Raw genomic sequence first — 54,168 nt, 5'->3', positions numbered from 1 at the left:
TGTGATCTTGGCGACGGCTACCGGCGCTCTGGCAGCAGTCGAGGGAGTATCAACCTATGTGGTGATCGACGTTTTGAAACAGCACAATACTGTTGACGGCAACCATGTAAGCCGGGAGCGAGGGGCTATGTACGGTCTTGGGGTCAAAGGGAGCGTGCCGGTCTTCGGCAATCCTGCGAGGATTGATCTATTGGCCGAGGGTAAGGTGGGGGAGACCAATTACCTGGACTATGCAAAGGGAACCACCACTAAAACCACTCATTACAACCTGAAAACGGAGGGTGTAGGGGTATACCCGGTTGAGCTGTTGGGGTATATTTTTGAGCCGTTGGCCGGGGCTGGGTATGTGTTTTCGGGTCATACTAACCAGATTTCAAATTCTAGCACCGGGTACGGTATAACAGGGGTGCGAGTTTCTAACCCGGTTCGCGGGGGGCTTTTGTACGCCGAGGCGGGGGCAGTTGTCCCAATGATACGAGAGGCGAAGATACAGCCCAGGGCAGAGGCCGGAATGGCCTTTTTAAACAGTTTTCTCAACGTCAGATATGAAAGCATCCAATACAGCGACGTTGAAGGGAACCAGGTTGGCGTCAATTTCGGGTTCAGCTTTTAAAATAGCGGGCACTTTTAGGTAGCTGTGGGGATGATTATGAAAATCGGTAAAGTTCTTATTATGATGTCTTTGGTGATTGTAGCAGGTTGCGGTGGAGAACAACATGTCGAGCAGCATGCAGCTATTGACCTTGGTTTTGTCAACTATACGAGTGGTACCTACTTCAATCCTTCGCCCACCTCAGTTGAGCTGAAGGCAGATACTTTTGGTGCTTTGAAAATGGCCGCATTGAATGCTGGTGACACCATAAACGAGCCAATGGTGAGAGCTGACGCTATTACTATTGCCGGATGTCTGCCGACAATTGTCGAAACGCCGGATATATCTGTTTGCTACGAAACTGCAGCCCAGGCCACAGATGCCGAGGCGTTGATTTTTTTCCTGCCGGGGATCGTCGGCACGGTCAACGGGATCATCGGCCCAACTGGTAAACTCGACCTCGTTTTGGCAGCTCCAGGGGGATCACAGTACAACGGGGTATTCGACAACAGCAGACGGGTTGCCGTGGTAATTGATTCAACCTGGAGACAAGTTATTGCCGGTACAGCCCATGAGCTCACCCACGCCGCTTATCAGCAGGCCGGGGGCAACCTAACCCTTTACTGGCTCAATGAGGCACTAGCTACTCTAGCAGAAACAGAAATGGGGTATACACGCGGGATTCCCCAACCAGGCATTTACAGCAATACCCTTTTGGAGTCAAAACCCGTCAGTCAGCTCGACTATTTTCGGGGACAACAGATAGGATTGGCTTTGAAGGCACAGGGTAAATTCCCGGTTGCGGCGGCGCTTAAAACGTCTGATCCTCTCCAGGGGATCACCGGAGGGAATATGGAGAGTTTTGCAAGGGCATTCTGGCAGGATAATTATCAGTACGCACCGGCAAACAGCTCTGCAATACCCCCCTACGGAGCAGTCAAGATCCTATCACCTGTAGTGGGGCCTAAAAGCTTGATAAGGATCGATGGTTAGGGGCTCCGACAGTCGAAAAATTGTATTTTTTAACAAAGACGCTCTCAAATATATTATAAGAGTGGAATAAGAGAATCGGGGGGAGGCCTATGAAACCAACTACAGATCAAATAGAGGCAGCAAAAAGGCTCTGGAAAATTGCAAATGGTAACAGCGGCCAGTGTGAGGTTGTGGCTCGGTTTCTTTTGGGCCTTTACAACGGGTACAGGTTCAAATTCGACCTAACGGATTTTCGGCGGCTCGATACCGCTATTTTTCAAGACTGTCTAAATGTCCTGGTTATGGACTATCAACCGCAAGACGAAATCCATGAAGCTCTAGGCATTCCAGGGGCAGAATTTGAGCGTCTGGCGAAAGAATGGAATGTCAAAGAAGCCCCAACTTCAGATCAGTGACGTATTGTTTTGCACGATGGTCGTAGTGTATATTTATAGTGCTAGTTTGGCCAGTGGATATCTCTCAGCCATTTCACGACCTCAATCAGTAGATAAATGAGTGCTAAAAAAATTTTGCCTTTGCTCATTGCTGCCTCCTTATTTAAAGCGGTTCATTGCTTTATTAGTAATAAGTAGTGCAGCAAGATTTTTATATGATAGCTGGTGAAGTAGGTCAATCAGTTTTTACTTTTAATAAGTATTTAAAGTTTATAAAGTTTATAAGGTTTTATAAAGGTCGAATCGGAGCGAAAACAATACAGGATGGTTTATATGCTTACGCGCTATACATTCATACTCCTTTTGATTTTGTTTAATCTCAGTTCAACCCCAGCCATTTGTGACACGATCAGGATACTTCCAGGGCCTTTGGACGGCTGCAAAATCCAAACTCCATGGGGCGACTATATCGCTGTTCAGCATGGAGACACAGTTTGGGTGGGAACCCAAGAAGAATACGACCATGCGAGATTAGAGCCTATCTTTGAGAAACAAGGTTTTCGAGAGGTAAAACTAGAGGGTATAGCTCCTAACGAGCATGTGCTTATATCACGAGATCGCCCAACGGTTACAATTGGTTCAAAAGACATATATGACATTAATCTAAATGTTTTATTCGGCGTAGGCCCAGATAAAAGGTTACATAGACCTAAAAAACCAAAGAACGCAGAATATGTCGTCTTATCTTGGGTGGCGGGCAAAAAGACGAAAGTTCGGCCTCTGATATATGACCGGGAGACGAAGAAGACCTACACTCCTTTTGATTGTACAGGAAATGACGTTTCCACTTATTGTGAGTTCATGATCCCTAAGGCATCCCTGACCCATAAGGCGGGTATTTTTTTCACGTCAGGCAAAGCGAAGCCTGGTTTTCTTCCTATCCAGTCGATTGCCATGACAGATTACCGAGGTCTGGAAATAACGTACAAGCAGCTAAAAAAAGATGGTATTTCCATGGATCCAGACTCTGCTAAAGAGCTGGGACAGCTTCATCTACTTGATGCTAAAATTCCTGGATCTTTCGAACAGATAGATCTGCAAGAAGGTGAAAACAATGTCACACCTGCAAATTCCAACTGAGCTCCTGAGAAAGATAAAACGGTTACGCCCTGACATTTACATGCTTCTAGAGTCTCTAGATCAAGCCACTAGTGGAGCTGTAAGGGATGAGATTATTGCAAAACTTGATAACGCAGGGTTTCTGTTCTCCCGGTTAGAGGAAGGCAAATCTCCGTTTATCCACAGCTCGTTGCTGAAAGAACCTAAAGACGCTCCAGACAACAATGCGGGTGAGAAAATGACGGAAGATGAGGTTGTCAGAAACCTTTGTCTTTGGCTGGAAGCTGAAGGATGGAAAATAAGGAATAAATGCCTCGGACATCAGCGGGGAGTTGACGTTTTGGCTACGAAGGGCACTGAGACACTCATTGTTGAGGCCAAGGGTAGCATGGGGAATTCGGCTTCACATCTAACTACCAGGCCCTATTTTGACGGAAAGCAGATCAAGTCACATTTCGGCAGGGCTGTGATAAGGGCCTTTGAAGAGAAATACAATAATCCAGATGATATTGTTGCTATTGCACAGCCTGATGATCCGTCGCTCATAAACTGTTTATCTGGTGCCATACCTAGTGTTATTGGGGCAGGGATTAAACTGTTTTGGATCCATCCTGACGGCAATGTAAGAGAACAAGCAAAGTAAGCTGAAGATGTTGCAAAAGGCGTAAAGGATTTTGTGTAATTTAGGTTTGTTTCGAAAGTATGGCATTTTCAACTGGGGTGCCCGGTTCACCGGCCTCAAGGCCGCGTGTAACCGACCACTCCGGTATTTCTGGCAGCACTCTTTGGCCTCCCTTCGGGGTTTGTTATTTGCAAGCATGTTTCATAACAGCTTCGTCGAAGTCTTGGGGTGACATAGGGCCTAACCATCCACCGTTGGAATCAGTTGTGTATGCTTGTTTGCTTTTACAATCGACCCTTACCTTAAAGTAGTTCCAAGCACTAGTTGATGATTTTCCTGGAATATTTACAGGATTGCAAAGTGTAGCTTGATAAATACTGCCATTGACCTTTTTGATAGAATTTTTGTTGAGATGATGAAGATCTGTAACTTTTATCCAATTTTTACCAGTCGGTTTATCGGTTCTCCAATCAAGCCCTAAACTGTTTGGAATTCTTACGGCAAAGGAAACGACAGGAATAAGAGCGATGGCAAAAATGATAAGTATTTTCATAACTATCTCCTTTTGGTTATTGTTCTACTTTCAAATACCATTTACCGCCTTTGTCTAATATTTGGTATTCGTATCTAAATTTATTGCATTTAAGTGTAAACCCTTTGGAAAAAACGTTATCAGATGCAGCACTTACACTGTCACAGGTGTTACCATTAGCCTTAACGAATTTTACCAAAACATCAACAATGTCCATGCGTCCTTTTACCGCGCCAAATATATGCGCATCTGGTTCAATAGTGTAACTTGGTTTCTTTTTACAAAATGCAGTTGATGCAGACAAAAGAAGTAATAAGACAACTGTTGCCGATAGGGTTAATTTATTCATAATTTCCCTCCTTTTATAAATATCATGCTGCGGGAATAGTCAAATTGCACACGGCGCAAAATCTGTTTTTACTGCCTTTTCTGGATGTTTCAATTAGTTTTCCGGTTTTATGCGCACACGCTGGGCAATAGAGTTTAATGCCGTCAAAAGTAATGCAACCCCATTTCATTCTTGAACCGTCAAGGAGATTTTTGTGAGATTCTTCATTTTGAATTAGGTTGTCTCGGCGTTGTATTTCTTGCCGCAAATCTTTATTCTCAGATTCAAGAACCGTTACCTTTTGTTCAAGCTGCGCGTTTTCTCTTTCCATTGCCTCAAGTTCCGACTTGTAGCGAGCCGCACTTGGAATTTCTTTCAGCAAATCCGCAATCCATCCCATAAATCTCCTCCTTTTTAGGCCGTTTTCATAACGTGTGGTTGCTGACTCGCAGAGTCGCCCATCGGAAGTACCATTAACATCTATTTCCGGGCACCGCATTGACGATTTTGAATAGTGGCTAACGGCCTTTTCATACTCCCCTCCTCATTTCATAACTTAGCCAAAACATATTAAAAATAATAGTTAGTGTCAAGCACTCAGCCGGTTGTGACGCATAGTCAACAAAACCCTCTGGGTTATGGGTCACGAAATAGGTGAGGAATGATCCTTAGCCCTCGGATCGAGGTTATTTAAATTTACTTTGTTTACTATGTTTACACTGGAGGTGGCAATGGATCTTGAGCCGGAGAAATTCTATGTCGGTATCATCAATTCATGTTTCGAAGAACTGGCTGAGTATGTTGAGCCTGATTCGACGCTTGTTTATAGATGTGACAAAGCAGGCCATTTAAGCAGCCAGGTGATACAGCCTCAATTGCAAGGAAGAAGTCTTTCTCTGGAGGTAGAAGGCTATGATACTTTTGACGAGCTCCCTCTGCACATTCTTAAAGCCCTTGCCGATGAGTTGGTGGAAGATCTAAAAAGGCGGAGCATTACTGCCGGATCGTGAGGAATAATAATGTCTGGAATTTATAACGGTAGGCAATTCTTCTCAGGTGATGTGCATCGTGACTTTCTTGAATCGGCCCTGCAGGAGCTGCTGACAACTATATCGTATTGCCAGGGCCTCGGGATAACTACGAACTTCTGTTTCACAGAGGCAAGAGAAATTGAACTAGAGGCTGTGGAGAACCATACAGGAGGAGGGCTTATAAACTTCCAAGTAGAAGGTTTCGAGTCCCTTAAACAAACGCCAGTCGATGTTTTGGAGGTAATGGTAGAGAAGCTTCAGCTGCATGCAGATAATGCCGTGGACATTCTGAACAGCAAGGCAAAAAAGCGTTTAGATGAACTGTTCTCTGCCCTCCCCTACACAGATTGTTGTCTCTTGCGAGAAGGCGGGGTCTGGATGCCAAATGTTATTGCTGAAGCGATAACTAAAAATCGTGGGGGGAAAGAGACAGATCGTCGGCTGTATTTTTTTGACCTGGACGAAGACTTCAACCTCGTTTTTGCCGGTGCAGACATTTTGAAATTTCCAATCGAATTTCGATCTTCGTTTGTGAATAATTTTGCCCGGAAGGTGATCGCCTCATGTAAAAAAAAGGAGATCAAATTTTTTACAAAAAAATCTGATTTGATTAGGACTCTCTTAGGTCAATGGGAAAGTCAAAACCAAGAAAAAAGACTGAAACAGTCCTAAATTGTATATTGTTTTTTGAATATATGCCGGGTGGATTCAGTCTTAACTTTTATACTAAAGTTAAGACTCAGATGCCAAATGCAGTAAATACAGGGGTTCACAAATGCCTGATCTTAACCGAGTAAAAATGAGTTTTAAGTATTGATGGAAAAACCATGAAATGTTAAAACTGAGGTGCAATTTTTGAAGGGCATGAAAAATGAGAGATTGCCCCCTGCTTTAGTGTAGAAAACGGAGGTGCAAAATGGAGAGTGAAAAAGTAGTAGATATAAAAAATCGAAATCACCCAGTAAAGGGATCAAGTACAAAAGTTGAACCGATCAAAAAAGAGAAGGACATTAAAAATATTAAAAAATTGCTCTCTGGAAATCCGAGAGACTTTGCTATTTTTACGGTTGGTATCAATACGAACCTTCGTGGGGTCGATCTACTTAAACTTACAGTAGGGAAAGTACGCCACATGGAAATCGGCGATGATTTCACCCTGAAAGAGCAGAAAACCTCCAAGAAGCGAATGGTGACAATGAACCCCACAGTGTATCAAGCTGTCCAAGGGCTGTTGGCAACTATGCCGGGTGCAGAGGATGCAGATTACCTGTTCCAAAGCAGGGAAGGGAAGGGAAAGCCGATCACGACGCCATACCTCAATAACTTAGTGAAGAAGTGGTGTGCTGAGATCAATATGAAAGGGAACTACGGCGCTCATTCTCTACGGAAGACGTGGGGATACCACCAGAGGGTAACTTTTGGTGTCGATATACCAACGCTTATGGTAATGTTCAACCACTCATCCCAACGCCAGACGCTTGATTATCTTTGCATCCAGGATACTGAGATCAAGCAGGCGTACCTCAACGAATTGTAGGAGCAGCAATGGTAACAGAAAATGCAAAACAGCAACTTGAGCCTGTAGCTATGTTCAAATTCAGCAACTGTGAGAAGGAAAACGAGATCACCTTGTCATTGCGGGACGAGGAAGACATGCTCGTTTTCTTCGCGATCCTGGTAGGGGATGGTTATACGAGCTGGTCTTATGATCCGGCTGCAATCAATTCAATGTTTTCAGATGATTTTGCAGCTCGCCGAGGGGAGGGCAGGTATCAAGTAAAAATCCTCGGAAATTCGCTGGAGGAAAAATCAGATCGAATCAAAAAGATATGTTCCTTCCTGCAGAAGAAAGGTTATCTTACTGAAGTAGGGAAGAGGGCGGCATGACGCTCGATGAGGCCCTAGATAAATATGGGGACGTGGTTCTGCTGAATAGGCACAAATTGGGGGAGCATCACTACCTATTTAATTCGAACCGAGACCCTGATGGCCTAGTGTGTTTCCTGGATCTCAAGACAAGAGGAGCAGACAGCCTTATAGACGGGATTGCACTCTCTTCGATTTCTACCCTTACCTACAGAGTCGTGGCTAATGAAATTGCCAATCCAACCAGGCAGTATCTATATTCTTATGTGGAAATAAGAATAGCCAGAGGGTTAGGAGAGGATATGGGGTCGATCTTCAACTACGAGTTCCAGGGGAGCAATATTTTCAGTTTTCCCGGAAAAACAAAGAAAAGCACGAAGGGTAAGGGTAGGGTGTAGAAAAAAAATCCGATTTAAAGCGAAATATGGAGGCTGCTATTTTGGAGATTTGGCAGGAACAAAGTCACCTCCATCATTCGGCCCCCATAGGCGCTCGTCTTTGAGAAGTTTCAACCAATCACTTCTGATCATAGCCTTGGGTAGGAACCAAACCATACCCATTCGTCCAGGCGTATCCACGTCACCTACCATCTCAAAAATTACATGCTTTATTCCTGAAGTTAAGACAATAGCTCTAGACCCATTGTAAGGCCCTTCAGTGAGATTTATTTTGGTGGGATCCTGTGTAACTCCTGGGATGGTGACCTCTTTTGCCCCCATGGCAGCTTTTTTATTGTCCGTCCCCAAAATCAAGGTATCTAGGTAATTTATCCACCCTTGGTCATATGTGTTTCCATGCACGGTAAGGTAACCACTTCCTACTGCATGCCCGGTTTTGTCGTACATCACTAAAATAGTTTCGGAGTCACTGCATGTCCCAACAGTATTACCTTGTAAGGGTTGAGGAGCTTCTTCAACATAATGCCCTTCATGGTCATAAATATACGGTTTATAGCTACCGTTGACGCAATAAAGGTAAACAGTAGGCTTGAGACTTTTAACGGTAGATTTTGGTTTTCCTAACTTAGCTTCAATCGCAGCTCTTTTTAATCCCAAAACTCCTGCAGAAGCATCTTTCTTATTCAACCCATCTGATTGTTTTTTTCTAAAAGCAAAATCAATAATTAGCGAGTTGATTTCAGTTGGGGATAGTTCTTTTTCAGCAACAACCGCTCTGGATAGGACATACTGATTAGATGTTCTTACAAAGGCGAAGCGGATCGTATTGGATTTTTCAGTGAGCCGATCCTGATTCGTAATCTTCAATAGCCACCCGTCTTTTTGCTTTTCCCACTGCCTTTCCCCTTGGTAAAAAGAAGTGAACTCCTCAATAGTTCCTACTTCATCGGTTAGAGGCCCCCTAAGTTTTGCTGCGAGAACCACTGCTGGTGGCTCGACCGAAGTCCAGCCAAGCATCAATATCGAAAGAGAAATTAAACAAAAACATTGAAGAGTTTTCACGTGTTGTTCTCCTGTGGAGGCTAAAAAAACCTTAAGGATTTAAATTTTTTTAGCAATACACACTATTAAATCCTTAGTCAAGCCCAGTTTGGGCTGAATCTCACGAAATAGGTAGGAGACATTTTAGATCTTACCTCGATCATGGCCGAGGTGAGCAGGCGGGAGGTGGTCGGGGGGCCACGCTCCTGCCACTTTTTTAAAGACAAGGAGGGTCTATGGGAAAACTTATCTTCTGTTTCATCTTCGTAGTAGTTACCAGTTCTGCTAACGCCGCTGAAGTTTCCAGTTACATCAATATCGGAGGGCTAAGGCTAAAGGATTTCTCCAATGGGAAGCCTGTGGCTAGGGAGACAGGGCCAGTTGTAGCATTAGGCGTCAGCTCTAGAATCCCTGTCTCGGAACACCTCGATCTGGATCTCAAGGCCGAGGGCCAAGTAGGAGAGACCGATTATTTCAGCTACCAGAAATACTCCACTGAGAAAACCACACATTATGGATTCAAGCTCGAATCCCTTGCAGTTGTGCCGTTGACTCTCGGGGCGGTACATCTAGACCCGGTTGCTGGCGCTGGAGGTATGTTCTGGGGACGTAGTAACGCCGCACGGAATCACGCAGAGGGATACGGTGTCGCTGGCCTTAATATAGGCACTGCTCTTCCGAAAGGCCAGGATCTGTACATGCTGGGATTGGCTGTTATACAGGCGATATCAGGCACTACAGCACAACCTAGGGTGGAAGCAGGCGTTAAGACACCCGGCTATCTCTTCAACATCAATTATGAGAAGGTACGGTTCAAGGATGCGGATGGGAGCCAGTTCGGCATTTGCTTCGGCAAAGCCTTCTAAATTCTGTTTATTTATTTCTGGTTAGAGGAGGATCTATGAAACTTTTAAGAGGAATTATGATGGTAATAGGAGAAATCACGTATGCGCTTCGGGTGATCCGGGATCACTACATGACGGGCTTTTTCTTTATCCTGAATAGGGTGCTTGTCGCTTGGGTCATGCTTTCTGCTGGCAGCGCCTTCGTTTATTATCTAATGTGGCCGACCAGTACAATGAACCCAGTGGTAAGTAAAATTTTGTTTGGGTGGTTTTTTATATTACCCCCTGCTGCTATTTTGCAGGTTTTTTTAGCTATTTTTTGTGGGTTGCATATCGGTCATGTATATCGATATGTCTATATTGTTAATGACAACCGTGATAGAGAGTTCCGTGGCAGGTGGCGTTAGGTATGACCGCAGATGCTGCTAAGGAATCATATCGGCAAATCAGGAAGGCCGTAGAAGAATATTTGCACCCATACCCTATCTTTGACGGGATAGAGATTAGGCATAGGCATAGTCGATTGCAGCTCATTTTCACTGCTTGGGATCTAGTAGAAGACAAAAGGATCAATGATAGATATCTCCTGCAAGGCTGCAAGAATATTTTTCGGTCAAAGGTACCACTTACCAGTGAAAACCTGATTTGGTTATTGTCAAGAAATTAATAACACAAATACATACACTTAGCTTGTTGACAATGTCATCTCTAAGGTAGTATGGTTCTTTAAAGAGCCAGTACGCTTAGGGGGGGTGACTATGACAGGGACAGCTCTAAGAACAGTTGATCTGGTTGCTAACTCTGCAAGACGAGCGAGATACACTCTTACTTTATACGCTATCAGTGACGGCTTTGTTATCGAGAAAAGATCCTCTGCAATAGGCAAAAAGGCATTGCGTGAGGCCTGGTTCAGGGAGAGGTATGTTGAAGCGGAGAAGAAATTTAACCTGATCCTTAAGGACAAAACCAATCAATCGAGAAAATCGCCCAGGAAATATAGAATCGACAATACCGCAGAATCTCAACTCCCCCTCTTCAAAGTTGCGTAAAAGGGTTCAAAACATATTCCCTGTAGCAGTTACCGTTTATGCTGTTACAGGGACATTCCCATCCGTAGCATTCGCTATAGTAGGTTCATGTTTTTCATGTTCAAAGAGTAGTCTAAAAACCAAGCTTATCTTATTACTTAGTTCTCTTATCATTTCAGCTTTCTTTATCGTTTTGTTATACAGTTTCCCATGTTACACATATTACTGCATTGCCTATCCCCTTGCCGGTTTTGCCTTGGCGACATTCCTAACTGGGTTTTGCAATTCTGAGAGATTGCTACTCGCTACGATCACGATTCTGATGTTTGTCGCTGGGATCCGTGGGTATTTAGATGCTGCATATGCTGTTAATGGTTTGCATCATGCCACAAGTTTCTTTTCTGCCCTTTTTCTGCAAATATATTAATTTAAACTCAATTCATCTGGTAAATTTAAGCACGAAATGCTATTTTTTCGACGGTTCTGGCGGAAGTTTTTTCTTAGCCAAATTGGTGCTCGCGGGAGAGCCTATGAATTTCTTCATTTCCTCGGTTTTTTCTTTTCTTGTTGTCTTTGGGGTGCCAGCAATGTGTATGGGTGCCTACGGCAGGGAATATATCGGGAAAAGGTTTTGGATCCAGTGGAGTGACAAGTTTACAGATGGTTTCCGAGAGGGTAAATGCACAGATTATGATGGGACGTTTAGAAAATTTCGTGTATCCGACCAGGACAAGTACATCCCCCAGATAAAAGAGTCCTTTTTAATAACTGACCAGTTTTTACTCAGAAATGGTCAGGATCTTGTAGAAGGTAAATTTGATAACGGCACTCTTGTTTGTATAGATATTACGAACGTTTCTACTTCCGTGATAACATTGGAATCCCCAGAAACAAATAAAAAGTTGATGATGCAAAAACTAGAAGCAACGGGGATTGGTGTTGGTTCTTACCTTTGGGCAAAATCCCCAGTGGGCAAAGTGCCAGGATTAGCAAAGGTAGTAATTAAAGATATTGACATAGGCTATACAGATTGGATGATCTTTACTTTTTCTTCAGAAAAATATGGCACTTTCACCGAAAACCTGAACATATTTTCCGTTTTAGACAAGTTTTACCTTAAACTACCAAATAAGCTAAAGAAATTGGGCAAGAAGTCACTGAACGCCATAGCAAACGGTAAAATTTTTATAGGTATGACAAAAGATGAGGCTGTTGCTAGTTGGGGAAAGCCTCAGGACATTAACCGAAGTGCAGGTTCATGGGGAATAAATGAACAGTGGGTATATGGAGATAGAACCTATCTCTACTTTAAAAACGGACGCCTAACCAGTTGGCAGGATTAATCTTATAAAGGAGAATTACATGTCTACTTTAACTGAACTTGCAGCACAGATCGTATCATCTCATGCATCGACTTCACCGATGACGACTGATGACCTCATCCAGGAACTTCAGAAAGTTCATTCAGCTTTAAAGGGTATGGAAACTGGAGGAACAGCACCTGCAGCTGAAGAAAAACCTGCCCTTACGGTTAAAGAAGCCATAAAGAAAAATGAAATAATTTGCATGGTTTGCGGGAAAGGCGGATTCAAGACGCTTGCTCGTCACCTTAACCAGGCCCATGGCATGAAGCCGGGGGAATACAAGAAACAGTTTGGGATACCGTCGAAACAGCCTTTAGCCGCGAAATCTTTTTCTGATGCACGTCGTAAAATGGCACAGCAGAACAACCTGGCCGCTAACCTAGAAAAGGCCCGAGCTGTCAGGAAGGCCAAGATTGAGGAGAAAAAGAAGCCAGTTAAGGCTGCTGCGAAAAAACCTGCTGCTAAAAGAAGATAACTTGCTTTGATTGAGCAGGGAGGATCTATGAAATATTCTTTTCAGCTACTGCTATTCTTTGTTATCAGTATTGGGCTCTCCAATGGCCTAGATGCTGCTGAAAAGAAACCTAGCAAAAAAGCAATGAAGTCAGTCAAAAAGGTTGCTGAAAAGGAACAGGCTTATCTGCAGATTCCTTTTACGCTGGATGGAAATATAATCCCTAAAAATTTCTTGGGGCATGATTTACGGGCAGTTTACAAAAAGCTTGAAGAGAGAAAGGATCGTAAAAAGGGGGAGTTCGAAACTACAGCACAATACAATTCGCGTATAGAGCTCGAAGATAAATCTCCTCTATTCGGTTCGGTTAAAATCGGGGACAAGCTATCTCTTGTGGCTAATGTTGGGTCGTCATATGATGCTGATAATAGTAAGTTGCGAGTTGATATTCCCTCTGTAGACTCATGGCGCACGAAATATGCTTTTGGTATCACTGGTCAGGAGATCTATAACATTCGGAAGAATTATATTGCTAGTAATTCTTATGGTGCTACTGTTGAAGTATCTGAACACTTACAAGCAAATGCTATTCTAGTAGTTAACAACATTCAAAAGTTTAATGTTGATAGCGGCTATAGCAAGCAACTTGAATTTGTGCTGGATAACTTCCCCAATGAGAAAGCCAGAAAGTTGAAAAATCAGCTTATGGCAATTTGTGTATTCACCTTAACCGATCCTTTTCTGGGGGATGATGGCTACTACCTCAAAGCTACGATGGATTCGCCTATAGAGGCGGTAACCAGTAACAAGCTCGTTTACGGTAACCTTGAAGAGGTCATCTTGTACAACGACGAGACGGGGGAAGTCCTTACTAGAGTGAGGCCTAACCCAAGCTGACTGCCAAGTGCTAATTGACTGGCCCCAACATAATCTGGGCAGTATTGTAGGGCTTCTCTGCATACTGCCCTTTTTTTGCAGCTGCGATCAGCAGCATGCCTATCTGCCAATACAATTTACCGATCCACTTATTAAGAGGCACCTTGTCGGGGCATGGTGGGAAGATGCTTTTTTTCTGGGGATATTTCCGAAGTCCATAGCTCTCGATGACAGACATTGATGCTGGCATTTCATCCATCCCCTTTTTTTCGACGGCGACTCCGATCATGGTAAGTGTTTCTCCCAGGAGCCGTTGTGATTCAATCTCGGCTTTAGTACAAGGCCGAGTGCTGTACTTGTCTGAAAAATACTGAAGCCCCTTTTTCTCCGTTCCCTTTTTATCCATGAATCTCCCTTTACTTGAGTCAGTATTGTAACCACCCTATTTCGTGAACCTGGACTGATCTTCACCAGGCAACATTATTACCCCCCGAGGGGAACCATCTTTGCCTGTCTCCCAATACATATCTAACACCCACACACTTCCGTTTATTGCTGTTTCAAATAATTCTTCGCACTTGCTGGGACTCCCTATGATCTTATAAATCGAGTGGAGCAGTATCTGTGCTACCACTGAATCCATAGCGTTCCCTTGCTCAACGGCTTCGTTTATCGCCGCCCAAACGGGGGGAGTGCACATTATGGGGCAGTTGTAAAAGAAAGAGGTGCTGGAGGAAGCGCTGCTTAGATCCACCAGCACCTCGTCATTCAGTGCAGTTGACTCAAGGTCGTCGGTCATGCCTAGTCTTCGTTGGGGAGCAGGATCGTCAGTACGCCTTCGCCACTATCACCGGCTCCGCAAAGGATCCTGAAACGGTAACGATGCTCGGCAGGATTTCCGACTAGGGCGCTGGAGTGGCCTGCTCCCTGGATGATGACTTCAAAGATATGCTCGGCCTCGTTTATTCGCTCAACGATTACTCTCTGGCTCATATAAAGGAGATCCCAAACCACACCTTTGTAATCGTTATGATACTCCTTATTATGGACAGCCCTTTCAATAAGGTTCCAAACTGCAGCAGTGCAAGCCAACGGGAACTTATAGACCTGTCGGCAGAGGTCTGGGAACATCACTGAAAGATCGCGCAGGGAACCATCTTCAATCGCTTCTTTCCTTGTAAAGACGCTTATCGGCTCACCCCAAAAATCGTTGGTATCGTCCATTTTGTCTCCTTTTTGCGTTTATTTCCCTTCTCCTTTAAGGCGGTATCCTCCAGCAATTGAATTTACTTTTGCGACCAGATCTGGCCTTTTGAACTCGATGTGGAGATTGCCGTTAAGACAGCATCGAAACCTGAAGAAATCAGTTTCGCCGGTACCGTCAGGACTATCATTGATCGCATCGTACAAGGGGCCATGGTGCGTTTTTAACGGCCCTCGCCCATCGAGCATGTGGAACACGTTGTCTAAAGCGGTTATTTCTTTGTCTCGATGGTAATTGACCCTGAATTTTCCACGAGTGAACCCCTTCTCGACAGCGTGGACGATTACCCGCTTTCCAATCTGCCATTTAAGATTCGTTTTCAGGTCTGAGTTGCGGCCACGATGTGGGCGGAGCCAGTCGAAGACTTCATAGACAGCCTCTTTGGCATAATCCTGGGCTTTTGCCATGCCGTCCTGCAGCATAGCCAGGATGTTTTCTTCTGTAATTTCAGGGAGGGGTTTGATGTCGTGGTAGCGGTCGCCGGATAATTGTCTATCCAGCTCCTCGCGGCGTTTTACTGAAAGGATCCTGCGGATTTCAAGGCGATCAACTATACAGCGCCAGGCCTGACGCTGAATTTCTTCACAAACTTTTTTGACTTCATCTGGTGAAACTTCTGTGCTGTTGCGGCGGATCACATCAAAGCTGCCAAAAGTGCCGATAAATGCAGTGCGGAGCTTGCCTCTGGCAGATTCCAGCTTTTGATATGCTTCTGTGATTTCTGCTACAGCTTGCCTGTATGTGCCTACCAGAGCCGTCAAGTTCTCACGACGAGCGAGATTTGTTGATTGGTGCATTCGTACCTCCTGTAACGAAAGTTCTCTTATCTATTTCGTGAGGGGTACGGATGACAAAAAGGCACCTACAGTCATGTGTAGATGCCTTTTGAATAAAGGGCTTTTAGGAGAGGGCAGCTTAATTCGTTTCTTCGAGAGGAGGTAACCCTTTTATGATTTTCATGGTTTCCATACTTACTGTTACGATTCGTTTCACAAGATCGATGATATACCGAGGGTCAGAAGACCAATGGTTCGGATCGTTGATTATCTGGCTGTCTTTGTCTTTGGTTACCTGATATCGCTCCATTATCCATTCAATAGCGGACTTTCCGTTTACAATGTATTCGTAAGCCTCAAGTGGTATACCTGTCAGTACCACGTTGCTGTTGTAGATGATGGTTGATTTATCGACGTCCTTTCCCTTCTTAGTAAAAGTCATCTTAGAAACCTTGAAGTGGTTCTTTGGGTCAAGATCGAGAGCATTGGACGATTCCTGAAGCTTATATGGCTCAACCGTCTCATAATCTAAGTGCCACTTAGCAAGCTTCCGGCCTGCTTCACTGAACGCCCAGAAATCTTTAACCAAGGGAATTCGGGGAAGCATCTTCTTTAAATCGGCCTCGAAGCGACGCTTGTACTCTGGGGAATGAAGAACGCCGTACACATAAAAGAAGATATCCTCTTTGCCAACTTTAGCGCCGTAAACTGTACGAAACTCTTTGAGGATGTAATCAGTTAAATTGTCTTTTCTGATGTATTCACCTGATGTTGCTGTATCGAACAACCCTCCGGCAATTTCGTTTTTCACATAGGCATAGAGTGGGAAGCATTGACCGTTTGCCTGTAATTGAACGTCTGGTAGACAATCAGTTATTATTACGGAAAATTCTTTAGTTACGCCGACGCCACAGATACTGATAATGAGATTCTTGGTATCATTATTTGGGAAAAACTTTGGCATCTGATATACCATATCATTGAAGTATTTATCAAAATATGCCCACTGTTTGAAATATGGTCGGTACATACCGCTCACGACGGAGCTTGGTTTGAAATCTCGGTTGATGAATCGCTCAAGGTCGTTTTTCAACCCCCTAGACCAACTTATTCTTTGAGGGTTATTGTCGATGAATTTTTCGACTTCAAGTCTTTTCCCTTTTTCAACCCTACCGCAATATTCCTGATAAGCCTTTACTTGCTCATTGTAAAATTCAGCCATTCCGCTCATGTTTTGGGTTAAATTTTGTTTTGATGAATTATAAGCCCATGTATCGCGGTTCGTTTTTAGTCCACCAGAATATGTACCGAATATAGTCTGTGCTGTCTTATCTTCCTTGTCTCCAAGAGGGAGAAACCTTTCAAACGCCGGGTCACGTTGATTTATCCAGTCATGGCTTGAATTCGGTTGTAACTGCTTCCAGTGGATACCCTTGATACCGCCGAAGGCGGTAATGATCTTCAACTTTTCTTCCCGACTTAAGTAGTCGCCTATGTCATGGTAGAAAAGTTTACAATTGCCCTGTTTCTCCGGGTTTTTGATTAGTAAGGTTATTGCAATACTGGCACGACTACCTGAACCAAAGATTTTACCACCTTCCATTCGTGAAGTTTCGCCGGATGTGCGCTGATTGCCCCGCAAGTTGAAACAGTAAATCGACGTAAATTCATCCGTGAGGCATTTTCGCAAGCCATCCATTGCGTTGCCGTCAATGAAAGATCCGTTGCTGACATAGCAGACAATGCCCTTGTCTTTGATACGGTCACTTGCCCACCTGAAAGAGCGGATATAGGAATCATACAGGCTGTTCTTGTTTGTCGCTGTTGAATGTTCCGCATAGGTGCCACGTATTCGGGCATCAAGTTGAGGATACTTGAGGTTCTTGTTTGCGTCGTTCTCGCTTGTCTGTCCTGCTGAATACGGCGGATTACCAATGATTACTCGGATGTCGGTTTTGTTCTGTCGATTTGCACGTTCGCTGTTCTCTGGAAAATCCTTGTGCGGAATGGGGTCTCTTTGTTCAGATAGTTGGAAAGTATCGGTAAGAACGATCCCTTCGAAGGGCTGATAATCCCCGCCGGTAATGCTGTGGTATGTCTCTTCGATGTTGATTGCCGCTACGTAATAGGCCAGCAGCACGATTTCGTTTGCGTGGAGTTCATTCTTGTACTTGTACGGCAAATCTTCAGGTTTTATCAGGCCGCTTTGCAGCAACCGCACAATAAATGTCGCCGTGCCAGTGAAGGGGTCAAGGATATGAACTCCTTTGGTGGCAACATTAACGCCAAACTCTTGCCGGAGGGCGTCGTCAACGCTCTTTATGATGAAATCTACAACCTCGACCGGGGTGTAAACGATGCCAAGACGCTCGGCCATGCGCGGGAATGCCGTATTGAAAAACTTGTCGTACAGCTCTTTGATAATGGTCTGCTTCCCTGCTGCATTGTCAATGCCCCTGGCCCGCTCCTTGACGCTGGTGTAAAACTTCTCCAGGGAGGTTGTTTCTTTTTCAAGGGCTTGTCGCTCCAGAAGATCAAGCATCTTCTGCATAGAAAGGGACACAGGGTTTTGCTGGGTGAACTCGTACCCTTCAAACAGGGCATCAAAGACAGGCCTCGTTATCAAGTGCTGTGAAAGCATCTCGATTGCGTCGGCTTCGTCAATACTTGGGTTCAGGTTGGTTCGCAGTCCCGCTAAGAACTCATCAAAAGCCAGTCGGTGCTGATGTCCTGAATCTTCCAGGAGCGCCTTGATCCGGGTAACGTGCCGCTCGGCAATTTCAGCAACATCCTTTGCCCAACTTTCCCAATAACGCCGGTCACCGCACTTAATAACTATCTTGGCAAAAATCGCATCCCGCCATTCTTCAAGATGGGGGAAATTGAAAGCAAATTGAACCGGCTTTGTGGTTCCATCACCCCCTTTGGCATCTTTGCCTGAACCGGGGTCTTCGCCATCATCCTTGCCACCACCGACACCTATCACCCGTATTTGGTCAGGGCGGGACTTATTCAATTCAATTTGATTAATCGTCGCGTTAAATCGGTCATCGTGTGCCCTTAGAGCCTGAAGAACCTGCCAAACCACTTTGTACTTCTGGTTATCCTTTAATGCCTCTTCAGGAGCCATATCAGCCGGGATACCGATAGGCAGGATGATGTAACCGTATTTCTTATTGTCAGCTTTCCTCATCACCCTGCCGACTGACTGAACTACATCGACAACGGAGTTCCGGGGGTTGAGAAACAAGACCGCATCGAGCGCAGGAACATCTACCCCCTCAGAAAGGCAACGGGCATTGGAGAGGATACGGCAGGTATTGCCGGTGGTTTCCTCCTTCAGCCAGTCCAACATCTTGTTCCTGGCTAAAGCGTTGAAAGTCCCATCGACATGATCTACTTCGCACCGAAGTATCTCAATATCGTCGTCTTGGTGCTTCAGGGCGTATTCCTCGATGATCTGGGAGAACATCGCCGTAATCTTTTTGCTGTCCTTGATTGAGCGAGAGAAGGCAACAGCTCTACGCATGGGGGCTGAATCGTTCTCTAGGGCGTGTCCGTCAGCATCGGTCGCCATTTTCTTGCTGAGACCATTCCAGCAGCCTGTAATTTTGACCGCATCATCAAGGTTCAGTTCGTTATCAGAATCGGCGAGCTGTCTCTGAAAGGTTTTGCTGACAAACTTTTCATCGACCGCCAAGACCATAACCTTGTAGTCACTGAGAAGCCCATCACCAACAGCTTTGGAGAAGCCGAGGCGATGGAATTCTTTGCCATATAGCTTCTCATCGTCCATGCTACATAAGGTAGCATCAGCCTCCTCAGCTTTCGTCTTCGTTGCATCCCCATAAATACGGGGGGTAGCCGTCATGTACAGGCGTTTTTTCCCTTTCAGGAAGTTCTGATCATGCACACGGACAAAGGCTGATTCATCATCTCCATCCAGTGTTACCCCTGTTGTTCGGTGAGCCTCGTCGCAAATGATGAGGTCGAATTCAGGCACCCCAAATTTCTGCGACTCAGCTACGGCTTCAATACTTTGATATGTTGAGAAAACAACGGTGAGTTGATCTTTGGCTGGCTTGAAAGATTCCATCAGGCGGGCAAGCTTCCTTGCATCGGTAGTTGCCGGAAACGCAAGGTCACAAGTGCTGATATCCTCAGATTCGCTTTTCTTGCCTACCTTTGTATCCGAGCAGACGGTATAGCAATGGAGGGGGTTTGTAGCTTCAGCTGTCCATTCCCTGAGAGACTGGGATAATAGGGATATTGAGGGAACCAGAAAGAGGATATGCCCTTGCGGAGGAGCCTGTGTTTCGGCAATTTTCAGGGCTGTAAATGTTTTCCCCGTGCCACAAGCCATAATCAGCTTTCCACGGTCATCCGCCTTGAAGCCGTTGATTACATCTGTGAGGGCAAGCTTCTGATGTTCTCGAAGCTGTTTCTTCGCCCTCAGTTTAATATCTTGAGGACGGGAAAGGCTGTACTGGCTCCAATCTATCGGGCTATCCGCAAGGTCTTGTACCCTTAGCCTCGATACGGGAATCTGCTGATGTTCAAGAGCATCTTCAGCATTTTTTGACCACCTATCGGTCGTGGAAACGATGATACGGCTGGTAAAGGGGGATTTGCCACTTGCGGTAAAGAATGAATCAATGTCACTCTTCTGAAGGGTATGGTCAGGAAGGTAGAATTTGCACTGGATAGCGCACCAATCACCAGTCGCCTTTTCACGAGCGACGATATCTATGCCGGTATCTGGCTTGTTACCCCTTAGCTTCCATTCTCCCCACAACCAAACTTCATCGAACCACTCTCGATATATTGGGTCACTGCGAAGGTAAGCTACAATCAGGCGCTCAAATTTGTCGCCCATATCGCGATTGTTCGTAGCTGCTTGTCGGAATTCTTCAAGTAAGGACTGGATGGTGGTCATTGTTTGTACCCCGGCCATAGCTTTAGGTGCCGTTTCTAAATTGATCTGTTTTAGCAGAAACGGACGTTATTAACCATTAAGAACTATTTAATAAGAACAGAAATTGTCCTGGCAGGGGGTAGCATTCTAAATGCGGGGGTGGAGGTAGCTAGGGAGCAAATTACTCGGAGGTGATTCCAAAAAGATAAAGGCTGCCCCCTTTGGAGGAGCAGCCTTTTCTCTTAGTACACCATGGGCTGGATCTTTCGCAGCTTAAATTGGCTACGATTAAGTCTTCCAGCCGCCTTCGACATAAAGTATATTTAGCAACCTTTACGTTGTCAACAAAAATTTAGGACGCTCTAGGAAGCCCTTCTAGATCCCTCTAAATGAGTTTTTATCCCAAAACTGTTGATTACTCTAATGCATTTAAGGTAGGGTTGCAACTCCTAAACCACATAGAAGGGTTATCCAATTAATGAATTTTACGGAACTTGAGAAGTACATATCTAAAGACAGGCTAGCGACTTATTCAACTCTGCTAGGCTGTGCAGATCTAGACAAAACGATAGGAGCATATTATTGGAACAAGGCCCTTGGCGGGGCTGTATATTCATTTCTTCAATGTTTAGAAGTCTCGTTAAGGAATTCTCTTCACATCGAAGGGAATTCTAAATTTGGGATGGAAACTTGGTATGAGCCATTATGCAAAAGAGTAGGACAACAAGTACGCGCTCAGCAAGCAAAGAGATTTGCGAAATTACAGGCTAAGCTAGCCAAAAAAGGGCTCCCTCCTGCAAAGAAAAAGACACCTGCTTTGACGGTGAACGAAATAAAAATAAATAATGCAATTAACGAAGTCAAAAATAGCGGTAAAATCGTTTCTTCTGCAAATGTCATTTCTACACTTAGCTTAGGCTTTTGGGTCAATTTATTTAAAACCGATTACTCATCTGGTAACAAATCATTATTATGGCCCGAGTCCTTGCCAAATGTTTTCCCTAATGCTCCATCAAAAATGGCTCTACCCCAATTTTACAATGAGCTTAAAGACATTAACTTACTGAGAAACCGATTTTCGCATCATGAGCCACTATGGAAGTCAGGAACTGTTCTATCTGTTAATGATGCGATTTCCTTCTTAAATGATGAAGTTGATAAGATCTTTAGATACGTCGGCTATATTAACACTCATCGTGCAACATTATTGCAACAATCTACGGCGTACAAAGAATTCAGGTCTTTGAATAGGCCAGAGACATTTTATAGGTTTATCGGGAATAATAGTAAGAACCTGACGCCTCAGCAATTCAAGGCCGACATGAATCTGTACCTTAAACAGATTTCTGAAGACCATCGGGTCATATTTATTATGCGAAACAACTCTCTTATCAAAATCTCAAGCTATTGAAGTTGTGCCCCGACAGGGAAGAGTTGTTTCCATTATCTTGGTGGTCTCCACCCTTCTCTATGGCTCGACTCTCTTTTCTTTTTCTCGTCCAGGAGAGCGATCTTCGTCGTAAAAACCGAAGAAGCCACCGTGCAGGCCCTGCAGGTTTCCGTGTGCTCTATCTTTTTAGCCAGGGTAGCAACTTCTCCTGAATCTTCGGCCTCAATTTCTCGTTCGACCACATGCCCGCAAAGCAATTTCAAGCTTACCAACATCCTTACTCACTCCTTTTTTCATTATAGGCTGTGCAAACCCCCGGATCCTGCTGGAGGTCAGAATAGTATTCATTGGCGGGGCACCCGCTTTCGACGGGCTTACCGTAGTCGGAATAGTAATCGGTCTTTTTGGAGATCTCTTTCTCTGGCGACTTCACTTCCTTCTTACCTGGAGGCGGAACCTCTTCCACAGGCTTCCTCGCAGGCAGCGCTTTCTGCTCCACAGCTTGAGCAGCTGGGGTTGGAACAGCCTTCGGCAGATTCGTTTTGTTGCCATAATGGCTCAGATACCATAGGACGGCTGCTAAAACGACGATACCGAAAAGCTGCATATGTGATGATTCATTGTGATTTGACATGGCAGACCTCCCATGAGCTACAAGTCGATTCGGAACCTGCTTTGCAGGATCCTCCGAATTTCGATCTTTGTGGCCGCATCAAACCCAGCTAAAGGGTGTGCCTTACCTTTTAAGTGTTGTCGGTATACCTTCGCTGCCAGGTCATTCAATTTCGACTGTTTTACTCGTACTCTTGCTCCAAACTTCTCGGTTAACATAAAACCTCCGGTATCCAGAGGCTTCCTTGCCTTTTTTCAGCTCCTGCGTTCTTACCTATTTCGCGACCACATTCAGGCGGCTTTTTTAAGGTTATTTTCTTTTGCGATAAGGTACGAGAGAACCGTATTTCTCTTGATCTCCAAGATGTTCTTACATGCATGCTCGAAAACATGGCCCATGCCGTAAAGGGCAGTTTTGTTTGCCGCTCTTGTGATAGCTGTGTACAACAGCTTATTGTCCATCATCCGCCAGTGGCTCCTGGTCACCGGCATCAGCACGTACTTGTATTCACTCCCCTGGGCCTTGTGCACGGAAAGGGCATACGCCAGCTTTAGGATGTTTCCTACTTCGAGAAAGTCATAACAGACCACCAGGTCGCCGTACTTTACGAAGGCCTTTTCAGCATCAGGGTCGATTTCCATGATGATTCCGACTGTGCCGTTATAGATCCTGGTCTTTTTGGCAAACTCGGAGTCATAGCCTTCCTTGGCGTACTGGGCGTATGGGATCACCAACATATCCTTATTTTTGATGTGGATGACCTTGTCTCCGGGTGCATAAATAACCTTGAACCGCTCGACCATTTTCGTACCGCGATTGATGAAGTCTCTATTCAATATTGGCTGGAGCAATTCATTCAGCCTGTCCGTTCCAAGCTCCCCTATCCTCTGCGGGGCCAGGATCTGGATGTCAGTGACCAGATTCTTAACGTATGGGCTCACTCTTTTGGTTTCAGCGACGATAGCTCTCACGATCTCTTCATTGTCCCTGCAGGAGTGGAAAGCAAAGTCTTTGTACTTGATGGTTTTGGAACGGTAATCAGCTGGCACCCTACCCTGCCGTATTTCGCTAGCAAACTCAGCCAACACGCTATCGCTCGACTGTCGGTAGATCTGGGTCAATTTCACTACAGGGGTCAGCCCTGAAGAGAGGAAATCAGCAAATACATTTCCTGCACCGATTGGAGCTAGCTGTGCGTCATCTCCTACCAGGATCAGAATTGCATCGTCTGAGAGGGCTTTCAGGAGATGAAGAAATATCGGGGCATTGACCATTGAGGATTCATCGAGCACAACTACTTTATATGGGGCTTTGTTTTTCTGGTTGTAGGTGAATTCATCACCATTCCATTCCAGGGCGCTATGGATCGTTTTAGCGTAGAAGCCTGTTACGCTCCTAATGCGGTCGGCTGCGATTCCGGCAAGGGCCACGCAGATCATTTCTTCTTTTTTGTATTTCGAAGCAAGCAACTCAAGGCACGCCTTCATGCTCGTTGATTTCCCGGTACCAGCGTAACCACAGAGCATAACCAGCTTGTTGCCAAGGCCAATGAGCCGGATGATCGCTTTCTGATTATCGCTGTAGCTGAACTGGTTTAATCTCTCGTGCTCCTGGATATATTTTTCTATCTGTTCATCCTCCAGGATGGGTTTCAAACGTTGTGATCTACGAGCCAAAATGAGGTCAAAAATCGATTCTTCTATGTGGTACATAGTCTTTATTGCAACCTTGTCATCAACAACCGTTTTTAGCTTCTTTTCACATAGCAAATCAGTGACGGTTTTCTCGATTTCGGATACCTCGATATCTATTCCCTTCTCAGGAACATCGAGTAGCTTCTTGGCTTCGCTTATCAGCACCCTCTGCTCTACTACTGTGTCACCCTTATCCTGGGCTATTTGCCACATCACGTGAGAAATACAAGTTGCCAGCCGGAACACAGAGGTCAGGGCTACCCCCAGTTTGATCGCTATCGCGTCGGCAGTACGAAACCCGATACCGGAGACATCGACCATCGCATAGGGGTTAGACTTGATCTTTTTAACCGCTGCATCGCCAAAGTGAGCATATACGGCATTAATGGCGCTGATGGTGGCTCCAGCTGGAGCGAGTAACTCAGTGAGGCTCTTTATCGCCCTATTTTTGTCCCAGGACTCCTTGATACTCCGCATTTTCTTGTGGCCGATGCCTTTGACCTCTAGGAGTCGGGACGGTTCGTTGTCGAGAATGTTTATAAGCTCCTCTTCACCGAAAGTATTGAGGAGTTCGTCAGCAAGTGCTTCACCAATGTTCTTTACGACTCGCGTAAGGAAGTGTTTTGTTTTGCCATCGAGTACGCTGCAGGAGACGAATTTAAAGTTTTTGCCATGCTTAGCGTTGTTCTCCCAGGTGCCAGTGAAGGAGACAACCAGATCTTTCAGGCGCTCATCCTGCGGCAGGTTTCCCAAGGCAGTGAAATCCTCTGTTTTCCCGGTAACTCTGTAGATCCTGAAGTTGTTATTCCCTTTAAAGATCTCTCTGATGATTTTGCCGGTGATCACTTCCAGTTTTCCTGGTGATTGTTCATTCATACTGCCCCCTGCTGCTCTGGTTACAATGTTTACTCAGTAAACGAGCCAAACGCTTATAGCTATTTCGTGAGCTCAGGCAGCTGATTTCAGGCAATAAAAAAGGGAGTAGGCAATTTCCTACTCCCTTAGGTCATCAATATTACAAACTAGTCTTCTTAGTGACCATGGCTATTGTAAACCATTTTTCATTGACCGAAGCCTAAAGCCGTTATAGATTTGATCTTTTGGTGGAGGAATAATTTTGCTTCAGAAACCGCTGGAGGAGCGACCATGAAAAAGTTGATTTCAGTTTTAGCGGCATGTAGCGTTTGCCTAATCCCTATAACAAGCTTTGCAGAGACTACGGATCAACCAGTTCCCTCTGCTGCACCAAAAGCAGAAATGAAACCAGCTAAATATAAGATGATGAAGCCAACCGCCGCTGCACAAAAGAAACTACGTGAAGAAGCAAAAAAGTATACCAGCGCTCAAATTGATACTAGTTTAAAAAAGCTTCCGCCAAAATATTTTGGGAATGATCCAAGGGCAATTTACACTGCTATTGAAAAAAGATTGGAACAAGCTGAAAAAAATGAGTTTGAGACGACAGAGCAATTTCAAAAGAGGCTAGAAAAACAAAACAGTAATCCGATTATTGGTAAGATTAAATCAGAAGGACTTTTCGCGCTTCAAGCAAGCTACGTTGATTCTAAGTATTCCGCAGATACATCAGAAATGAATGTTTATTTACATCTTGGCTACAGTCAAAGGGAAATATCTCTCTCTTCTATAAAAATTGATGCAGGATCATACGAAGGTACAAATGGTTTCGGAGCGAGAACTATCGTTAAAAATGCCGATCACGAAGAATATGCTGCTGTGCCTAGTAACTATACGGATTTCGAGTTCCCATATATAGAAACTACTGGTCAATCTATTGGTGTTAAATTTGCCTTAAACCCTAATGAAGCAAAAATTGCAAAGAATGATATGAGAGTACTTTTAATTGCTAAACTTACTGCTCCACTAATTTCTGAAAACCAACGCTACCATAGTGCTACTTTTTCAAGTCCATACAATGGTGTTTTTAGCGATAGGTACATTCACATAAATCTGAGTGAAATTTGGATCTATAATCAAAAAACAGGACAGATTTATTCTAAAATTGCGAGGAAGGTAGACCCTATCAGTTCAGAGACCACTGAGAAGGTATCATCAGAGAGGTCAATCCAGGGCACTGACAAAAGTAAAGAGCGATGATCGAACCAACAGAGGAGTTCCTTGTCGCACCTCAGGTACGTTAAAGAGGACTGCTGACGGCGGCTGGTGAAACGACTGCTTGTTTTACCACTATCATGGTTTTTGGTTGGCAGCTAGAATGCCCGTTTCCAGCCGTTTTTGCGCCATGTCGCTGTCGGATTTGATTCGTGCCAGCTCCCGTTGTGAAAGTTTTCTCCCAGGTATCCCTTCCCAACCAAAAACTTCAACTTGTACATCAGCGCCATACCTTTTTTGTAACCGTGGCATATATGCCTCTAAAAAGCGCTCGGCCAGCTCCCTGGATTCTAGGTGAGCCATCCGGTTAAAGCCTGCAACAAGCCCATCCGCACTAAGGAAAAGCTCGCCCTTTTCTTGTTGATAGGCCACTTTCACTGGGGCAGCTTGCTGTAGTTTTAGGCGTATCGAGTAGTACAAGATTTCCATTTGGCTTCCTTTTTAGGCGACAAGCGATCAATCGCTAATCTTCTTTTATTACCTCATACCAATCGTTTGGATCTTCGAAGTTAACTATTTCTGTTACATTGGAAGCTGGGATGGACTCATCATGTTTACTGTCAAGATATCTGATAACGAGAAGCCCTAGTACAGCCGAGAATACTGCGGCGGCAGGAGTGGCTACAGCCGAAATCCCGTAACAAAGTACCTCCAAGACAACACCTATTAATACCCAAATTGTAATTATCAAGACTGTTCTAAGTTCCATACCTGCCTCCTATGACAATTCTTCCAGCATTGGGGCGTTACGCGCTATTTCCGAATACTCAAACCCTGAGTTAACCTTTCTGTCTGGGGCAACGGGTGGGAGAATAAAAGTTCTCATTTTGCCTTTAGTACTATTCACCTCAAGGTACGCCACGTACTGAGGTAGATTAGATATAACTGCTTCTGGAATAACCACCGTTTCAGTGTCATACCACTTTTCATTGAAAGAGGTGTCTCCACCTAATTTAAAGCCACTTCCAATGCTCGTTTCGTATTCTTGTACTGAGTATTTGATGGGTTCTGTGAGCTCCGAAAGGGCTTTCAACGTATTTTTATTGTCTTCTCGAAATGAAACGGTCAAATACCTTGAGCTGGTTAGTTGATTTTGTTTTTCCGTATCTGTTGGGAGATACTGCATCCCAGCAAACAGGCAGATCCCCTTACTCCGGCTCATGGTACAGAGGTCATCTTGAACATTCTTATCAAGGTTAAAAGTCAGGAACTCATCCAGGAACCAAAAGGAATATTTGCTGATATCGCCAGTCTTGACGTTTGGTTTAGATAAATATTCCATTACTAAATCAGAAAGAAGGGCATTATTCAACATGAAAAGCGCCTGCTTATGGTTTGGATGGTTTGAAATGAAAATCTTTCTACACTGCATTATCTCCTTTGTTGTCATAAGCCGGTTCTGGCCCTGAGCCGCTATATGGTAGATCTTAAATAGGGTGCTGACGCCAATACTTGCAACAGACAAAGCTGACTGTTCTGTCGTACCTTGAGCACCACCTTCCCCTTTTTGATATTCACCCCATCGGTATGCAATCTCCAGAGCGTAATCTTCGACAGCCACCTCATCATTGATTATCCCAAGGCATAATTTTGCAAGCCATTTGGCGGCTTGAGCAGACCATTCTGGGTCAGATGATTTCTGATCACCTGAATTACGATACCCATTTACAAAGTTTACAAAAAGGGGCATGGCCTTATTTCTATCTTCTCTTATTACACCAAATATGTCCCATATAATCCCATTCTTATCAAAGGGCATAATCAAGGCATCGGTTTCCGGGTTGTGGGAACGCTGATACTCTTCAGTTTTTGGATCATGGATAATCTGTTGGTAATCAGCTAGCCTGTCTTGCAGACCTCTCAGGAAATTCGATTTACCAGAACCCATGCCACCTAAAACAAGTGAAATGCCGTTCATTTTGTCTATGGGGACAGAAAGCCGCATCTTGCCATAAGCATCTTCTTTAGAATAAAGGATATTGTCATTTTTGACGACCTCGATATTTGACGCTGAGCCAAGCAGAACTTGAGGCTTACCCAAGTTTTCCTTCTGCCAATTCTGCCATTCTTCTAGGGTGGTAATTCGTTTACCAGTTTTTAGTTTAATGTTTTTTTTCATACTGCTCTCCTCACTGTAATTCTCTACTATTTCGCGACTTGTTTTTGCATGATAACGAAGGAGATTTTAACATCCGAAGGCCTCATATTAAAAGAGCCCCGTTGGGCAAGGGCTCTTTTGTCTTTCGGGAAAAGTGCTAGTCCTTTATTTTGAACGCCCGCTACCGCCTTTAGGGGCAGGAGAATTGGCTACTTGTCTGTCGTACTTTATGTTGTTAGCCTTTCCCTTATTAAATGAATTTTTACGCTGTTGCTGTTCATAGTGACCCTTCTTAGATGAATTCTTCGCTGCAATAGCTTTTTTGTAATCAGCTACGGCTTTAGGGGCTACTTTAGCATCTTTACCTTGGGTTTGTGTTCTATTGGTTTCTTTTACGTGAGGGGAATGATTCTCTAGTTTACGTTGTGATTTTTCATCAATTTCCTTTTTGTAGTCATCTACGTTTTTTATCCCTTTTAGCCCCTGATCTGTGCCGCGTTCTTGGCTTTTTTTCTCATGCTGCTGTTCAGTCACAATCATTCCATTAGAACGAGCTTTACCATAGTTGTATTGCGACAACTCTTCTTTTCTGTTAGATTCACTGTTATCATTCTTGCTGATTGCATCATTGGCTTGTTTTAGTAATGATGAATTTTTGTTGCTTTCACCAGAAGAGTTATGCAGTGCTTCATTGATTACCCCATTTAAAAAACCACTCATTTTAGACCTCCTTAATTTACACCTATTTAATTACTTTTAGAAAGTTTTTGTTTTTTTGTTGTTCCTTAATGTATTGCATTAGATTGTCCATCTTTACTTCTAGCTCATCCAGCTTATCTTGTGTTTCTTCTAAGCGACCACTAAGTAGCTCCATGGTTTCTTGATAAAGTTCTTCGGCTTTTAAAACTCTGTCTACAATTTCCATATACTGAGCGACAAACATTAGTTGGATATTTCCAGGTATGTCATTGTAATCCTCGGGCTTCATACCTAATTTAACCATATATTCAACAGACTCTGTATTGTGGTCTTCCCAACCAGGAACCGTTTCTTCCTTTTTAATCAAGAAAAGATGTCTTTCATCATGCTCTTGCTCTTCACTCCCGTTTTGTCCAGAATCGGCTAATTTCCCCGACCTCTTGGCATTATCCACCAGGTCTCTAACTGTTTTAGGCTCCATTTCAAAAATTTGCTCGCTTGAAAAACCTAATGCTTTCAGTTTCTGGAAATCGCCATGTTTAGTTCGTGGCGGGGTCACTATTAGTTTTAAATCAGTATATTTAGTATCCATTTTCTTCACCTGCCTTTTAGCATCTTCCCTTCCTTTCATGTTTTATTTAATTACCTATTTCGTGAGATTCTAAGCTTATAACGGTTTTAATATTATTATAGTTTTATTATGATTTGGGGCTTCTTACTGTCAAGCAAATAATATAAAAATAGCCCTGTGTATACAGAGCTATCAATTTTAGTGACTTAGTATATATCAATCTAGAATCATTTTTTACAATTCGCTGCGCCTTTGCCAGAAACTATTGCTTTATCATTATTACTAGTGTTTTTAGCTTTACTTGTTTCTTTTTTATAACATCCCCTATTGTTCATCTTGTCTTTCATATCAGAGACACCTTTTGAAGCGGCGGCTCTTCTCCCTTCGAGTGAAACAGGTTTGATATTAGCCTTTTGTGGTTCTGTTCTCTGATATGAACTCTGTTTACCTCGTTCTACCAATCTTGCCTTATAAGCATCCGCCATTTCTTTGCCGCTCATTTGACTAGCAGGCACATTTTTCAGCTTATCACCGGCAGCAATATCTTTGTATTTGCCCGATGTCTTCAATGAGGAACTGATCTGGCTCAACTTCGAGTTGCTCTGCAATGTCTCCAGGTTGGCCGAGGCCTTCGCTAAAACTTGTTCTTGAACATGAGACGCAACTGGCAGGGCCATAGTAGCTATCGCTGCAGTTGCAGTAGGGGATACAACGTCATTGGTCGCCATAAAAGCCCCTCTTTAACCCTTTTTCCCAATTTTGAGATTGGTTATCTCTCTGCGAAGCTCAGCAACACTTTCCTGGAGCCGCTCATTTTCATCGAGCAGATAGAGGATCTGTTCACCCTGCACTACAGCCAGTTCCTGGAGCTCGATGTATGCATTACTCAGTTCGAGGGCAGTGCCAATTGATGCGACAAGTTTTTCAATAGACTCGGTGGTGGCAGGATTTTTGATTGCAGCGGCCAGGTCGTCGGGATCTAAATTTTCCAACAAATTCCTTGCGGTATTATCGGCCATGTGGCTATCGACTCCTTAGAAATAAATGCAGGCTGTAATGAACCTTTCAGCGGAGAATATTCATTACAGCCTGCATTGTCTACCTAAAATTAACTAATTACTTCAGTCCCAAGGTACCCAAAATAGTCGTCGGATCCTCGTTGTTCGACATCGACTTGATCGCGATATCTGTCTTTGAGCTATTCTTCGCCAGGGAGTTAAAAAAGGCCTTTTTCACCCTAACAGCATCGACCGATTTGCTTTCTGAACGAGCTCTTTTCTCGTACTCGTTTAGGGCTTCAGTATACGCCCTGAACTTTTCATCAGACTGAGCAGCGGTTTCAGCATCACGCAACGAGGCCGAAGTGTTGGCGGTAACCGTGAGCTTGACCCCACCAAAACCTTGGCCTGTAAAAACAGGTCGCCCGGAACAGATTAGTTCCGGCATAGCATTGTTCATTGTCAGATCAAGCTTACATGCTCCACATTGGATCGAGGTATAATCCCCAATGAAACGGCAGGCACCATCCAGGTTGTAATCGACCTTCTGGCTCTCGATTTTTCTTGCGTTCGAAATGACAATGCCATCTATCATCTCGTCCCAATCTTCATATCCGAGAGTGAATTTTAGCTTATCGATCCCTGCAAGCTCCCGCCTACCCCAAGCACCTGTCTTGGCAAGACGTCTCATGAACTCAAGAAGTTTAGGCTTGTCTATATACTCATCTGCAATGCTACGTCCTCTCGCGATTGCAGAGAGACCTTCCTGCATAGACGTGTTTATTGTGCCGTTGGTCTCTACCGGAATAGCCAAAACATCATTGATATTGATTTTGTAGATATCTGGGTAGTGCTTGGCTAGTTTTTCATAGAACAGCGCCGATGGCTGAAATTCTTTTGTCATCCCGTTGGATTCCACTGCTTCCATGACTTTGGAGATTTCTTTTCGGACAGCTGTTCTAGCACCTGACTCCCTACGCCTGGATTTCTCCGCTCCCTTATCCTTAGTAGTGGACACGCCCTCTTTTTTTGTTTTCGACACCTCAGTGCCTTCCCCTGTATCCTCACTCTTTTCTTTGTTCGTGGATGTGTTCGGGCCAGCTTCAGTAGAGTTGGCCAGGACTGTCCCATGAACTGATAAGGCGAACAGGATCACTATAGATGAGATTATTACTTTTTTCATTGTTGGATCCTCCGTGCATTCTTCTTCGGCATGAATTGCATGATCAGTACAGTCGCTGTAATGGAAAGTGCTACCCCGAAGGCAACAAACAGTGCCCAAGGGAAGGGTTTGCCATGAATCGATTTTGCTGCATTTGTAAAAAACATCCTGTTTTGCTCTTCTTGGGTCAAACGTTTGTCGATTCCAGCCATAGCAACTTCCTTAGCCTTTTTGGCTTCAGCAAGCTCTTTTTTGGCCTCGGTGCATGACACTGAGACCGCTTCTTTTTCCTTGGTATCGAACTCACCATCAGCTTTACTCAAGGAAAAATCCCCACAATCCATCTTTACACCGATCTTTGCCTTATCGATCCGTTGGTCAAGGCCGACGAGTTTTTCGGAGACATCGATGTTACGGTTGGTATCGAGAGTCTTCATGTTAATGTCGTAAAGACTGTGGAACAGCTTATACCCCAGGAACAGCGTGATTCCGATCAGCACCATCACCACAAATTTTTTCATTTGCAGGACTGTTATTTCTTTCAAATTTGCTACAGACATATGGTTACCTCCGATAGTCGTATTTTATTTTTCGTCCAAAAAGTAAAAAAATCCGGCAAGCGGCAGCAAAACTATAAATTTTGTGCCGAAAACTCCCATCAGTGTAAATACTCCAGCTGTGTATAGAAACACAGCAAACCAATCAAGAGGTTCAGAACCTTTGGCGGTTCTGGAAATTCCCCTCAGCTGAGGTGTCACCAACAGCAAGTTAGCTATAAATGTCCAAGGGATAACTACAGGTGATAAAGAGATTAAATAGGCTCCTACGAGGCTTGCAGCCGCTATCCAGTAAAATGCCCGGAATGAAATAAATTGAAGACCACTCCCCTTCCACTCATACTCGCCTTTTAGCATAGCCATGTAATCTGACTTGGAGGCTATCAGGGTATCTTCATAAGTTATGACTTCCGGTTTTTCCTCCTTGTTGGCTATGTACACCGACACTATTTGCAGGACGATGAGAGCCCCTATTACCCACAGGATGTAGTCTAAATCGTTAAATGCATAAGTTGCTATCGTCAGGGCTAAAACAACAAATATTCTTCTGTTGCTGCTCCCCTCGGCTTCTTCCTGGGTATCGCTACACAGGGCTTTGCTTCCCTCCTTCAGTAAAGAATTGATTGAAAAAGATATTCGCATCACCAGACCTCCGTTGAAGATTTCATACCTATTTCGTGACGTGACCAGGTCACGAAATAGATGAGACTAATTCAACTGGAGGCAACGTGTATGCTGCGAACGCTATTTGGCAAAGACAAGACAGAACCTGTGGAGACATCATCTCCTTTATCGGTGGTTCCTCCTATCCCTAAAGGAGCTAATTTACCGGCTGAAATTACAACCCTAATTAAAAAAATGGAAGGGGAACTTGGTGAATTTCACCTAATCGAAGACTACTCCCGAGAGATAGTCAATTCCTTTATCTCGATTGCGTACGGCTACCCTGCGAGCGAGAACATGCACCACACTGGACATCTCGGGCTAATCGAGCACTCCCTATCAGTAGCCGTCAGGCTGCTAAGCGAGGTAGGGAAGGAATGCATCCCTTCTGTCCTGCCTCCAGGTGAAAAGAGTTACAAATTTTGGATTGAAAAGGTGCAGTTGCATGCGCTGCTGGTGGCATTAGGGCATGATCTTGGAAAGGTCGTGGAGTGGGAAGTCGAAACAGCTGGGTTCAATTTCAATCCGCTGGTGGACAGCCTTGTTGAGAAAGGGTACTCCCTGAAGGGAAAGAATGGCATCACCTACCTGGAAAGCCCACGTCACTCCGTAATGTTGACTTACCGCCTCATCTCAGGGTGTAGGAAGTATCTCTACAGCCAGTATTTCGATTCGGCTGAGATTGGGCTGGTCGTCGATGCGATCTTTAACCACCACGATAATAGCTCAATGCGGAATAATCTGTACTGGAGGCTCCTGCGGCTTGCTGATGCTGAGGATGTCGAGGATGAGAAAAATGAGGCCTTTTACGAAATAGATGAACCGGCAGAGCCTGCAGTTGAAGGTGAACCCATCCAGGCGGAAGAAGCGAGAATGCAGACGGAAATGGAGAGTTATGATTTCGAGGAATTCGCAGAGCCTACAGACGTTATCAAAGTACCGGATGAATTCCATGGGTATGCTCTGGGGGAATTCACTGACGGAGGTAGCAAACCAACCCCTGAGAAAGTGCTGGAAGATGTGACCGAGGGCGTCGAAACTGACGACCTAATAACAGAGGACGAGGTTGTAACTTCCGAAATAGTCGTAACAGATTCACCAACAATGGTTATCACTGAGGATGAGGAGGACAACGCTGCGGTCTCCGATGATGCCGTTGAGGAAGAAGCTCACCCTACCCCTCCCGTCCCTGATAAGCCAAGCCAGGCGCACGGTGTCTTGGTGACCCAAACCATTCAGGTTCTGCGTGAGCTATTTTTTGTTGTTCCGTACGGATCCGGGATGTTCATTACCGAGGAAGGGTATTTGCTGGTTTTGAACCCACTGTACGTCAACGATACAAGGGGCAATAACCCAGACGCTATCATTCCTAGATTGTCGAAGGCCATGAAAGCGGCTGGAGCTCGCTATGATATCAACGAGAGGTTGTTATACCCCCAGCTCCAAAAAACAGGCCTGATGGTCAAATTTGGGGCAAAGGATTTTTGCAATCTGCATATCCGAAAGGGGAAAGGGAAGATTCTCGACAAATTACGGTTTGTAGTCTTCGATGTGAATCAGATACTGTCAGTTGAGGAAATTGCTGCAAAACAGAAATTTTCTATTACAAATCTGAGTGATTTCGAATAGGCGGTTGCCACAAAAAGGCCTTAAATTTAATCGCAATTTGGGTTATTATATTAATGCATTACGATGAATTGACGGAGGTTACCACGATGCATAATAAAGTTAAAAAAGGACAAAATCGAAGAGTGCATCATGGGCACAGAGATGAGGTAGCTCCTTCTGTTAATCTAAAGGATGCTCGTACCTACATTGCATCGGATTATAATCCCGAATACGATAAGCGGGTGACAGGGGGAAAAGAGAAGAAATTTAAAAGCGCTGGGCTGACAGCTACTTTGAATTTTGGCTCCCTAGGGAACATAGTGATGGTAGCCTCTTTGGTTTGGTTCATTTTGGGTGTTGTGACAATCATGGTCAGATTCTTCCTTGGCCTACCTGACCATACACAATCTTCGGTATTTGTGAAATTTGTTCTTTGTGGTGGTTTCTATTGGATTCTTATTGGGATGCTGATTGGAGGTGTCCTTAGATCCTTTTCTAAACGACCAGGTGGTTTCCGGGAAGAGGAAAGACCTACTGACGATGACGATGATATTTATTTTAATCCTCTTTATGCAGCATATGACTGTAACGTCCATCACCAAAAACTAGAAGATCCAATGTTATCCCACGAAGATACTCATTAGTAGGATGTTTGATTGATCAAATTCAGCCTTACAGCAAACGAAAAACGACCTTATTTTAAAGGTCGTTTTTTTGTAGCCGGATGGGGGAATCAGACTAATCCCTCTCTTCTATGTGCCAGATATTTCCTTTCATATAGCTGTAAGCAGGATCATTAATATAATCAGGAAGACCATCTTCTTCACCGCTTCGAGCGTGTTTGCCTTTATTACGTCTCTTGTCATCCATAGAGGGGAAACGAGAAGCTAATTTTCGGCCTGATTTAGCATGTGCTAAGTAGAAAGTTCCGAAAAGGATTATTAAAGGCAGGAATTTAAAGAACATAACCTTGTGGCTCCCCAGATTAAAAATTGTCAAAGGGGTTATCAATTTTACCTTGCAGTGTCCAGTTAAATAATTCTAAATGTCAACCCCAACATCGTTATATCCTTTGCTTCATCCCCCTTTTTAACCCAGATGAAATATTTTTCAAAGAGGTGTCCGTATATATCAAAACACTACGTGTTATTATGGAGCCTACGAAAAGAAAATGTTAAAAGGTGGCGGTCAGGTTAAATTCTTTCGGCGTTCTCCCAGGCCTGCACTTCGTGGAAAACGAGGAAATAGCGTCAAACATTTCCCTTCGAGTAGAAAGTGGGATCCCCTCCCCCGTCCCCCATGCGTGCCGAGGCCAAGGTACGTCGCCTTCGTTCAACACCCTAGCAGCTTCCCCCTGCATTGCCTTCTCCACTTACGGCTTAACGGCAAGCTACAGCACCCTTTCCCCCGATCTCTCCTTACCACCAATGTGTCCACACCACCCATGGCAGCCCCTGCCGAGGTTCGGCACTTCGATTCAACCACAGAGGTTATTTCACACTCGTGTCACTAGCTCCAGCGAAGTCCTATTTGTGCCAGCTGCATTCGTGGGTTGAGACCGAGTACAAATGTTGCCCCCTACCTTTTATCCCCCTTCATCCTTCTATCAACCTACGGAAAAGGTTCTCTACCGCGTCCTAAAACCCTACGCGGCCCTCCCTGGCCGCTCCGGGACTCCACATGCCACCCTTTCCCTAAGCATCACGATCAGTATCAGGGTCAAAGTTCGGAGACTGCCACGCATCCATGCGTGTCCTTAAGCGGTATGATGCACGGCCCTCCCTCTCGCCTATCGGCGTTACAAAGTCCGGGCCGTGCTGGATACAAGATCTGTTCGCTACCCCCTCACAAACTCCCTTCGGTCGTGGGGGTATCAAACAGATCAGCGAGACTTACAATCTCCCTTCGGTCGTTACAATGTCTCGCAAAACCCTCCTTAGTTTCACAATTTTTGCCCATGGTAAACTGGAGTTATCCAGTCAGAATTGCCGCATACATAAATATCTTTTTGATATAGTCCAAATTTTTGCCCCTGGTCACCTTCGGCCTGGCACTCCGATTCAGCCTCATCCTGGGGGCTAACTTGGCATGTCGGCGCTCCGCATTTCGGCTGATTGCCCAATTCTCCACGGTCTCTGCCGGTGCTTCGCATTTCACACACGTGTCGGGTTTACAATTGTTATATACGCACCCTACTCTGTAAAAAATTTCCACCTTGCCCCTACCCTTTTGCATCTCCCTGTGACTCTCTGCATCTCCCCCCATCTGTCTGCATCTGCATGTGACTCCATGTGACAGCATGCATCTCACACCCCAAAACCATTATAAGGCCGGATGATACCCGTCAGTGCCTCCGTTGGGAGTGTCGAGGCGTTTGCCACGGAGTGCCGCGCTTGCCAAGGGAGGAGTAGTTAAAAGGATCTATGTCGATACCGGGTACGACCATGGTAGGCACTACGGCGCTATCGCTTTCCAGCAGGAGGCGACAGGTGGGAGCGAGGGTGCCTTCGGTTGGATCATGGTGGCAGTGACTGGGATTGTGCCTCTGGTGAGGAGTCGGCTCGGCAAGGGTTTCCTTTTTGATCAGGGGTGGCGGCGTGGTCGGCATTGGCTGTTGCCTTGAAGTAGTAGGCGCAAAAATCAAAATTTGGTGTGAGGGAAAATCAGGCGGAAATTTCAGGTGATGAGGCGACAGGGAGGGGGAAACTACCAGGGCATTTGAAAAGCTGAGAAATGGGGATGATTTGCCCCTTGCATTGAAGAAAAATGAAGAGGTCTGAAGTGCTCAATCTGAATTTTTCACCTGGATCGATGCACAAAATTTTCTCTATCCACCAGCCAAAAAGATGTCCTGATATGTGAAATTTCTATTGACTTAACTATGTCCGAAATTAGTATTAAATATATAACGGTTATAACTAACATTCTAAATAAACAGCATAAATATTTTATATCAAATTAAAGTTTTAAAGAAATTAATCCGATATTAATAGTAAGAGAAAAGAAAATTCCCCCACTCTCGAAGGAGAAATAGCCATGAAATACATACTGCACTCCATAACAATCCTAATTTTAATCGCTCTGACAGTTGGCGTATGGCAACTTGCTGAGAAAAAGTCAACCAACACTGGATATTCAACACCAGATGTTGACTTGGAAAGAGCATCTCAAATAACCGCCAGCTTTAATCGTGCATTGCTGAACTGAACAAGGAGGACTCCAATGACAAGAAAATTAAGAGAACGAAAAATAAATAAGAAAAGACACGAACAAAAGAGGAGAACTCTTCTTAGAAAAAGAGGGCGTTATCTTATGATATGCGATGAGTTTGGCGCTTTTGGGGCTAATGCTGCTTATGATGGGATAGTAGATGTCTTAGAGAAAGTTTTGGGGTTTGGGCCATATCACAAATTTGAGACCTTTGAAGAGTTTGTCGCAGCCATTCAAATGACTGATCAATTTTTACAACATGCAGTTTCAAGCTGCGACGAGGAGAAATACCATGAACAATCACTTTAAAAACATACAGGCAGAGGCTTCAATGGTGGTAGCGCTCGGAATGGGCATTTACTGCAAGCTGGTTCCAGCTCGCCAGGCAATAGGAGCAATACTCGTGGCACTGGGTTTGGCGGGAGCAATTTATACCTTCGGTCAGCTCCTATTCCCTTCGAAGCCTGATTTTACGCGACAGAGAAACTACAGGTAGCCTTGACCACCTGGGCGGCTGGAGGAAGACGATATGGAATCAAAAGTGTACGGCACAGAGGAAGAATTCAACGGACTTACATTCGAAGCGCAGGAGGAGTACTGGGAAGAGTTTCACCAGCACAACCTGCAGGGAACCGCTGACGATCTCTACTTCTACCCAGTAATGATGAGTATCCATTTGCAAGGGTATGTAGGGGACTGAGAAGAACTAACACAAAACCGCACTTGGGAAACGACCATGCGCAGAAGGGAGGGTATCACCATGAAAGACCAAATCAAAAAAAACGGAATGACAGTTAACTTGGAACCGATTGAGGGTAAAGAGGGGATTATCCTTGATTACAAAAGTGATTATATTGCCAATGTCTTTGAAGGGATCACCTGTAAAGAAGATATTGTGAAGACAGTTAATACTATTATTCCTAAAGGGCAGGGGGATAATTGGAATGACGCCGCTAATGCAGTATTTGCAGACATTCTCACTGCCCTTTATGAAAAGGGCAGAATTACCAAGACTGCCGTTAAAGATGTAATCACCGGCTTTACAGCAGGGGAAATTGCTACCCTCGTTAAGGGGGTAGATGGTGGTAAAGGCTATGCCTTTATTCGAGATCACTCAAGCAAACAAACGGGGGTGGTATTAGGGGTACTTGCAGTGTATACAGCCAAGTTTTGGTAATGGAGAACAGGTTAATTTCGTATGTCGCATTGGCAGAATATCGGGGAGAATGTACATCAACTGCCCCAGGGGGTGCAACTTGGACATTACAAAGGATAAATTCAAATTCAGGCTACATCGAGGATCCTTACTTGATTCGATAGCAACCATTGTGGAACTGAATAGCCGAGATGATCTGGTGAAGCATCTCAACAGCTTTTTACTGATGCCTGTGACCTCGGCCCAGGTGAAGATCAACCCATACGGTTACGATGAACGCACTGGATGGGAAACATACATAGTCAAGGTAACATCACAGGGGGTCGTTGGGTTTACCGATGGCCCCGTAGATGAGCAGTAAGGGAGGTGCAACATGAACAAACAAGAACAGATCGGCGACGAATACATCTACATTTCCAGCAATCAACAGCTCTCGGAATCCGTGAAGCTTCATATTCGAAGCGATGCCGACATACTCAAATCATTACAGCCTACTATGAGGAAGGTTGTACTCGACCTGAATAAACAGCTGGCACAGCTAGGCATCAAATAAAAATCTCACCTCTTCACCCTTCCACGCAGACCCTGTAAACACAGCCTTTATAGGGTTTTTCTTTTTTCAGATCACTAGAAAAGCAACAACGATTTTCTTCCTGCTAAAGGGTTTTTCCTGTTGACATAAGTTAGTCCGAAATTAGTATAAAACTTATAACAGTTATAGATAACACATCGAAAATAAATAATATAATTTTTAAATCAAATTAAAGTTTAAAAGCAAATATTCCGATAATATTAATAAAGGCAATGAATTGTTTCTATGCAATGGAGGTACAAACACTATGACAATATCAACTAACAAAATACTCATTGAAGAATTGAACAAATACATTCACCAGGGTGACAGCCTCAAAATCATTGTCACTGTCGTTGAAAATGTTATTCCTGGCGTTGTTGTTAAAGCCATTGATTTCTCAGTCTCTTTTGGCAGTGAATTTATATCAGTTGGCTCAATGGTTGCTGAGCTGCTCGGGACTAAATATGACCAGGGGATCCGGTTCGCAAGGTCAATCGATGATGACGATGCAGAGATGGCAACATACCTGGTTGAAACAATATCAGTAGCATTGTTCGGCGAGAATAAAGCTCTTGGATACATCCAATAGGGGGAACTTATGAACCAGCTTACTCAAACACAGATAAATGAAAATCTAGAAGCAGCCCGAAAATTTCTTGTCCACGCTGGGTTTGCATCGCAAGACCTATATTTCACCAGCGACACTGCAAAAGTGTGGATCGATAAGTATGTCTTCAAGGCCAAATCAGATTATTCGAAAGGTTATATTCGTCAGATTCTTGAGGAAGTTTACATACTTCTCGACAGCAGCAGCTTTTCAGGCAGGTTTTATGTTCATACCAGAGGGGAACAAGTTAAGAAAAGGCCGAGCAGAACTATGCAAGTTTCTCCTGGGAAAAACGGGGCTAGGTTACCTAATTACCGTAGGTTGACAGCCATTTCGATGGTTGAAGCAGGGGTGGGTATTAAAGAAATTGAAAAGGTTACTGGATTAAGCCGCCTTTATTTGTATCGGTTTGGTGCTAGAGCTATCAAGGGGCCAAGTGAGCGGAAGAACGTTGCTATCAAGATGATAGAGGAAGGCAAAACTGCTGAGGAGATCGCTGAGGCTACAGGGTACAGTGTGAATTATCTAAAATATTTAGGAGCTAAGCCCACTAAATCTCCTTTATGTAAATCGCACAGAAAAGTCCTGGCACTTCAGATGATAGAAGCAGGTATCGATATTACAGATATTAAAAAAGCCACTGGGCTAAGCCGGGATTATCTGGTTCGATTAGGTGCCAGATCAATAAAAGCAAAAGCTCGCAAAGTCCTGGCACTTCAGATGATAGCAGATGGTAAAACTGCTGAGGAGATTGCTGAGGCTACAGGGTATGCCATTGGTTACCTACAGAATTTGGGGGCTAAGATGATTAAATCCCCTCCTGCAAGAAAGGTACTGGCAATTCAAATGATTAAAGAGGGTAAAGGGCTTAGAGAAATCGCTGAGGCTACAGGGTACGGAAAATGTACTTTGTACTCATTAGGGGCCAAGGTGACCCCAAACAGTAATCAAAAAGACAATTCGCTGGTTAAAAGGAGAATTACTATGAAGACAAGAACATCATTCGAACAAAGAAACGCAGAGGCAGTTGCCAGACTCTTAACAGCTATGTTCCCAGAAATTCATGCAGCCCTTAGAGCTGACAAGGATATCCAAGCGGCAAGGGAGAAAGGAAACATCGATGAATACCAAAAGGTATTGGCCCTGAAAAGCCCTGCTATCGGTAAAATGCTTGAGGAAAGACTAAAAGCAAGACTGCTCCATTGAGTCGGTACAAACCCTGGCAACGCTTCCTCAGGAAGCACCGCTGGCTGGCTACCCGGCCCAAATCAGTCTGAAGTAGATAAAGCATCTCTTCAACCAAGAGGTGCTTTATCTCTTTAAACGGTTTAAAAAATAATACGGAAAAACAATAAATTAATACTATGATAAATTAAAGTTTTCCCTCTATTAAACCGATAAGTATATTAAAGAGATACAAATTCCCCCACTCTTGAAGGAGAAAAGCCATGAACACATATACCTTTGAAAAAATAGTCATCGTCAGGAACGCCATTACTGGCAAATACCAAGCAGGAGTACAAAGCAATTTTGGTGCATCAGCAATTGTCGTTGAATTTATAGCCACTGTGTGCAAAGGGATCGATCTTTTTGACATCTTCATGGCTAGAGCTCGTGAAAAGGCCGCAAGACTTAATAATGGCGCGAAGTCCTACTAAACGTAGACGAAGGGCACAGATATGAAACCACTACAAAGAGAATCAAAGGGAGTAACCATGATTCAGGCTCGGGGAAGCAATGGCAGATTTGCCGTCGCCACCCTAAGTGGCGTGATCGGCTGCCCCCACTGCCAAAAGTTGATCGTCTACGACGAATTTAAACGAGATGATGAGACAGGGTTCGTCGTTAGAGTGGCAAAACCTCGGTGTTGTGAGCATTGCAATGGGGATCTGGTGTAAAAAAAAGCTTGTATAAACTTAGCGCTGAATTACAATAAAACTATAACGGTTATAGAAATGTAACCGAAATCAAAGAGAAAGGTCACGAAATAGATGTAATGTGATGAGGAATCCGGGGAGGGCCATCATGGAAAATCATGTCGCAAAAATTGAACAAGCATCTGCTGCAGTCACCCGCAAGGTCGAGAACGATATCTTCGCAATAGCAACCCAGTTTGAATCTATCAAGACTGTTGCCGAATATCTGCTGAGGTCGAATTTCCTTCCTTCCACGATAAAAACCCCACAACAGGTGGCCGTAATCATACTGAAGGGTCAAGAGCTCGGATTCAAGCTGATGCAGTCTTTTGAATTCATCAACGTGATCCAAAACAAGCCCTCTCTCAGCCCACAAGGCATGCTGGCACTAATCAACTCATCCCCCGTCTGCGACACAGTTAAGGTCATAGCGAGCGATGAGAAAAAATGCACGGTCATGATGCGGCGTACCAACGGGGTTGAGCACACTGGGTCTTTCACTATCGAAATGGCTTCAAAAATGAAGACCAAGGAAGACGGTAAGGTGATCGCGCTTACGGAGAAATTCAACTGGCGTACAATGCCTGCCACTATGCTCCAATGGAGGGCAGTTGCAGCGGTCGCAAGAATCGTTTTCCCCGATGTTATTGGCGGTATGTATCTGACAGAAGAGCTTGAATCCTCTGTTGACGCTACCCCAGTACAACCTGTTGAACCTTCCACTACTGATACGGCTCCAGTGATTGAAGTGCAGTCGGAAGTGATCACCAAGGGCAAAACCATCGCCCCTGAACTTCCAGCGGAGCTGGCCGAAGCATTCCAATCGTTCACCCAGGTAGCAAGATTCGCAGATCTCGAAGGGGATACTTACTGCATCGCCAAAGGGCGCATATACTCAAAGTCCGAAAAGACGGCTTTCCTGGAGTCCAATGGGTTTGTTGAAAACACTGAACATCGCTGCTGGTACTGCGAACTGCCAAAAGAGGGTGTAAATTCATAGCGCGAAAAAGGAGGATATTAGAATGGAAAAGAAAAATACCAACGAAACTATCATTATCATCAACTGCCCCCACTGTGGGGAGCAAATCGAGCACTCCATAAATGTAGCCAGGATCCATGGTCGGCTCTTAGGCTCTACCCGGAGTGAGAAGAAAACGGCTGCTTTGCAGGTAAATGCAGCGAAAGCAAGGGCTGCTAAAGCGGCAAAAGCTGCTGAGAAGAAAGCTGCAAGTGAAGGCAAAGGCAGCAAATAGCACTTTTTAACCGTTATAAAAATTATTCTGAAATTTCACTTTTTTTTCTTTATGAAATTAAAGAATAAGCTACTGAACATCCGATAATAATAGTAAAGAAGCTAAAAACCTTAAAGCGCAGGAGCGGTCACAGGTAAAGGATTACCTCCCCACAAATGGGAGGTAGAAATGAAATACTATCATGAACAAACCATCACTCACACATGCGGTCACAAACACACCTATTCTCTCTCCTATAATTTCACCAAAAGGGCTGTAGAGCTACATAGGCTGTGGGGGCAAAAATGCCCCGAATGCCAACGCCAGGCCTACATCAAATCTCTTGCTGTTAAGACTGAGAGTTCTAAAGCTGGCCTGCCTGAGCTACAGGGAACCCAAAAACAGGTTTCCTGGGCTATTCAGATCAGGCTACAGCAATTCAGGGCTCTCAGTCGGCAGCATTCGTCTGACGTTCTCATCCCTCTCATCAGCAAACATCCTGATGCCAAATTCTGGATCGATAACCGAAATCAGAACGCACAGGATCTCTTTCAGAGACTGTAAGGGAGGCGACCATGGACTACAAGCAGACACAAACCAAAGAATATAAGCAGGCCCACAGCACATTCCAACTAATTACCCATGAATGCGGCCATAAGCAGGGCTACTACACCCTACCCTCTGACGAAGGCGAAAGACTCAAGTGTGTTCAAAGTCTCCAGTCAGACATTTGCCCTTATTGTCACCTCGGGGCCTGCGGGGAGTCGTGGGATCGAGTGGCAATTAACAGGAGCTCGCTCGCTGGGTTACCCCCACTCCAAGGGACTATAAAGCAGCTGAAATGGGCTGCTCAGATACGGTACCAGTTTTACAAAACCCTCAGTGATCAGTTGAACCAAGACGAAATCATTCCGGCGATGAGCCGTCACCTGGATGCGAAGTTTTGGATAGATAACCGCGAAGCAAGCGACATCCTGAAACATCTGTAGGAGAGGCAAAATGAGCACAAGAACGCATGCAGAGATAACAAAAGAGATCGAGCAGCACCGAGAGGCCCTAAGGAACCTTCAGAGGGAATATTTCCTGGTTGGTACCTGGGAGAGGAACTACAAGGCCACCAGGTGGGGGGAAACTAGATATATCGAGTGGAACCCATATGGAATTCGAATTGTTGATGCAAAAGGGGGATTCATAAAAGGATTTACAACGCATAGCGGCGACCCGGATATGAAGGCACGACAAGCGCTAAGAGGCTGGGAAATTGCTCGCATCTAAGGGTTATGAGCTGGAGGTAACATGGAATCAACTGACAAAACAAATCGAACTCAGACCTTTGCGCAGGTGGGCGTTATTTATTCGGGGCTCATCTTTTACGCTGCCTGGGGTTACTTTTTTTCACAGTATTTTGCAACTCCATATGGGATAGACGGTATTAAAACTGAGAATATGTCCACATTTTTTCACATCTTTTTATTGTGGTTCGCTGTATCTATCATTGCAGCCATTGCGCAGGTTTACGAAAATCTGAAGGCCAAGCAAGATGATGAAGATTATGAGGATGAGGATTAAATCAATCAGGCTGTGTTATTCATTGTCGTTATGAAATACGTTACAATCCAAAAAAAAATACTTAGGATCTGTAGCTATTGCATCGGCACCTTCTGGCATAAAATCGTCATCATCGTTGGCTTTACCGTAAGTCTTGGGCTCTGAAGAAAACAATCTGAGTACACCTCCAATCATCATCCCAATAAAAACCCCAAAAACACCACCACATAGGACATACCTTACAAATGCCGACGATTGGAAGTAGTCAGGCATACCAAGGAAAAATCTAACCACAAGTGTAACGATGCTAAAGATAAACCAGATGAACGAACCTTTCAGCACTATGTTTCCCAACAATCCAAAATCGATTATGCTTGTTATTCCAGTCTTTTTAAATTTCTTTTCCTTATTTTCTTTCGGGCGCACGTCATTGTTAGGATGGTAACTTGATCCAATGTATGAGAGTGGGTCATTGGGGATTATTACAGGGGTTGCCTCGCCCACCTCTTGCTCCCTGTTGAGCCGTCTATTTATCCTGCCTTTAGCTCTATTTCCTTGCATACTCTTTCCTCGCCACTTAAAAACTGTCTCACCAACATTGCCTATGCCATTGTTAACGAAAACTACCCCTTAAATCAAGCTAATATTGATCCCGGATTTCGATCAGCCCCTCACGAAATAGGTATTAACGCGGTAGGGGGTATTGCAGATGAAACCAATGACTATTGACAGAATCAAAAAGGAAATCGAGGGTCATCGCATGGCGCTTTTTGTTTTGAAGCGGGATATGTTCCTGCTTGGAGAATGGAAACGGATGTATCGTGCCACTCAGGGCGACGAAACCAGGTATATTGAATACCGCAAAGGCGGGGATGTCCGAATCGTTGATGAGAGAGGGCGTTTTGTTCAGGGCTTTTCAATTCACCTCGATATACTCTGCAGACCTCGAATCGATGCTGAAGAAGCTCTAAGTGACTGGAAAATTGAATTATGCAGAGATGACGGTAGGTAAATCGGAGCGACCATGGTAACGGTAAATGTATCACGAACAGATCAACATTTAATCTACGGTAGTGGCTGGCCTTTACAGGTAAAGGTCAAATCCAATCGCCGCTATTCCCGTGCATGGCTTGCCAAGGTGAAGGGAACTGATGACCTTTTAAATCTGACCGTAGAGCGAGAATACCTCAAGCCGGTTGAGCAAAAGTACGGCGTCAAAGTTTTTTTAGCTACGGAGCCTGGCATCTATGATTTAAACACCCTGAATGGCCGCAAGGAAGGTGGATTTGGGGAGCACCTCTTTTTGCGCGTTGAATCAGATGGTAGTGTGGATATCATTTTTGAAAAACACGGACTAGCCTTGATTTTTGGATATGACAATTTCCACTCACTCAAAGAGGCTCGCTACCACTCTGTCTTAGCTCATGATTCGATAGCTGGGCTCCCAACCCTCATCGGTAGCACTGACCAGGTGTTATGGGCTGCTCCGTGGCGGATTGCGGCTTTCGCAGAGTTGACCGCGAGGTTTTCTGCTGAATCTGTGGTCGAAGCCTTTAGAAAAGCACCTGATGCTCGTTTCTGGATTGAAAATCGGAGAGGCGGTGAGCTGCTGTTGCAATACCTGCAGGAGCTTTAGGCGGCGATTTTCCCTATTCTTTCTTTAAGGAATTCTTGTTGGCGTGCATGGAAGGTCGTTCTCATACCTTTCCTCTTTCCCCACCATTGGATCTGTGTATAAAGCAGCATCAAAAATGACCCAACGTTTAACCCTTTGAAGAAGAACAGAACTTGTGAGTGCTGTTTTCCCATGATTGCTATCAAACCTGCTAGAATCGATGCAATAATGAAAAACCAGCGTGTGTTCAAGCTGCAGGATTCCTCGACCACCAAAACCAGGCGCTCTTGAGCCAAGAAAATCTCTCTCGCCTGGTGGATGACCGTATCAGTTTCGGCCTCGCTTTCGACCAGGTATTTCATCATCGTTTCCTTCTGCGATACCTCCTGCAGCAAGGCTTTCACTAGGACACGTTGCGTTGGTAATAGGATTTTCCACTCCACGTTGGTCATACCCTCTCCTTGTTTTGCTTCAGCATGTCACGCAATTCGTTCACATAACTCACGCTAAAGCCTGTTTCGGCGCACACTTCACTGACGCTCTTCCCCTCCCCTAACAGCCTGAATGCGTCCTTGCGCAAAGATATCTTGCCCAATTTCAGTCTCGCAGCCGTGAGCTTGGGGACATATACCCCTCCTACGACGCCGTGCTTAGTCAAAATTTCATAGATCTTTCCCAAGGCCTCCCTAGGGTCAACCATTTCTGCCTCGACCGATTTTAAGGCCGGTTTTGCCACTTTTCGTACATAGTGGGTAGTGACCTCACAATCTGCCGCAACCTGGGCTACGGCCATTGCGTTTACTACTGGGTACCCTGCGAGCTCATCGAGCACTTGCCTTTTGAGCCCTGTTTCTGTTTTTGCCTTGTCGGCATCAACCTGAAAAGCTGTTGTTCTGGTTTTGACTTTACCCAAATAGGTCTCTAACCAGCTGGCACCCTTTAAGTGCTTGTGAGGAAGATAGATCTTTCTTGCACCGAAGCCTAGAGCCCACAGCAGCCTGCATGCTTGGTATATTTCTTCATCAACATCCTGGAAATTCCCGGCTGCAATGTCTCTGAATTGTTCGGCTACGTTCTTCATTAGACCCTTCCCTACCCTGTCGGTGCCTATTTCTTTGGCAATTTGCTAATTCCTGTGTTTTCTGCGGTTCTTATCTTTTTTCTCAACTAGTTCCAGTCAAGCCTTTCCACAGGCGGTGTTGATAATTAATCATCCTTCTTCTTTTCCAGAGGGTGTGGAATTGAAATGAAACTGCAATCCGTGGATTCAATGAGGGGTTTCAAAACCCTCCTGGAAAAGTCGTTGGTGTACATCCGCTTGACCTCCAGCAGTTTCCACAGCTTGAACATTACCGTGCTCGCCTGTTTCTTTGTCAGTCGGTTTAGGGCCTCCAGCTGCTTTTTCTCGTTAATTGTTTTCCCGAGGTAGCCCAGGGCCTTCACGATCTGTTCTTTCTGGCTGGCCGTCGCAAGTGTTTTGCCATCGACTTGTTTTAAAAGAGGTGCAGCGCATTTTCGCACATATTCTGCTGAGGTGCCATATTCAGCCGCCAGTTCCTCATAGTCGATCTCATCCCCACTTTGTATCGCTTCCAGGAGATAAAGCGAAATGATCCGCCTTTTTGAGGCCATGGGGGGCTTTTCTTCGCCTTTCAGTGTAAGGAATTGACCACCATGCTTCGCAACATCAGCATCTTCCTTTCCGAAAATTTCCCCGAGCAGCTCCTTGGTCTTCTTGTACTCGGTCAAATCGACGGTCTTTTGCTGGATCTGCCGCACCCTGCGTTCCGTTATCCCGAATTCAGCCGCAACTGTCTTGATGATACCGGCATCTATTGTTTCGAATTGAGCTAGGCGCTCCGATACGCGTTCTGTCTTGAACTCCTTGACGTATATTCGCTTGTTCCCCTGTATTTGTGGGAATTCGATTACCTTACTCATCCCCTATCACCTCCTCATAGATCCTGATACCTTCGGATCGGTCATGTCGAGGAGTGAATCTGGGGTTTGGGCAATCTACGCCCAGCTCGAAGTCAGATGGAGGGGCTAGCAGATGTCCTTGGTAAATTTCCCCCTTCCGTCTCACAACGAGCTCAAAATCTTTCATCCGGGTAATCTCAGTAGGAGAAATCACATAGTTTTCGGTGTCTCGGCTACTAATGCCACCCCCATAATTGACAGTTATGGCATCAGACTCTTTACCCATCAGTTCAGCGAAGTATTTTGCGATCTCGTTGTCTTCGGTCGCCAGTAAGTACTTTGTCCTGGTGTTGCCTATGATGATGTCACGGAACTCCCTTGAATGTTCCTTGTCGATTTGCCTCGGGCTCTGGTGGGACACTACCATTTTCACATCGGCAGAACGGCCTTTGTCGAAAAGGTCTGTTACCCCATCAAAAATGAAGTTTTCAAACTCGTCAATTACCACCAAAAAGGGTTTTCTGTGCAGAGTGGTAACCTGGATATTACCGATCAGGTATCTCAGGTCAGATAGGAGCAGTTTGCCAACAGATTTAGCAGTTGTATCCATCAGGAGAGACGGCAACACCACCCACAGGATCCCACTGTTGTTGTAAACCTGTTTCAATGTCACGTCTGGGTTGTAGCTATTGAGCATACGTCCTAAGGAGCCAGTTGAAAATTTGCGGAAAAACATTTTTGCCCCTTGGACATATTTTTGGAACTCTGCTGAGGTTCGATTATCAGAGCTTGTCCATTGCTCTAGCCAGTTCTGGAGTACTACAAGAACTTCAGGGTCTGTTGTTTTTGATATTAGTGATCGTAGCCCCTGCGGGTGTTCCAAAACGCACCATTTATCACGAAAGGAAAACTCCTTTCCTGTAGAAAGGAATGCCCTGACAAGGGTGTCCACGATTTCTTCCTTCACATCCTCATAGAAGGCCATCTTTTGGCCTGTGACCTCGGCAGCTTTCAGGATTGCTGTTGTTAACGAGATGCTGCTGTCGATGGACTTTAAGGGGTTGTATGTATTGGATCCGAACTGACCAAGAAGACCAGTTTCCTTTTCAATTGCATATGGACTTAGAAACTGGAACTGACCAGTTCGACCACAATGATAAGCTGTAGCGTATGCTGTCGTGAAGAGGTTGTAGTCGAACTTCATATCGGCCACCAGGACACCCCACCCCATCCAAATCGCCTGGTTGATGATCGACCTTAACAGGGTCGTTTTCCCTGTACCCGTGGTTCCGAGTATGACTGAATGGAGGCCCATCGTCTCGTCATTCATATAGACAAGCTCTCTGCCCTTGTCCTCCAACTTGTTCACACCGACCCCAACCAGAATGCCTTTTCTTTTGTCCAGCGGGTTTCCCCTTACTTCGTCCGTCAGCATAGACCCCTCCCTATTAATCTGTTGATCTACCTATTTCGTGAACCAAAAACGGGGTATTGGGAATGAGCTACACTTAAACGTAATTTTCTCTACATTCTCAGTAATTTATGTTTCTATAGTAAACATTGTTTTTTTTGTATCCTTAATTTTCTTGAATTTCTTAGATTCTTAAGTATTATTTGTATACTGAGAAATTAAAGTAAGGTCGTGAAACATGAAAAATGGTGCAAACAAAGAAAACATCATTCGCCTACAGGTGCGGATTAGAAATGCTGAGACGCAAAAGTACTTGGCGACACTCTGCCAGACAGAACGAGGGGGAGTATTTCTTGAAGCTGTTGACAGCTGGTACAAGAAGAAGCGCTTTTACCATCCAAGGACTTGCAGCAGGACAGCAAAGCCTATGCGTTTAAACTTTCTGCTCCCTGCTTCGCCAAACGTGTTGCAACTAAAGGGCATCCACCCTCTATCGCGTACTATTTTCATCGAGGAAATTCTTTGGGAGTATGTTCAACAAAATCCTTTCTCGTTTCTTGTGATTCCAGATGAAGCCGTAGCTATTGAGCAAGATAAAGTGGATCGCCCCTGCCCTGCTCCAGGGAATAAGCAATTTTTTACAGATAGAAACGACATCAAGGTTAACTGGTTTCGCATACCTGAGTTTCTAAAGGCTCTGCGGTGGAGCTTGGACAATGAACCAAAAGAACTACTGTCTACAGCACTGACAGTAGATGGAAAATGTTATTTCTTTGTAAACATTGTTTACTCTGTTTTTCAAGAACTCGCGTTAAACAAAGGTTGGGACGACATTTACATGTACAACTACGATGTTAACGCCAGAAGGGAGTTGCTCTTCTGGATAGTCAACCAGCTGCGAGGGAAGAACATACTTATCGATACCGTCATTCCACCTCAGGGGTTTTGCAGAAAATTCCAGGTCAGTATGGGAAAACTTGATCGCTGGGGGCGGCCAGCGGGCGGGATTAAGGTTCTAACCTACGTCCCATTTTGGGCTAGCGCATTAGGTTACACGAACGATGATCTCATTGCGCTCGCTGCTGACAGAGATCCTATTGTTTCAAGGGTCAAGCCTTATACGCCGAAGAAAGGAGCCTAAGATGGTTAATCTTATCGAAAGCTATTGCTTGGGAGCCACTGAAAAAATAGAGGTGACCAAAATCGTAACAACCAAAGGGGACTGCTTCCGGTTCTTAGGGAGGCTCGATAAATTCGAGGCGGAGAGGCAGGTAGGGGTATTACTTGGTAACTCCAATAAACTGAGTAAACATAGAAATAATTGAAAACTCCCGAACCGTAGTTTATTGATTATCCTGTGAAATCATGGTATAAAATGTTTACTCTGATTACTGATGAATTTCAGTTTAAATTTTTTGGGGGACACCATGAGCAGGATCGCTTTGATAAACCAAAAGGGCGGGGTCGGAAAAACAACCACGACAGTAAATCTGGGGGCAGCCCTCGCAAAAAAGGGCAAGAAGGTTTTGCTGATCGATCTAGATCCCCAGGCACACCTGACCCTCTCTCTAGGAATTGGGGTAGGGGATGCCGAACCTCTCAAAAACACCATTTATGATGTGCTTCGCGGGGACTGCACCGTTAAGGAAGCCATTCGGAAGAGGGGAGGGGATGACCCTTTATGGGTGCTCCCTGCCAGCCTAGACCTCTCAGGCGCTGAAATTGAGCTCTCTGGCGTTGCCGGTAGAGAATTCTTGTTGCGAGAGGCAATGGAAGGGGTATCTGGCTACGATTTCATTTTGATTGATTGCCCTCCATCCCTGGGCCTCCTAACATTGAATTCTCTGACTTTTGCTCATCACATTTATATTCCTCTCCAGGTTGAGTTCCTCGCTCTGCAGGGTATGGCAAAATTGTTGGAGATTGTCGAACTCGTAAAGAAGCGCCTCAACAAATCCCTGGAGATCTCTGGGGTCATTGCAACCCGGTATGACCATCGAAAAAAATTGAATCGAGAAGTTGTGGAGACAGTGCGAGGTTTCTTCAAGGAGAAGCTCTTTAGTACCCTCATTCACGACAATATCGCCCTGGCTGAAGCTCCAAGCCATAGCAAGACGATTTACGAGTACAAACCGGATTCGGTAGGGGCAATCGATTATCTCGATCTAGCGAAAGAAGTAATTGAACGGAAGAAGTAAGGAGGAAGCTATGGCTGAAAAAAAAGTGGATAATAGCCGTATGGGCCGCAATCCGCTCTCATGGATACAGGACACAAGAGAAGAAGAGGGGGCAGGGGAGCTTGGCAAAGACGCTGCACCAGCAGCTCCAGCGCTAGAAGAAAAACCTGCACCTGTAAAACCCGTATTACAGCAAAAACCCGTTAAACAAGTAAAACAAAATTTACAGAGTAAACAAAGTAAATCAGCCGCTACAGCTACGCCCGTTGTGAAGATAGAAGCGGACGATGGTGTTACTGATAGGGTAAGTACTATCTACAAGGGTCTCCCCCCTGGATACCAGCGGCAGACGTATATCCTTTCAAACGAGCTGGTGGATAAAGTTCGCAATTATGCTTGGTGGGAGAGGATGGACATCAAAGAGGTTATGCACGAAGCTCTGGAAATGTACTTTGCGGATAAAAAGGTGAAGCCGATCCCGGAGGGCAGGAAGAAAGGTTAGGTGGGTTGTTCAGCTTTGGTTAGGTAGCACTCGGCGCAACATTCATTCTGCAGGAGAACATTTTTCTTCGCATCGGCGTCAGATAGAAAGGTTCTCCTCACGTCTTTTTGGCAGTGGGTACAGACCCACTCGTAAATCAGTAACTCATTTTTTTTAGGGCGGCCTTTTTTGCTGCCCTTTTTATTTTCTAGGTTATCCATTTATTTAGGAACCCCCATGGTTTCTAGGATGGATATGATCTGCTGCTCAAAGGAGAGCCTTGAGAAATAGGGATTTGCCTTTTCCTCCTCAGCCGCTTTGTCGAGAATACATTTTTTCTCCTCTTCGCCGAGGCCTTCATAGTGGGCGAGTAGCCGATCAACTCTCTGCTGCATCAGTTCAGCCTCTGTCTGCTCCTTAACAGCCTGCTCCTCGCGTTTCCGCTTCGCCGTTTCTTTCGCCGCAACCTCTTTCAGACGGGTATCCTCAGCCCAATCATTCGTCAGAGAATCCTTCAAATATTTCTTGAAGTTGGTCTTACTATTTTTCAGGGCGTACTTAATGTTCGATTCGACGTACTCAGGGCCTTTTTCGCCTTTTTCCTTCAGGCAAGCGGCCAACATTTTCCTAACTGTTTCCTGCTGCTGGTAGACTGGCGGGAGTAATGCTATAAGGGTATCAAGAGTGTTATCAGTTTCAATCTCTGCTTTGCTTTTCGCCTTGACGGTGAATTTGATGCTCTGGACTCGACCACCTCTACCACCAGCTTGCAGGGCGTATTTGATGTTTATATCAGTTTTCGCATTGACCTCATCGACAGCTGGATCCAGAACCCTTTGCTTTAGATCACCAAATCGTCCATACAGGTGGGGCTCGATACCCATAATTTTGCGGAAATCCTCAACACTCATCCTGGGGATCTCGACGTTCAGATAATCCTTGGCAAGTTCGTACAGCGCCAGGCTGTATTTGCTCATCATTTTGGACATCTGTTGAAGATCGATTACGCCGTAAACTGGCTTATGGAGAAGTCGTTCGTGGATCGTAGGGGGGAGGAAGAAGAAAATCTTCCAGTCGGGTTCGTCATATTTCACCCGGATCTCGGCTAATAGCGACATCCGGCGCATTTCCTTGACGATTTTTTCTTTACCCAGTATATCAATTTCGACCTTGATATCCTGAAGTTCCTTCATCTTTTCGATTACTTCTTTGTAGGTGCGATGCTGGAGGTTCAAAATTTGCTTCAGCTCTGCAAAGGACATTTCGAAAAGGGTTTGGTCAGGATCTTTGCGGAGCTGCTGTTGGGCGTAGTATAGGAGGGCATTGTAGCTCTTGCGTTGACCGCAGGTAACCACATTGCTCATCTGGATCAGGGAGGAGGGCTTTTTAAGCTCGCGGGAGGACACGGAGTCACTCATGGTTCTTACGCTCCTTGAAGTTGGTTTCATTTATCATTTAACGACAATTATTGCAAGAATGTTTGTCGTTAAAATAGCTAGAGCCTCTCTGGGAGAGGGTGCAAAGTTCTGTCGTTTAAATGCAAAGCTTTGTCGTTACAACTGCAAAGTTTTGTCGTTCAAATAGCCCTGATTTCTGCAAAGTTTTGTCGTTAAAACAGGCATAACTCATTGTAATAACACAGGTTTTTTACCATATCATTGACTGCAAAGTTCTGTCGTTAAAACCTAAGCTAAGTGTCTGTTATTACATTGTTTTCCCG

The 54,168-nt window shown here is 44.8% G+C and carries 69 protein-coding genes (1 of these 69 only partly in view); 39 read left to right on the top strand and 30 right to left on the bottom strand.

Annotation, left to right across the window (positions count from 1 at the left end):
- From ML541_RS16700 to ML541_RS16680, 5 genes are all read left to right on the top strand, one after another.
- On the top strand, positions 1-613 hold the 3' portion of the coding sequence (locus ML541_RS16700) for a hypothetical protein (protein ID WP_243374641.1). 26 nt of this gene lie to the left of the window's left edge; 613 of the gene's 639 nt are visible here — the last part of the coding sequence; the start codon falls outside the window, past its left edge; its stop codon occupies positions 611-613.
- A 36-nt stretch (positions 614-649) separates the two neighbouring features.
- On the top strand, positions 650-1,585 hold the full coding sequence (locus ML541_RS16695; RefSeq protein ID WP_243374639.1) for a hypothetical protein: 936 nt from the start codon (positions 650-652) through the stop codon (positions 1,583-1,585).
- Between the two features lie 89 nt (positions 1,586-1,674).
- The gene (locus tag ML541_RS16690; protein WP_243374638.1) at positions 1,675-1,980 is read left to right on the top strand and encodes a hypothetical protein; all 306 of its coding nucleotides are present in this window, start codon (positions 1,675-1,677) and stop codon (positions 1,978-1,980) included.
- A 312-nt stretch (positions 1,981-2,292) separates the two neighbouring features.
- Entirely contained in the window at positions 2,293-3,099 is an 807-nt protein-coding gene (locus ML541_RS16685) for a hypothetical protein (RefSeq protein ID WP_243374636.1), read from the top strand.
- Positions 3,074-3,721, top strand: coding sequence for a hypothetical protein (locus ML541_RS16680; protein ID WP_243374634.1), 648 nt, complete (start codon positions 3,074-3,076; stop codon positions 3,719-3,721). Before ML541_RS16685 ends, ML541_RS16680 begins: the two co-directional genes overlap by 26 nt.
- A gap of 163 nt (positions 3,722-3,884) precedes the next feature.
- Here ML541_RS16680 and ML541_RS16675 read toward each other — a convergent pair whose 3' ends face one another.
- From ML541_RS16675 to ML541_RS16665, 3 genes are read right to left on the bottom strand one after another with little or no spacing between them, the layout of a single operon-like run.
- Positions 3,885-4,253 carry a hypothetical protein gene (locus ML541_RS16675; RefSeq protein ID WP_243374632.1) on the bottom strand — a complete coding sequence of 123 codons (369 nt, stop codon included), beginning with the start codon at positions 4,251-4,253 and terminating at the stop codon, positions 3,885-3,887.
- Between the two features lie 16 nt (positions 4,254-4,269).
- A complete protein-coding gene (locus ML541_RS16670) occupies positions 4,270-4,581 on the bottom strand; it encodes a hypothetical protein (protein ID WP_243374630.1) in 312 nt (103 codons plus the stop codon).
- A 22-nt stretch (positions 4,582-4,603) separates the two neighbouring features.
- A complete protein-coding gene (locus ML541_RS16665) occupies positions 4,604-4,960 on the bottom strand; it encodes a hypothetical protein (RefSeq protein WP_243374628.1) in 357 nt (118 codons plus the stop codon).
- Between the two features lie 331 nt (positions 4,961-5,291).
- Between ML541_RS16665 and ML541_RS16660 the strand changes: the two genes are divergently transcribed.
- The 5 genes from ML541_RS16660 (at position 5,292) to ML541_RS16640 (ending at position 7,855) form a co-directional block, all read left to right on the top strand.
- Positions 5,292-5,570 carry a hypothetical protein gene (locus ML541_RS16660; RefSeq protein WP_243374626.1) on the top strand — a complete coding sequence of 93 codons (279 nt, stop codon included), beginning with the start codon at positions 5,292-5,294 and terminating at the stop codon, positions 5,568-5,570.
- Between the two features lie 9 nt (positions 5,571-5,579).
- On the top strand, positions 5,580-6,263 hold the full coding sequence (locus tag ML541_RS16655) for a hypothetical protein (RefSeq protein WP_243374624.1): 684 nt from the start codon (positions 5,580-5,582) through the stop codon (positions 6,261-6,263).
- 244 nt (positions 6,264-6,507) lie between these two features.
- Positions 6,508-7,128 (top strand): tyrosine-type recombinase/integrase, encoded by a 621-nt coding sequence (locus ML541_RS16650; RefSeq protein WP_243374622.1) that lies wholly within the window; start codon positions 6,508-6,510, stop codon positions 7,126-7,128.
- Between the two features lie 8 nt (positions 7,129-7,136).
- On the top strand, positions 7,137-7,478 hold the full coding sequence (locus ML541_RS16645; RefSeq protein ID WP_243374610.1) for a hypothetical protein: 342 nt from the start codon (positions 7,137-7,139) through the stop codon (positions 7,476-7,478).
- Positions 7,475-7,855, top strand: a complete 381-nt coding sequence (locus ML541_RS16640) for a hypothetical protein (RefSeq protein WP_243374608.1) — start codon at positions 7,475-7,477, stop codon at positions 7,853-7,855. The genes ML541_RS16645 and ML541_RS16640 overlap by 4 nt, the downstream gene beginning before the upstream one ends.
- Before the next feature lie 36 nt (positions 7,856-7,891).
- On the opposite strand, the gene ML541_RS16635 is transcribed toward ML541_RS16640, so the two are convergent.
- Positions 7,892-8,917 carry a hypothetical protein gene (locus tag ML541_RS16635; protein ID WP_243374607.1) on the bottom strand — a complete coding sequence of 342 codons (1,026 nt, stop codon included), beginning with the start codon at positions 8,915-8,917 and terminating at the stop codon, positions 7,892-7,894.
- A 215-nt stretch (positions 8,918-9,132) separates the two neighbouring features.
- Here ML541_RS16635 and ML541_RS16630 point away from each other — a divergent pair, with 215 nt between their 5' ends.
- From ML541_RS16630 to ML541_RS16605, 6 genes are all read left to right on the top strand, one after another.
- The gene (locus ML541_RS16630) at positions 9,133-9,762 is read left to right on the top strand and encodes a hypothetical protein (protein ID WP_243374605.1); all 630 of its coding nucleotides are present in this window, start codon (positions 9,133-9,135) and stop codon (positions 9,760-9,762) included.
- Positions 9,763-9,797: 35 nt separating this feature from the next.
- Complete coding sequence (locus ML541_RS16625; protein WP_243374603.1) at positions 9,798-10,148, top strand: hypothetical protein; 351 nt, start codon at positions 9,798-9,800, stop codon at positions 10,146-10,148.
- Positions 10,149-10,499: 351 nt separating this feature from the next.
- Entirely contained in the window at positions 10,500-10,790 is a 291-nt protein-coding gene (locus ML541_RS16620; protein ID WP_243374602.1) for a hypothetical protein, read from the top strand.
- A 509-nt stretch (positions 10,791-11,299) separates the two neighbouring features.
- Positions 11,300-12,112: a hypothetical protein gene (locus ML541_RS16615; protein WP_243374601.1), complete on the top strand. Its 813-nt coding sequence runs from the start codon at positions 11,300-11,302 to the stop codon at positions 12,110-12,112.
- A gap of 19 nt (positions 12,113-12,131) precedes the next feature.
- The gene (locus ML541_RS16610; protein ID WP_243374600.1) at positions 12,132-12,608 is read left to right on the top strand and encodes a MucR family transcriptional regulator; all 477 of its coding nucleotides are present in this window, start codon (positions 12,132-12,134) and stop codon (positions 12,606-12,608) included.
- A gap of 27 nt (positions 12,609-12,635) precedes the next feature.
- Positions 12,636-13,484: a hypothetical protein gene (locus ML541_RS16605; RefSeq protein ID WP_243374599.1), complete on the top strand. Its 849-nt coding sequence runs from the start codon at positions 12,636-12,638 to the stop codon at positions 13,482-13,484.
- Positions 13,485-13,494: 10 nt separating this feature from the next.
- Here ML541_RS16605 and ML541_RS16600 read toward each other — a convergent pair whose 3' ends face one another.
- The 5 genes from ML541_RS16600 to ML541_RS16580 form a co-directional block, all read right to left on the bottom strand.
- Entirely contained in the window at positions 13,495-13,869 is a 375-nt protein-coding gene (locus tag ML541_RS16600) for a hypothetical protein (RefSeq protein WP_243374598.1), read from the bottom strand.
- Positions 13,870-13,905: 36 nt separating this feature from the next.
- Positions 13,906-14,262, bottom strand: coding sequence for a hypothetical protein (locus ML541_RS16595; protein ID WP_243374597.1), 357 nt, complete (start codon positions 14,260-14,262; stop codon positions 13,906-13,908).
- A 2-nt stretch (positions 14,263-14,264) separates the two neighbouring features.
- On the bottom strand, positions 14,265-14,687 hold the full coding sequence (locus ML541_RS16590; RefSeq protein ID WP_243374596.1) for a DUF6573 family protein: 423 nt from the start codon (positions 14,685-14,687) through the stop codon (positions 14,265-14,267).
- An 18-nt stretch (positions 14,688-14,705) separates the two neighbouring features.
- Positions 14,706-15,524 carry a DUF4942 domain-containing protein gene (locus tag ML541_RS16585; RefSeq protein WP_243374595.1) on the bottom strand — a complete coding sequence of 273 codons (819 nt, stop codon included), beginning with the start codon at positions 15,522-15,524 and terminating at the stop codon, positions 14,706-14,708.
- A gap of 118 nt (positions 15,525-15,642) precedes the next feature.
- Positions 15,643-20,439, bottom strand: a complete 4,797-nt coding sequence (locus ML541_RS16580) for a type ISP restriction/modification enzyme (protein ID WP_243374592.1) — start codon at positions 20,437-20,439, stop codon at positions 15,643-15,645.
- 457 nt (positions 20,440-20,896) lie between these two features.
- On the opposite strand from ML541_RS16580, the gene ML541_RS16575 reads away from it, so the two are divergent.
- On the top strand, positions 20,897-21,829 hold the full coding sequence (locus ML541_RS16575; RefSeq protein WP_243374590.1) for an Abi family protein: 933 nt from the start codon (positions 20,897-20,899) through the stop codon (positions 21,827-21,829).
- 32 nt (positions 21,830-21,861) lie between these two features.
- Here ML541_RS16575 and ML541_RS16570 read toward each other — a convergent pair whose 3' ends face one another.
- The 3 genes from ML541_RS16570 to ML541_RS16560 form a co-directional block, all read right to left on the bottom strand.
- On the bottom strand, positions 21,862-22,083 hold the full coding sequence (locus ML541_RS16570; protein ID WP_243374588.1) for a hypothetical protein: 222 nt from the start codon (positions 22,081-22,083) through the stop codon (positions 21,862-21,864).
- Positions 22,084-22,085: 2 nt separating this feature from the next.
- The gene (locus tag ML541_RS16565; protein WP_243374587.1) at positions 22,086-22,442 is read right to left on the bottom strand and encodes a hypothetical protein; all 357 of its coding nucleotides are present in this window, start codon (positions 22,440-22,442) and stop codon (positions 22,086-22,088) included.
- A gap of 269 nt (positions 22,443-22,711) precedes the next feature.
- Complete coding sequence (locus ML541_RS16560) at positions 22,712-24,991, bottom strand: AAA family ATPase (RefSeq protein ID WP_243374586.1); 2,280 nt, start codon at positions 24,989-24,991, stop codon at positions 22,712-22,714.
- Between the two features lie 270 nt (positions 24,992-25,261).
- Here ML541_RS16560 and ML541_RS16555 point away from each other — a divergent pair, with 270 nt between their 5' ends.
- A complete protein-coding gene (locus ML541_RS16555) occupies positions 25,262-26,230 on the top strand; it encodes a hypothetical protein (RefSeq protein ID WP_243374585.1) in 969 nt (322 codons plus the stop codon).
- Between the two features lie 93 nt (positions 26,231-26,323).
- Here ML541_RS16555 and ML541_RS16550 read toward each other — a convergent pair whose 3' ends face one another.
- The 10 genes from ML541_RS16550 to ML541_RS16505 all read right to left on the bottom strand — a co-directional run bounded on the left by ML541_RS16550 (position 26,324) and on the right by ML541_RS16505 (position 32,975).
- A complete protein-coding gene (locus tag ML541_RS16550) occupies positions 26,324-26,674 on the bottom strand; it encodes a hypothetical protein (RefSeq protein WP_243374584.1) in 351 nt (116 codons plus the stop codon).
- A gap of 34 nt (positions 26,675-26,708) precedes the next feature.
- Entirely contained in the window at positions 26,709-26,954 is a 246-nt protein-coding gene (locus ML541_RS16545; RefSeq protein WP_243374583.1) for a hypothetical protein, read from the bottom strand.
- Between the two features lie 9 nt (positions 26,955-26,963).
- Positions 26,964-28,364 carry a type IV secretion system DNA-binding domain-containing protein gene (locus ML541_RS16540; RefSeq protein ID WP_243374582.1) on the bottom strand — a complete coding sequence of 467 codons (1,401 nt, stop codon included), beginning with the start codon at positions 28,362-28,364 and terminating at the stop codon, positions 26,964-26,966.
- Positions 28,365-28,508: 144 nt separating this feature from the next.
- Positions 28,509-29,063, bottom strand: a complete 555-nt coding sequence (locus ML541_RS16535) for a hypothetical protein (RefSeq protein WP_243374581.1) — start codon at positions 29,061-29,063, stop codon at positions 28,509-28,511.
- Between the two features lie 22 nt (positions 29,064-29,085).
- Positions 29,086-29,673 carry a hypothetical protein gene (locus ML541_RS16530; RefSeq protein ID WP_243374580.1) on the bottom strand — a complete coding sequence of 196 codons (588 nt, stop codon included), beginning with the start codon at positions 29,671-29,673 and terminating at the stop codon, positions 29,086-29,088.
- A gap of 167 nt (positions 29,674-29,840) precedes the next feature.
- Positions 29,841-30,341, bottom strand: a complete 501-nt coding sequence (locus tag ML541_RS16525) for a hypothetical protein (RefSeq protein ID WP_243374578.1) — start codon at positions 30,339-30,341, stop codon at positions 29,841-29,843.
- A 12-nt stretch (positions 30,342-30,353) separates the two neighbouring features.
- A complete protein-coding gene (locus ML541_RS16520) occupies positions 30,354-30,632 on the bottom strand; it encodes a hypothetical protein (RefSeq protein WP_243374576.1) in 279 nt (92 codons plus the stop codon).
- A 97-nt stretch (positions 30,633-30,729) separates the two neighbouring features.
- On the bottom strand, positions 30,730-31,794 hold the full coding sequence (locus tag ML541_RS16515; RefSeq protein ID WP_243374574.1) for a hypothetical protein: 1,065 nt from the start codon (positions 31,792-31,794) through the stop codon (positions 30,730-30,732).
- Positions 31,791-32,333: a hypothetical protein gene (locus tag ML541_RS16510; RefSeq protein ID WP_243374572.1), complete on the bottom strand. Its 543-nt coding sequence runs from the start codon at positions 32,331-32,333 to the stop codon at positions 31,791-31,793. The genes ML541_RS16515 and ML541_RS16510 overlap by 4 nt, the downstream gene beginning before the upstream one ends.
- Positions 32,334-32,357: 24 nt before the next feature.
- On the bottom strand, positions 32,358-32,975 hold the full coding sequence (locus tag ML541_RS16505) for a hypothetical protein (RefSeq protein WP_243374570.1): 618 nt from the start codon (positions 32,973-32,975) through the stop codon (positions 32,358-32,360).
- An 87-nt stretch (positions 32,976-33,062) separates the two neighbouring features.
- Here ML541_RS16505 and ML541_RS16500 point away from each other — a divergent pair, with 87 nt between their 5' ends.
- Both ML541_RS16500 and ML541_RS16495 read left to right on the top strand, forming a co-directional pair.
- Positions 33,063-34,622 carry a TraI domain-containing protein gene (locus ML541_RS16500; protein ID WP_243374568.1) on the top strand — a complete coding sequence of 520 codons (1,560 nt, stop codon included), beginning with the start codon at positions 33,063-33,065 and terminating at the stop codon, positions 34,620-34,622.
- 86 nt (positions 34,623-34,708) lie between these two features.
- The gene (locus ML541_RS16495) at positions 34,709-35,245 is read left to right on the top strand and encodes an ABC transporter permease (RefSeq protein ID WP_243374566.1); all 537 of its coding nucleotides are present in this window, start codon (positions 34,709-34,711) and stop codon (positions 35,243-35,245) included.
- A 94-nt stretch (positions 35,246-35,339) separates the two neighbouring features.
- On the opposite strand, the gene ML541_RS16490 is transcribed toward ML541_RS16495, so the two are convergent.
- Both ML541_RS16490 and ML541_RS16485 read right to left on the bottom strand, forming a co-directional pair.
- Entirely contained in the window at positions 35,340-35,567 is a 228-nt protein-coding gene (locus ML541_RS16490; RefSeq protein WP_243374564.1) for a hypothetical protein, read from the bottom strand.
- 1,378 nt (positions 35,568-36,945) lie between these two features.
- Entirely contained in the window at positions 36,946-37,209 is a 264-nt protein-coding gene (locus ML541_RS16485; RefSeq protein WP_243374562.1) for a hypothetical protein, read from the bottom strand.
- Positions 37,210-37,637: 428 nt separating this feature from the next.
- On the opposite strand from ML541_RS16485, the gene ML541_RS16480 reads away from it, so the two are divergent.
- From ML541_RS16480 to ML541_RS16415, 14 genes are all read left to right on the top strand, one after another.
- Positions 37,638-37,808, top strand: coding sequence for a hypothetical protein (locus ML541_RS16480; RefSeq protein WP_243374560.1), 171 nt, complete (start codon positions 37,638-37,640; stop codon positions 37,806-37,808).
- Between the two features lie 15 nt (positions 37,809-37,823).
- Positions 37,824-38,120, top strand: a complete 297-nt coding sequence (locus tag ML541_RS16475; protein WP_243374558.1) for a hypothetical protein — start codon at positions 37,824-37,826, stop codon at positions 38,118-38,120.
- Between the two features lie 220 nt (positions 38,121-38,340).
- The gene (locus ML541_RS16470; RefSeq protein ID WP_243374556.1) at positions 38,341-38,511 is read left to right on the top strand and encodes a hypothetical protein; all 171 of its coding nucleotides are present in this window, start codon (positions 38,341-38,343) and stop codon (positions 38,509-38,511) included.
- A 60-nt stretch (positions 38,512-38,571) separates the two neighbouring features.
- Positions 38,572-38,988: a type IV secretion system DNA-binding domain-containing protein gene (locus tag ML541_RS16465; protein WP_243374554.1), complete on the top strand. Its 417-nt coding sequence runs from the start codon at positions 38,572-38,574 to the stop codon at positions 38,986-38,988.
- Positions 38,989-39,139: 151 nt separating this feature from the next.
- The gene (locus tag ML541_RS16460; protein WP_243374552.1) at positions 39,140-39,328 is read left to right on the top strand and encodes a hypothetical protein; all 189 of its coding nucleotides are present in this window, start codon (positions 39,140-39,142) and stop codon (positions 39,326-39,328) included.
- A 12-nt stretch (positions 39,329-39,340) separates the two neighbouring features.
- Entirely contained in the window at positions 39,341-39,520 is a 180-nt protein-coding gene (locus tag ML541_RS16455; protein WP_243374550.1) for a hypothetical protein, read from the top strand.
- A gap of 286 nt (positions 39,521-39,806) precedes the next feature.
- Positions 39,807-40,130, top strand: coding sequence for a hypothetical protein (locus ML541_RS16450; protein WP_243374548.1), 324 nt, complete (start codon positions 39,807-39,809; stop codon positions 40,128-40,130).
- A 9-nt stretch (positions 40,131-40,139) separates the two neighbouring features.
- Positions 40,140-41,354: a hypothetical protein gene (locus tag ML541_RS16445; protein ID WP_243374546.1), complete on the top strand. Its 1,215-nt coding sequence runs from the start codon at positions 40,140-40,142 to the stop codon at positions 41,352-41,354.
- A 242-nt stretch (positions 41,355-41,596) separates the two neighbouring features.
- Positions 41,597-41,806 carry a hypothetical protein gene (locus tag ML541_RS16440; protein ID WP_243374544.1) on the top strand — a complete coding sequence of 70 codons (210 nt, stop codon included), beginning with the start codon at positions 41,597-41,599 and terminating at the stop codon, positions 41,804-41,806.
- Positions 41,807-42,173: 367 nt separating this feature from the next.
- The gene (locus tag ML541_RS16435; protein ID WP_243374542.1) at positions 42,174-43,064 is read left to right on the top strand and encodes a recombinase RecT; all 891 of its coding nucleotides are present in this window, start codon (positions 42,174-42,176) and stop codon (positions 43,062-43,064) included.
- 22 nt (positions 43,065-43,086) lie between these two features.
- The gene (locus ML541_RS16430; protein WP_243374540.1) at positions 43,087-43,317 is read left to right on the top strand and encodes a hypothetical protein; all 231 of its coding nucleotides are present in this window, start codon (positions 43,087-43,089) and stop codon (positions 43,315-43,317) included.
- A 554-nt stretch (positions 43,318-43,871) separates the two neighbouring features.
- Positions 43,872-44,285 carry a hypothetical protein gene (locus ML541_RS16425; RefSeq protein WP_243374538.1) on the top strand — a complete coding sequence of 138 codons (414 nt, stop codon included), beginning with the start codon at positions 43,872-43,874 and terminating at the stop codon, positions 44,283-44,285.
- 10 nt (positions 44,286-44,295) lie between these two features.
- Entirely contained in the window at positions 44,296-44,571 is a 276-nt protein-coding gene (locus ML541_RS16420; protein ID WP_243374536.1) for a hypothetical protein, read from the top strand.
- A 21-nt stretch (positions 44,572-44,592) separates the two neighbouring features.
- Positions 44,593-44,865, top strand: coding sequence for a hypothetical protein (locus ML541_RS16415; protein WP_243374534.1), 273 nt, complete (start codon positions 44,593-44,595; stop codon positions 44,863-44,865).
- Positions 44,866-44,880: 15 nt separating this feature from the next.
- On the opposite strand, the gene ML541_RS16410 is transcribed toward ML541_RS16415, so the two are convergent.
- Positions 44,881-45,405, bottom strand: coding sequence for an ABC transporter permease (locus tag ML541_RS16410; protein ID WP_243374532.1), 525 nt, complete (start codon positions 45,403-45,405; stop codon positions 44,881-44,883).
- Between the two features lie 148 nt (positions 45,406-45,553).
- Here ML541_RS16410 and ML541_RS16405 point away from each other — a divergent pair, with 148 nt between their 5' ends.
- Positions 45,554-45,856: a hypothetical protein gene (locus ML541_RS16405; protein ID WP_243374531.1), complete on the top strand. Its 303-nt coding sequence runs from the start codon at positions 45,554-45,556 to the stop codon at positions 45,854-45,856.
- Between the two features lie 12 nt (positions 45,857-45,868).
- Complete coding sequence (locus ML541_RS16400; protein ID WP_243374529.1) at positions 45,869-46,480, top strand: hypothetical protein; 612 nt, start codon at positions 45,869-45,871, stop codon at positions 46,478-46,480.
- Here ML541_RS16400 and ML541_RS16395 read toward each other — a convergent pair.
- From ML541_RS16395 to ML541_RS16380, 4 genes are all read right to left on the bottom strand, one after another.
- Positions 46,477-46,911: a hypothetical protein gene (locus ML541_RS16395; RefSeq protein WP_243374527.1), complete on the bottom strand. Its 435-nt coding sequence runs from the start codon at positions 46,909-46,911 to the stop codon at positions 46,477-46,479. The genes ML541_RS16400 and ML541_RS16395 overlap by 4 nt on opposite strands.
- Positions 46,908-47,540 (bottom strand): hypothetical protein, encoded by a 633-nt coding sequence (locus tag ML541_RS16390; protein ID WP_243374525.1) that lies wholly within the window; start codon positions 47,538-47,540, stop codon positions 46,908-46,910. Before ML541_RS16390 ends, ML541_RS16395 begins: the two co-directional genes overlap by 4 nt.
- A gap of 125 nt (positions 47,541-47,665) precedes the next feature.
- A complete protein-coding gene (locus ML541_RS16385) occupies positions 47,666-48,400 on the bottom strand; it encodes a hypothetical protein (RefSeq protein ID WP_243374523.1) in 735 nt (244 codons plus the stop codon).
- A complete protein-coding gene (locus tag ML541_RS16380; protein WP_243374522.1) occupies positions 48,393-49,814 on the bottom strand; it encodes a TraM recognition domain-containing protein in 1,422 nt (473 codons plus the stop codon). The genes ML541_RS16385 and ML541_RS16380 overlap by 8 nt, the downstream gene beginning before the upstream one ends.
- A 214-nt stretch (positions 49,815-50,028) precedes the next feature.
- Here ML541_RS16380 and ML541_RS16375 point away from each other — a divergent pair, with 214 nt between their 5' ends.
- The 3 genes from ML541_RS16375 to ML541_RS16365 all read left to right on the top strand — a co-directional run bounded on the left by ML541_RS16375 (position 50,029) and on the right by ML541_RS16365 (position 52,469).
- Entirely contained in the window at positions 50,029-50,931 is a 903-nt protein-coding gene (locus ML541_RS16375) for a hypothetical protein (protein ID WP_243374520.1), read from the top strand.
- A gap of 286 nt (positions 50,932-51,217) precedes the next feature.
- Positions 51,218-51,988: an AAA family ATPase gene (locus tag ML541_RS16370; protein WP_243374518.1), complete on the top strand. Its 771-nt coding sequence runs from the start codon at positions 51,218-51,220 to the stop codon at positions 51,986-51,988.
- 10 nt (positions 51,989-51,998) lie between these two features.
- Positions 51,999-52,469, top strand: a complete 471-nt coding sequence (locus tag ML541_RS16365) for a hypothetical protein (protein WP_243374516.1) — start codon at positions 51,999-52,001, stop codon at positions 52,467-52,469.
- 200 nt (positions 52,470-52,669) lie between these two features.
- Here the strand turns inward: ML541_RS16365 and ML541_RS16360 are convergent, their stop codons facing one another.
- Positions 52,670-53,866 carry a replication initiation protein gene (locus tag ML541_RS16360; protein WP_243374514.1) on the bottom strand — a complete coding sequence of 399 codons (1,197 nt, stop codon included), beginning with the start codon at positions 53,864-53,866 and terminating at the stop codon, positions 52,670-52,672.
- Positions 53,867-54,168 lie beyond the last annotated feature (302 nt).

This window comes from Geotalea sp. SG265 (assembly GCF_022808985.1).
In the GTDB taxonomy this organism is placed as follows: Bacteria; Desulfobacterota; Desulfuromonadia; order Geobacterales; family Geobacteraceae; genus Geotalea.
The sequence above is the reverse complement of the archived record's forward strand: the minus strand, read 5'-3'. Positions and strand labels throughout refer to the sequence as shown.

Excerpts from the sequence above, each read along its gene's own strand:
- ML541_RS16650 (WP_243374622.1), top strand. The coding sequence starts at position 6,508 with ATGGAGAGTGAAAAAGTAGTAGATATAAAAAATCGAAATCACCCAGTA.
- ML541_RS16410 (WP_243374532.1), bottom strand. The coding sequence starts at position 45,405 with ATGCAAGGAAATAGAGCTAAAGGCAGGATAAATAGACGGCTCAACAGG.
- ML541_RS16535 (WP_243374581.1), bottom strand. The coding sequence starts at position 29,063 with ATGAGTGGTTTTTTAAATGGGGTAATCAATGAAGCACTGCATAACTCT.
- ML541_RS16690 (WP_243374638.1), top strand. The coding sequence starts at position 1,675 with ATGAAACCAACTACAGATCAAATAGAGGCAGCAAAAAGGCTCTGGAAA.
- ML541_RS16480 (WP_243374560.1), top strand. The coding sequence starts at position 37,638 with ATGAAATACATACTGCACTCCATAACAATCCTAATTTTAATCGCTCTG.
- ML541_RS16655 (WP_243374624.1), top strand. The coding sequence starts at position 5,580 with ATGTCTGGAATTTATAACGGTAGGCAATTCTTCTCAGGTGATGTGCAT.
- ML541_RS16545 (WP_243374583.1), bottom strand. The coding sequence starts at position 26,954 with ATGGAACTTAGAACAGTCTTGATAATTACAATTTGGGTATTAATAGGT.
- ML541_RS16405 (WP_243374531.1), top strand. The coding sequence starts at position 45,554 with ATGAAACCAATGACTATTGACAGAATCAAAAAGGAAATCGAGGGTCAT.
- ML541_RS16360 (WP_243374514.1), bottom strand. The coding sequence starts at position 53,866 with ATGAGTGACTCCGTGTCCTCCCGCGAGCTTAAAAAGCCCTCCTCCCTG.
- ML541_RS16465 (WP_243374554.1), top strand. The coding sequence starts at position 38,572 with ATGAAAGACCAAATCAAAAAAAACGGAATGACAGTTAACTTGGAACCG.
- ML541_RS16430 (WP_243374540.1), top strand. The coding sequence starts at position 43,087 with ATGGAAAAGAAAAATACCAACGAAACTATCATTATCATCAACTGCCCC.
- ML541_RS16425 (WP_243374538.1), top strand. The coding sequence starts at position 43,872 with ATGGACTACAAGCAGACACAAACCAAAGAATATAAGCAGGCCCACAGC.
- ML541_RS16455 (WP_243374550.1), top strand. The coding sequence starts at position 39,341 with ATGAACAAACAAGAACAGATCGGCGACGAATACATCTACATTTCCAGC.
- ML541_RS16625 (WP_243374603.1), top strand. The coding sequence starts at position 9,798 with ATGAAACTTTTAAGAGGAATTATGATGGTAATAGGAGAAATCACGTAT.
- ML541_RS16685 (WP_243374636.1), top strand. The coding sequence starts at position 2,293 with ATGCTTACGCGCTATACATTCATACTCCTTTTGATTTTGTTTAATCTC.
- ML541_RS16630 (WP_243374605.1), top strand. The coding sequence starts at position 9,133 with ATGGGAAAACTTATCTTCTGTTTCATCTTCGTAGTAGTTACCAGTTCT.
- ML541_RS16445 (WP_243374546.1), top strand. The coding sequence starts at position 40,140 with ATGAACCAGCTTACTCAAACACAGATAAATGAAAATCTAGAAGCAGCC.
- ML541_RS16450 (WP_243374548.1), top strand. The coding sequence starts at position 39,807 with ATGACAATATCAACTAACAAAATACTCATTGAAGAATTGAACAAATAC.
- ML541_RS16485 (WP_243374562.1), bottom strand. The coding sequence starts at position 37,209 with ATGCCGACCACGCCGCCACCCCTGATCAAAAAGGAAACCCTTGCCGAG.
- ML541_RS16395 (WP_243374527.1), bottom strand. The coding sequence starts at position 46,911 with ATGACCAACGTGGAGTGGAAAATCCTATTACCAACGCAACGTGTCCTA.
- ML541_RS16515 (WP_243374574.1), bottom strand. The coding sequence starts at position 31,794 with ATGAAAAAAGTAATAATCTCATCTATAGTGATCCTGTTCGCCTTATCA.
- ML541_RS16600 (WP_243374598.1), bottom strand. The coding sequence starts at position 13,869 with ATGGATAAAAAGGGAACGGAGAAAAAGGGGCTTCAGTATTTTTCAGAC.
- ML541_RS16380 (WP_243374522.1), bottom strand. The coding sequence starts at position 49,814 with ATGCTGACGGACGAAGTAAGGGGAAACCCGCTGGACAAAAGAAAAGGC.
- ML541_RS16565 (WP_243374587.1), bottom strand. The coding sequence starts at position 22,442 with ATGTCAAATCACAATGAATCATCACATATGCAGCTTTTCGGTATCGTC.
- ML541_RS16440 (WP_243374544.1), top strand. The coding sequence starts at position 41,597 with ATGAACACATATACCTTTGAAAAAATAGTCATCGTCAGGAACGCCATT.
- ML541_RS16490 (WP_243374564.1), bottom strand. The coding sequence starts at position 35,567 with ATGTTCTTTAAATTCCTGCCTTTAATAATCCTTTTCGGAACTTTCTAC.
- ML541_RS16495 (WP_243374566.1), top strand. The coding sequence starts at position 34,709 with ATGCATAATAAAGTTAAAAAAGGACAAAATCGAAGAGTGCATCATGGG.
- ML541_RS16595 (WP_243374597.1), bottom strand. The coding sequence starts at position 14,262 with ATGACCGACGACCTTGAGTCAACTGCACTGAATGACGAGGTGCTGGTG.
- ML541_RS16390 (WP_243374525.1), bottom strand. The coding sequence starts at position 47,540 with ATGAAGAACGTAGCCGAACAATTCAGAGACATTGCAGCCGGGAATTTC.
- ML541_RS16555 (WP_243374585.1), top strand. The coding sequence starts at position 25,262 with ATGAAAAAGTTGATTTCAGTTTTAGCGGCATGTAGCGTTTGCCTAATC.
- ML541_RS16695 (WP_243374639.1), top strand. The coding sequence starts at position 650 with ATGAAAATCGGTAAAGTTCTTATTATGATGTCTTTGGTGATTGTAGCA.
- ML541_RS16560 (WP_243374586.1), bottom strand. The coding sequence starts at position 24,991 with ATGAATGAACAATCACCAGGAAAACTGGAAGTGATCACCGGCAAAATC.
- ML541_RS16670 (WP_243374630.1), bottom strand. The coding sequence starts at position 4,581 with ATGAATAAATTAACCCTATCGGCAACAGTTGTCTTATTACTTCTTTTG.
- ML541_RS16665 (WP_243374628.1), bottom strand. The coding sequence starts at position 4,960 with ATGGGATGGATTGCGGATTTGCTGAAAGAAATTCCAAGTGCGGCTCGC.
- ML541_RS16435 (WP_243374542.1), top strand. The coding sequence starts at position 42,174 with ATGGAAAATCATGTCGCAAAAATTGAACAAGCATCTGCTGCAGTCACC.
- ML541_RS16530 (WP_243374580.1), bottom strand. The coding sequence starts at position 29,673 with ATGAAAGGAAGGGAAGATGCTAAAAGGCAGGTGAAGAAAATGGATACT.
- ML541_RS16400 (WP_243374529.1), top strand. The coding sequence starts at position 45,869 with ATGGTAACGGTAAATGTATCACGAACAGATCAACATTTAATCTACGGT.
- ML541_RS16645 (WP_243374610.1), top strand. The coding sequence starts at position 7,137 with ATGGTAACAGAAAATGCAAAACAGCAACTTGAGCCTGTAGCTATGTTC.
- ML541_RS16520 (WP_243374576.1), bottom strand. The coding sequence starts at position 30,632 with ATGGCCGATAATACCGCAAGGAATTTGTTGGAAAATTTAGATCCCGAC.
- ML541_RS16370 (WP_243374518.1), top strand. The coding sequence starts at position 51,218 with ATGAGCAGGATCGCTTTGATAAACCAAAAGGGCGGGGTCGGAAAAACA.
- ML541_RS16680 (WP_243374634.1), top strand. The coding sequence starts at position 3,074 with ATGTCACACCTGCAAATTCCAACTGAGCTCCTGAGAAAGATAAAACGG.
- ML541_RS16420 (WP_243374536.1), top strand. The coding sequence starts at position 44,296 with ATGAGCACAAGAACGCATGCAGAGATAACAAAAGAGATCGAGCAGCAC.
- ML541_RS16640 (WP_243374608.1), top strand. The coding sequence starts at position 7,475 with ATGACGCTCGATGAGGCCCTAGATAAATATGGGGACGTGGTTCTGCTG.
- ML541_RS16610 (WP_243374600.1), top strand. The coding sequence starts at position 12,132 with ATGTCTACTTTAACTGAACTTGCAGCACAGATCGTATCATCTCATGCA.
- ML541_RS16475 (WP_243374558.1), top strand. The coding sequence starts at position 37,824 with ATGACAAGAAAATTAAGAGAACGAAAAATAAATAAGAAAAGACACGAA.
- ML541_RS16580 (WP_243374592.1), bottom strand. The coding sequence starts at position 20,439 with ATGACCACCATCCAGTCCTTACTTGAAGAATTCCGACAAGCAGCTACG.
- ML541_RS16500 (WP_243374568.1), top strand. The coding sequence starts at position 33,063 with ATGCTGCGAACGCTATTTGGCAAAGACAAGACAGAACCTGTGGAGACA.
- ML541_RS16585 (WP_243374595.1), bottom strand. The coding sequence starts at position 15,524 with ATGCACCAATCAACAAATCTCGCTCGTCGTGAGAACTTGACGGCTCTG.
- ML541_RS16415 (WP_243374534.1), top strand. The coding sequence starts at position 44,593 with ATGGAATCAACTGACAAAACAAATCGAACTCAGACCTTTGCGCAGGTG.
- ML541_RS16620 (WP_243374602.1), top strand. The coding sequence starts at position 10,500 with ATGACAGGGACAGCTCTAAGAACAGTTGATCTGGTTGCTAACTCTGCA.
- ML541_RS16385 (WP_243374523.1), bottom strand. The coding sequence starts at position 48,400 with ATGAGTAAGGTAATCGAATTCCCACAAATACAGGGGAACAAGCGAATA.
- ML541_RS16675 (WP_243374632.1), bottom strand. The coding sequence starts at position 4,253 with ATGAAAATACTTATCATTTTTGCCATCGCTCTTATTCCTGTCGTTTCC.
- ML541_RS16525 (WP_243374578.1), bottom strand. The coding sequence starts at position 30,341 with ATGGCGACCAATGACGTTGTATCCCCTACTGCAACTGCAGCGATAGCT.
- ML541_RS16550 (WP_243374584.1), bottom strand. The coding sequence starts at position 26,674 with ATGGAAATCTTGTACTACTCGATACGCCTAAAACTACAGCAAGCTGCC.
- ML541_RS16605 (WP_243374599.1), top strand. The coding sequence starts at position 12,636 with ATGAAATATTCTTTTCAGCTACTGCTATTCTTTGTTATCAGTATTGGG.
- ML541_RS16510 (WP_243374572.1), bottom strand. The coding sequence starts at position 32,333 with ATGTCTGTAGCAAATTTGAAAGAAATAACAGTCCTGCAAATGAAAAAA.
- ML541_RS16615 (WP_243374601.1), top strand. The coding sequence starts at position 11,300 with ATGAATTTCTTCATTTCCTCGGTTTTTTCTTTTCTTGTTGTCTTTGGG.
- ML541_RS16470 (WP_243374556.1), top strand. The coding sequence starts at position 38,341 with ATGGAATCAAAAGTGTACGGCACAGAGGAAGAATTCAACGGACTTACA.
- ML541_RS16575 (WP_243374590.1), top strand. The coding sequence starts at position 20,897 with ATGAATTTTACGGAACTTGAGAAGTACATATCTAAAGACAGGCTAGCG.
- ML541_RS16590 (WP_243374596.1), bottom strand. The coding sequence starts at position 14,687 with ATGGACGATACCAACGATTTTTGGGGTGAGCCGATAAGCGTCTTTACA.
- ML541_RS16375 (WP_243374520.1), top strand. The coding sequence starts at position 50,029 with ATGAAAAATGGTGCAAACAAAGAAAACATCATTCGCCTACAGGTGCGG.
- ML541_RS16570 (WP_243374588.1), bottom strand. The coding sequence starts at position 22,083 with ATGTTGGTAAGCTTGAAATTGCTTTGCGGGCATGTGGTCGAACGAGAA.
- ML541_RS16540 (WP_243374582.1), bottom strand. The coding sequence starts at position 28,364 with ATGAAAAAAAACATTAAACTAAAAACTGGTAAACGAATTACCACCCTA.
- ML541_RS16365 (WP_243374516.1), top strand. The coding sequence starts at position 51,999 with ATGGCTGAAAAAAAAGTGGATAATAGCCGTATGGGCCGCAATCCGCTC.
- ML541_RS16660 (WP_243374626.1), top strand. The coding sequence starts at position 5,292 with ATGGATCTTGAGCCGGAGAAATTCTATGTCGGTATCATCAATTCATGT.